Source organism: Bradyrhizobium sp. 132 (assembly GCF_023074185.1).
In the GTDB taxonomy this organism is placed as follows: domain Bacteria; phylum Pseudomonadota; class Alphaproteobacteria; order Rhizobiales; family Xanthobacteraceae; genus Bradyrhizobium.
This window is the reverse complement of sequence record NZ_JADPKY010000168.1, coordinates 1-47,282: the sequence shown is the minus strand read 5'-3', so window position 1 is coordinate 47,282 and position 47,282 is coordinate 1. Positions and strand designations below refer to the sequence as shown.

The window sequence follows — 47,282 nt, the reverse complement described above, 5'->3', positions numbered from 1 at the left end:
CGCTCGTCGGCACGAAGTTCTGGGCTCACGGAGAGCAATCCGCCCTGCCCGCACTTTCGCGCCCGACGCTGCCGCGTCCACCGCAAGCCCGGCTCTACGGCCATCACGACACATGGTCGCCCCTCAAGGGTGAGCCGGGATGGACGACACATACGCCAAAACCGAATTTCGGTAAAGTGGAATATTTTCGCGCTGGCGGATTGACAGGGGGGCGACACAGACGCGGTCGCGCAGCTCGCTCAGGCTCACCCCGTCGGGGTGCCCTGCCTCCACTGGCCGCCGGCGATCTTCGCGGCGGCGATGACGGCTTGGGTGCGGCTTTCGACGCCGAGCTTTTGCAGGATGGCCGAGACGTGCGCCTTGATGGTGGCCTCGGAGACGCCGAGCTCATAAGCGATCTGCTTGTTGAGCAGCCCCTCCGACAGCATCATCAGGACCCGCACCTGTTGCGGCGTCAGCGTCACCAGACGGTCGCGCAGCTTCGTCATGTCCGGGTCGGCGGCGGCCGACAGGTCGGTGTCGGCGGGAACCCAGACGTCACCCTCCATCACCTTGAGGATGGCATCGCGCAGGGTCTCGACGCCGAACCGCTTCGGGATGAAACCCGAGGCGCCGAAATCGAGCGAGCGGCGGATCGTGGCGCTGTCGTCGGAGGCCGAGACAATGACCACCGGGATCGCCGGATATTGGGCGCGCAGATAAATCAGGCCGGAAAAGCCGGAGATCCCGGGCATCGAGAGGTCGAGCAGGATCAGGTCGACGTCAGAGGCCTGTTCCAAAAGCTTGGTCAGATCCTCGAACGATCCGGCCTCGTCGATCCTGGCCGAGGTCAGGACGCCCGCCACCGCCTGCCGCAACGCGTCGCGGAACAGCGGATGGTCATCGGCAATGACGAGATGGGTGGAAGGAGCGTTCATCGTTCTCTTGCTGTCGTTCGCGCCGGGCGGCGAGTCAACGCCGCGGCACCCTAATTCTTCCCTGAGCGGCCGTGGCATGCAAGGGCGCATTATTCCTTTAAAGCAAAGGGGTTAATCCGGAGGCACGCGGCGGCCCGATATCCGCCGTCAGCTGCGCGTCAGTGCGAAAGGCCGAAAGTCGTATTGGGGCGGGTTTCACGCCAATGTTACCTTGAGGGCAAGGCCTGGGTTGATCCGACATGACTGGACATCTAGGGCGCGAGGAAACGATTTTTCGGGGAGCGACTCAACATGTCGACAATGGCTGTGTCTCAAGCACGCGCGGGAGGGATGACGAAAGACGAACGGTTCGTCATTCTCGCCTCCTCGCTCGGTACTGTCTTCGAGTGGTACGATTTCTATCTTTACGGGTCGCTGGCCGGCATCATCGGCGCGCAGTTCTTCTCGGCCTATCCCCCGGCAACCCGCGACATCTTCGCGCTGCTGGCCTTCGCGGCAGGCTTCCTGGTGCGCCCGTTCGGCGCGATCGTGTTCGGCCGTATCGGCGACATCGTCGGCCGCAAATACACCTTCCTCGTCACTATCCTGATCATGGGTCTGTCGACTTTCATTGTCGGCCTGCTGCCCAACGCGGCGACCATCGGCATCGCGGCCCCGATCATCCTGATCGCGTTGCGCCTCGCCCAGGGCCTGGCGCTCGGCGGTGAATATGGCGGTGCGGCGACCTACGTCGCGGAGCATGCTCCGAACGGCAAGCGCGGCTACTACACGTCCTTCATCCAGACCACGGCGACGCTCGGCCTGTTCCTGTCGCTGCTGGTGATCCTGTTCACGCGCTCCGCCCTCGGCGAACCCGAGTTCGCGGCGTGGGGCTGGCGCATTCCGTTCCTGGTCTCGGTGCTGCTGCTTGGCGTCTCGGTCTGGATCCGGCTTCGTCTCAACGAATCCCCGATCTTCCAGAAGATGAAGGACGAGGGGAAGAGCTCGAAGGCCCCGCTGACAGAAGCCTTCGGCAACTGGCAGAACGGCAAGCTCGTGCTGCTGGCGCTGCTTGGCGGCGTGATGGGCCAGGGCGTGGTCTGGTACACCGGCCAGTTCTACGCATTGTTCTTCCTGCAATCGATCCTCAAGGTCGACGGCTACACCGCCAACTTGCTGATCGCCTGGTCGCTGCTGCTCGGCACCGGCTTCTTCATCGTGTTCGGCATGCTCTCCGACAAGATCGGCCGCAAGCCGATCATTCTCGGCGGCTGTCTGATCGCGGCGCTCACTTTCTTCCCGATCTTCAAGATGATCACTACCAACGCCAATCCTGCGCTGGAAAAGGCGATTGAGTCGGTCAAGGTCGAGGTGGTGGCGGATCCCGCAGGTTGCGGCGACCTGTTCAACCCGGTCGGCACCCGCGTCTTCACTTCGCCTTGCGACACCGCACGTGCCTACCTGTCGCAGTCGTCGGTCAAGTACACGACCACGCCAGGTGCGGCCGGCTCCGGCGTGAAGGTGATGGTCAACGGCAAGGAAGTTGCCTACGCCAACGCCAAGGACGGTAATCCGGCGCTCCTCGCCGCCGCGCAGGCAGCCGGGTATCCGAAGGCCGGCGATACGGGCATCGTGAAGATGGCGCATCCGTTCGACATCTTCCGTCCGCAGGTGGCCGCCGTTGTCGGACTGCTGTTCGTCCTGGTGCTCTTCGTCACCATGGTGTACGGCCCGATCGCCGCGATGCTGGTCGAACTGTTCCCGACCCGCATCCGATACACCTCGATGTCGCTGCCCTACCATATCGGCAACGGCTGGTTCGGCGGCCTGCTGCCGGCGACCGCCTTCGCCATCGTGGCCTCGACGGGCGATATCTATGCGGGCCTCTGGTATCCGGTCATCTTCGCGTCGATTACCGTCGTGATCGGCTTGTTCTTCCTGCCCGAGACCAAGGACGTCGACATCAAGGCGACCTGATCGGCGGCAGATCCAAATCAACACTAACCGGCCGCGGATCGCTCCGCGACCGGTTTTCTTTTGGGCTCTACTGATTGCCGCCGATGAACTGCAGCACGACCTCGCGCCGGTGCGGGCGCTTGCGGTGCTCGATCAGGTAGATCGCCTGCCAGGTACCGAGCATGAGCTTGCCGTTCAGGACCGGGACCTGAAGCGAAGTCTGCGTCAGCATGGTCTTGACGTGCGCCGGCATGTCGTCGGGTCCCTCGGTATCATGCGTCCATCGGGCGTTCTCCGGCGCGAGCCGGGACAGCGCGGTGGTGAGATCGACGAGCACGGAGGGATCGGCGTTCTCCTGGATCGTCAGCGACGCCGAGGTGTGACGGATGAACAATGTCAACGCGCCGTCTCGCGCGCCCGCCTCGGCGACGAATTTCGCAGCTTCGCCGGTGAGATCGGTGAAGCCGCGGCCCGGCGTCTGCACGGTCAGCAGCGACGATGCGATGGCGGTGACTTGCACAGTCGACGGCGCAGAGCGTGCGAAGCGTTTCTCAGATGCCATTCAAACTCTCAAATCTTCCCCGACACGTCCTTCTGCACGCGGTTGGCCATGTCGATCAGCCGGCGCCAGGCCTTTTCCAGGAACGACATCACGCGGTCGACGTCCTGGTCGCTCGGCAGGGGGATCTCGAGCCTGCGGTCACCCTCGGCGGCCTTCGGCTCCGCCTTCTTGAACTGATCGGATTTCGGCAGCGCCTCGTCGATCTTGCCTGATACGGTCGGCCCCGCCGCGAGCCGTCCCTTCAGCGTCTCGACTTCAGCCTGCAGCCGGCCGATCTCGGCGTCGAGCGCGGTCCGCTCGTCGGGCACCGCGTAGCAGGCCCAACCGGCGCCGCTCCTGGTACAGGTCGATACCGTGCCGGTGCGGGTGTCGAGCCGCAGCACGCCCTCGGGGATGGGGGTCATGCTGTAGCGGCCGTTTTCACTGTCGGGTGCGGATTGCGCGGCGAGGCAGCCGCCGCTGATGGTCATCACCGCGGCGAACGCCGCGGCCGCAAGCCATGATGTTGTGGATGAATTCGCTGGTCTCATCGCGCTCTCCGCCACGACGCGAAAGGTGGCACTCTCGCAAATTCTACACCCCCGCGAGGCGATCCGCCGCCCAAAACGCGCCCCTGATATCAACGAGGGCAGTGCCCTCTTTGATCCCGGCAGCGGGGCGAAATGGCGACGGCATCCGCCGATCATGCGGAGAGCTGCTGCGGTGCGGCGTCACGCTGTGTGCAGCGCTGCCGCGCGCGCCAATATTGTAAAATAAATCAGATACATAACAGGAATGGACACAATCGTGACTTGGCTTGACTTGATTATGGCCCATCAGTATGGTCCGCGCGGCTTTTGAGGGTGGCGGGCGTAATTTCCATTCAGCCGCGGCGTTTCGGGTCTTCGTTGCATGACACAGGGCACGGGACACGGCGAGAATGGAGATCGCGATAGATCGCCCGAGGAAGCTGCGCTTTCCGAACGGCTCGGAAATCTTGATCAGCGGTTGTCCGAATTTCGCGGCCGCCACGTCAAGACCGAGCAACCCGCAGGTGACGGTGAGGACAGAGCGGCCAGAGCCTCGGCGATGGCGCTTGGTTTCCGGTTATCCTCCGAGTTGGTCGCCGGGGTCGTTGTCGGAGCGGGGATTGGCTGGGGTTTCGACCGCTTGCTGTCGACGTCGCCTTTCGGATTTATCGTGTTCCTGCTGCTGGGCTTTGTGGCCGGCGTGGTGAACGTGGTGAGGACGGCAGGCGCGGGTCAAAACAGACGCGGTGGTTCTTAAGCGATCCACACCAGGAGAGGAATGATCGTGCCGGCTTCGCCGGTACGGGCCGGCCCGACCGGCAGACCGAGACCCGCCGGCATTGCCCGGCAGACCAAGAAATGCTGCGCTGATGAAAATCGACCCGATCCACCAGTTCAACATCGAGCCTCTCTTCACCCTGGGCCATATCGGCAATCACACGATCGCCTTCACCAATTCGTCGCTCTACATGCTGGTGGCGGTCGCGATCATCTCGATCCTGATGCTTGCCAGCGGCACGCAAATGGTTCCCGGGCGCCTTCAGTCGGTCGCCGAGATCTCCTACGAATTCGTCGCCTCGACCATCCGTTCGACGGCCGGCGCGGAAGGCATGAAGTTCTTCCCGCTGATCTTCTCGCTGTTCATGTTCCTCTGCGTCTCGAACCTCGTGGGTATCATCCCCTATACCTTCACGATTGCGAGCCATCTGATCGTGACGGGAGCGCTCGCGCTGCTGGTGTTCTTCACCGTCCTGATCTACGGCCTCTACAAGAACGGCCTGAAATTCTTCAAGATTTTCGTTCCCCAGGGCGTCCCGATCTACATCCTGCCGCTGGTCATGTTCATCGAGATCCTGTCGTTCTTCCTGCGGCCGGTCTCCCACAGTGTCCGTCTCTTCGCCAACATGCTGGCCGGCCACATCGCGCTGAAGGTGTTCGCGGGCTTCGTCGCCATGCTCGGCTTCTCGCTCGGCGCCGTCGGCTGGGTCGGCGGCGTGCTGCCGCTGGCGCTCACGGTCGCGCTGTACGCTCTCGAGATTCTGGTCGCGTTCCTGCAGGCCTATGTGTTTGCGATCCTGACCTGCATCTACCTCAACGACGCCATTCATCCGGGACACTGAGCGGTCCGGGGAATTTCCACCCACAACCCAATCTTTCTTCCAAGGAGTCTAAAATGGATCCGGCAGCAGCAAAACTTATCGGCGCGGGCATCGCATGCATCGGCATGGGCGGCGCGGGCGTCGGCGTCGGCGTGATCTTCGGCAACTACCTCGCCGCAGCCGTTCGCAACCCTTCGGCTGCTCAGGGCCAGTTCGGCAATTTGATCTTCGGCTTCGCCGTGACCGAAGCGCTCGGCATTTTCTCGCTGCTGATCGCGCTGCTGCTGCTGTTCGTTCCGCTCTGAGGACGTGTTTCGCGCCGCTTCAACCGAAGCGGCGCGCATGACTGCAACAGGAGTACTCCATGGCTGAAAGTCATGGCGGCGCAAAAGGTCCGGCGGCGGGCGCCCACACCGAGGCTGACGGTAGTCACCACGGTGGCGGCTTCCCGCCGTTCGAGAGCAGCAGCTTCGCTTCACAGCTGGTGTCGCTCGCGATCTTCTTCGTCCTGCTTTACGTGATCGTGTCCAAGCTCGCTCTGCCGCGTATCGGCGGTGCGATCGAGGCGCGTCAGAACAAGATCGAGGGTGACCTCGCCGAAGCGCAGAAGCTGAAGGACCAGTCCGACGCCGCGCTGAAGGCCTATGAAAGCGAGCTCGCCTCGGCGCGCACGCGAGCACAGGCGATCGGCAACGAATCCCGCGAGAAGGCGAATGCGCAGGCGGAAGCCGAGCGCAAGACGCTGGAAGAACAGCTGGCGGCCAGGCTCGCCGGGGCGGAGAAGACCATCGCCTCGACCCGCACCGCCGCCATGAGCAACGTCCGCGGCATCGCAGCCGATGCGGCCGGCCAGATCGTGCAGCAGCTTACCGGTGTCGTTCCCGACGCCGCGTCGGTCAATGCCGCGGTCGATGCGTCCTTGAAGGGTTAGTCGATATGTTCTTCGAACCTGAATTTTGGGTCGCCGTCGCCTTCGTCATCCTGATGCTCGTGTTTGCCTATCTCGGCATCCACAAGACCCTGCTGACGACGCTCGATCATCGCGCAGCCCGCATCAAGGCCGAGCTCGACGACGCGACGCGCCTCAAGCAGGAGGCGGCCAAGGTGCTCGCCGACTACAAGGCGCGCACCGCGACGGCCGAGCGCGAGGCTGCCGACATCATCGCCAACGCCAAGTCCGAAGCCGAGCGCATCGCGACCGAGGCCAAGGCAAAGATGGAAGACTTCGTCGCCCGCAGAACCAAGACCGCGGAAGGCAAGATCGCGCTCGCCGAGGCCCAGGCGGTGGCCGATGTCCGCGCCGCAGCCGCGGAAGCCGCCGTCCAGGCCGCCTCCACGATCCTGTCGCAGTCGGTCAAGGGCAACGTCGCCGACGATCTGCTCGCCAAGGGCATCACCGAGGTTCGGCAGAAGCTGAACTGAGGGGTCTCGCTTCACCAATCAGAAAGCCGGCGCGATGAGTGCCGGCTTTTTCGTTTGTCGGGCACTGCATCGGCAAAACCTGATGTCATCGCCCGCGAAGGCGGGCGATCCAGTATTCCAGAGACAGTCCTGATCAATCGAGAAGCCGCAGCGTACTGGATGCCCCGCCTTCGCCGGGCATGACAACTATGTTTTCGTGGTTACTTCTTCCTCCCCCGCGCCTTCGGCTCGGGCGAGAGCGCTTGCGGGTCGAAGCCGACATAGAAGATGTAGGAATCGGCGGCCTTGGCCGAAGGCATCGGATAGGCCAGATCCTCGGCGACGAACGTGAAGGGCACGCTGCCGCCCTCCGACATCTCGACCGTGGTCCGGTAGGCCTTCGAGGCGATCACCTTCTCGCCGACGCCGCCCTGCACCACGGCGATGCGCAAGGGCACCTCGACGGTCGCAGGCGCACCGGCGGGACCGGCGATGACGCGGCCCTGAATGCCGATCCGGGCCGTGATATCGGCACCGTTCCGGGTACATTCACGCGCCATCTTGGTGATCGTAGCCTGGAAGCGGATCTCATTGCCGACGGCCGGCTTGCCGGTGGCGCCAACCGCGTAGGTCGAGGCCCCCGCGCGCACCGTAACCTGCGGACAATCGACGTCGTCATCGGCCGCCGGCTGGCCTGGCGCAGGCGCAGGCTTGGGCTGTGCCGGCTCGTCGGACTTGCCGCCGAACAGGCCCTTGAATCGATCGGTCAGCGATTGCGCCGCGGCCGGCGAGACGGAGACGAGCGCAACCGACAACGCCAACGCGACCGCTGTCCCCCGCCGCAACGCACTCCGCGATGACCGAAACTTCTGCACCATCAACGCCCATACTCCACGACAACATCCCGGCCGATCGCCGGCCGGCCTTGCGCCGTTATATCGTCAAAACCGGCGAACCCAAGGCAAGCACAACAAGGCAGCACAAGGAGACTTTGGCCACATGAATGAACGGGCTCAGCCGCGGAAATCCTCGTGCAGCAGACCGAACAGCAGATGGTCCTGCCAGACGCCGTTGATGCAGAGATAGCGGCGCGCCAGCCCTTCGCGGGAGAAGCCGCACTTTTCCAGCACCCGGATCGACGGCGTATTGGTCGGAATGCAGGCGGCCTCGACCCGGTGCAGATTGAGTTCGCCGAACAGCGTCGGCAGCAGCACCCGCAGCGCGGCCGTCATGTAGCCGCGCTGGGCGTTGGGCTTCCCGACCCAATAGCCGATGGTGCCGGCCTGGACGATGCCGCGCCGGACATTGGCGAGCGTGATGCCGCCGAGCATGGCGCCGTCGAGCTCGCGGAAGATCAGAAAGGGATAGGAACGGTCCGCGGCGATGTCCTCGGAATAGCGGCGCAGGCGGCGACGGAAGCCGGAGCGGGTGAGATCGTCCGACGGCCAGATCGGCTCCCAGGGCGTCAGATAATCGCGGCTCGACTCGCGCAAATGCGCCCACTGCAGGAAGTCCGACATCTGCGGCGCACGTAGCAACAGGCCGTTGCCGCGCGGCGCGAGCGCGGCAGGTCCACTGGATGGCAGGCGAAAGAGGGCCATGGTGATGCTTCCCGGGGCAGATCAGCCCGTGCGCGGCTCCTAATGCAGCCGCGCTTTGGCGCGTGCCCGGGTCAATCCTTCCGCAAAAGACACCGCCGTGTCCAGACCCCTGCCGCTGCCTAATGCGACAACCGCAGGGCGGCTGCGCGAAAGCAGCGCACGCGCCGCATCCCGGGTCGATTCGACGCTGACGGCGTCGATCCGGGCCACCAGCTCCTCGGCGGTCTGGGGCCGGCCATAGGCCAGCACATGCCGGGCGAGCTGCTCGGCGCGCGACGAGCAGCTCTCCAGCGCCATCAGCAGGCCCGCCTTCATCTGCGCCTTGGCCCGCGCGATTTCGACCTCGGTCAGGGTCTCCACCGAATCGTTCATGATGTCGACCACGACTTCCATCATCTCGGGCGCATCGGCCGGATCGGTGCCGGTGTAGAGGCCGAAGAATCCGGTGTCGGTATAGGGCGCGTGGAACGAGTAGATCGAGTAACAGAGGCCGCGCTTCTCGCGGACCTCCTGGAACAGCCGCGACGACATCCCGCCGCCGAGGATGTTGGTGAAGACCTGGAGCGAGAACAACGACAGATCGCCCTGCGGCACGCCTTCCAGCGCCAGCGTCAGATGCGCCTGCTCGAGCTCGCGATGCACCACCTTGGTGCCGCCCTTGCCGAACTGTGCGGATTGCGGCTTGGGACCCGGCGTCCCCTCAAAACTGGCAAAGCGGTGCTCGACCTCGGCGACCACCTGCTTGTGATCGACCGCGCCGGCCGCCGCCACCACCATGTCGGGCCCGCGATAATGCGTCGACAGATAGTCGCGCAGCGAGTCGCGGCTGAAGGCACGCAAGGTCTTCGCAGTGCCGAGTAGCGAACGGCCCATCGGCTGGTCGGGATAACAGAGCTCGTTGAGATGCTCGAACACCACGTCGTCGGGCGTGTCCTGCGCCGCGCCGATCTCCTGCACGATGACGTTCTTCTCGCGCTCGAGCTCGTCGGGCTCGAAGGCGGGATTGGCGAGGATGTCGGCGAGCACGTCGAGTGCGAGCGGCACGTCGGCCTTCAGCACCCGCGCGTAATAGGACGTGGTCTCGGTCGAGGTGCCGGCATTGAGGTCGCCGCCGACCGCCTCGATCTCCTCCACGATCTCGCGCGAGGAGCGTTTCGTCGTGCCCTTGAACGCCATGTGTTCGAGAAGATGCGAGATGCCGTGCTCGTTGGGCTTCTCGTCGCGCCCGCCGACGCCGGCCCAGACGCCGAGCGCCGCCGTTTCGAGATGCGGCATCTTGTCGGTGACGACGGTCAGGCCGGACGCAAGCTTGGAAATCTCGACGCTCATCCGGCAACTCCCTGTTTCGCGGCGCGGCTGACCGACAGCACGAACCGCTCGACCTCGGCCTGGTCGTTCTTCATCACCTTCATGTGTTCGGATTTGGTCATCAGACCGTCGAGCCAGGCCGGCAGTTGCGGCCGCTGGCCGCAGGCCGCCTCGACCGCGTCGGGGAATTTGGCCGGATGGGCGGTGGACAGCACGATGCTGGGAACCGTCGTGTCGGTGGTGTCGCGATCGGCGACCGCGAGCGCGACCGCGGTGTGGGGATCGACCAACTCGCCCGCCTCGCGCCAGGCGGCGCGGATCGCGGCCGCGGTCTCGGTCTCGTCGGCGCGGCCCGCGTCGAATTCCTCGCGGATCGCGGCCAGCGTCGCATCGGGCAGCACGAAGCGCCCCGACTGCTTCAGCGAATCCATCAGCCGGCGCACGCCGGCGGCATCGCGCCCGCCAGCCTCGAACAGCAGCCGCTCGAAATTCGAGGAGATCTGGATGTCCATCGACGGCGACGCCGTCGCGTGCACCTCGCGCACCTCGTAGATCCCGGTCTTCAGCGTGCGCGCCAGGATGTCGTTGACGTTGGCGGCGATGCCTAGAGTCCGCACCGGAAGACCCATGCGCTTGGCGACATAGCCGGCAAAGATGTCGCCGAAATTGCCGGTCGGCACGACGAAGTCCACCGCGCGCGCCGGCGCGCCGGCGGCAATGGCGGAGGTGAAATAGTAGACCACCTGGGAGACGATGCGCGCCCAATTGATGGAATTGACGCCGGACAGCGAGGTCGCATCGCGGAAGCGATGGTTGTTGAACATCCCCTTCACGAGCGCCTGGCAATCGTCGAAATTGCCTTCGATGGCGAGCGCGTGGACATTGGCCGCGCCTGTCGAGGTCATCATCCGCCGCTGCACCTCGGAAATGCGGCCGTGCGGAAACAGCACGATGAGATCGACATTCTCGAGCCCCGCGAACGCGTCGACCGCAGCACCGCCGGTGTCGCCGGAGGTCGCGACCACGATGGTGGTGCGCTGGCCGCGCTTGGCAAGCACATGGTCCATCAGCCGCGAGATCAGCTGCATCGCCACATCCTTGAAGGCGAGCGTCGGACCGTGGAACAGCTCCAGCACGAACTGGTGCGCCGCCATCTGGCGCAGCGGCACCACCGCCGGATGGCGGAAGGTGGCGTAGGCCTCGTTCGCCATGCGGCCGAGTTCGGCATCCGATATCTCGCCGCCAACAAAGGGGCGGATCACCTCGACCGCGACCTCCCAATAGGGACGACCGAAGAAGCCGGCGATGGCCTCAGTCGAGAGTTGCGGCCAGACGGCCGGCACATACAGGCCGCCGTCGCGGGCAAGCCCGGTCAGCATCACGTCGCAGAAGCCGAGTTCGGGGGCCTCGCCCCGGGTCGAGATATAACGAGTCAAACTGCCCTCCAAAGGCCGGCCGAGCCTGAGCTCGATCCGCAAGCCTTTGATTTTACGAAACTACTTGTTAACAGCCAGAGGCTTGGGCCACCATAAAGTGTTTTGCGGCATCGGGAAACCGCTTCGCGTCCCTGCCGATCCAACGAAAAAGGGCTGCCCAATAAAAAGGGCTGCGGCAATGCCGCAGCCCTCTCCTGGAAGGTCTGTCGTTGATGTGTGCAGACCAGTTTGCCTCTTGGGGTCGCTGACCCGCTAAAACTATTCGCGCAAGCTTTCGTCGCCTGTCACGACATCGTCAAGAGCCAAAACGGCCCGTGAGAGAAGATGTTCCTATTTTTTCTGGCAATGCCTCGGCGTCGACAAATGCTCGCGAGCGATTTCTTGGCGCACATTGCCATTATTTCCCGAATGACCGGACAGTTCCGGAACGAACTGCCGGCTCGGTCCATTGTGTCGGCGGATGGTATCGGCGCTATCCATGCATTGCCCGGCTCAGCGCCGAGACCGCTCCGCCCCGCCGAACCGGCAGCATCCTGGAGCAGCCGGTTCGGCGCTCTGGGCGTCAGCTCATCCCGATTTCCACCGCGATCCGGATCAGATCGGAATGGTTCTTGGCACCGAGTTTCTGCTTGAGCAGGGACGTGGTGTTGGCCACGGTCTTGTAAGAAATGCCGAGCGCCTCGGCGACCTCCACGATCTTGTCGCCTCGCCCCAGCAGGCGAAGAATCTCGAGCTCCCGCGGCGTCATCTGCGAGGCCGGGTTGGCCTTGATCGCCGCGCCGGAAAACGTCACGGCTTCCGCGAGCTGCGGCGAGATGAAATTGTCGCCCGCGACCACCTTGCGCACCGCCTTGAGCAGGATCCGGGGATCGTCGCCCTTGGAGACATAGCCCTGCGCCCCAAGCTCGACCGCCCGCACCACGAAGGCCGGATCGTCATTCATGCTGAACATGATGATCTTGGCGTCCGGATCGTCCTTGCGAATGCGCCGCATGAGTTCGAAGCCGGAGACATCCGGCAGGCTGATGTCGATCACGGTGACGTCGGGCCGCTTGCTGACATAGGCGCGATGCCCGGATTTGGCGTCGGCGGCCTCTTCGATCCGGATCGAATGGTCGGAGGCGAACAGGGTGCGGCAACCGGACAGCACCACGGGATGGTCGTCAACGATCAGAACTCGGGTTGCCGGCTTAGTGGAATCTTGCATCGCAGCTCTCTTGTTTTTCGACTCATAGACCCCCGGGAACAAATGGAAAGAGCAAATCCGGCCGATGCGCGTTAGAATTGACCTAATGTGGCAACGCCTCTCGTTCAGAACCCAACTGTTCCTGCCGCTCGGCACGGGCTTCCTCGCCGCGCTGATCATGGGCGGCGTGCTGCTTCAAACCTTCGCGGCCGGGCAACTGGCCGACGAGAACGAGCCGGGGCGGCGTTTGACCCAGACGGTTGCCGCCGCGCTCAACAACACCCTGCGCACCTCGAACACTCCGCGGCAGACCCTCGACGCCTTTGTCCATTCTCTGGACATCTCCTCTGATATCCAATTCCGTGCTGTGGACGCCGGTCCCGCGTCTTCAGTGAAGGACGGTCTGCGCAAGCCGCATGGCGTGCCGCAATGGTTTGTCGACCTGCTCACCATTCCGGATATGGACACGGCAACTCCGGTGATGATCGGCGGCCAGCGTGTCGGCGATCTCCTCTTCCTGCCGGACCTGTCGGCCGACCTGTTCGAGAAGTGGATCGGCTTTCTCGCGCTGACCACCCTCGTCGCCGTGCTGATGGTGCTCACCGGCACAATTGCGTATGTTTTCGCCGGATCGGCCCTGCGCCCGCTGCAATATCTCGGCGAAGGGCTCACGCGGATACGGCGCGGCGACTACGCGACGCCGATCCCGGTCGGAGGACCGCCGGAAATCCGGCAAAGCTGCGAGGAGGCCAATGCGCTGGCCGCAACGCTGGCGCAATTGAGCCAGGACAATCGCGACCTGCTGCACCGCCTGGTGTCGCTCCAGGACGACGAGCGGCGCGATCTCGCGCGCGAACTGCACGACGAACTCGGCCCGTTGCTGTTCAGCATTCGCGTCGGCACGATCGCATTGGTCGAGGCCTCGCCTACGGCGGGACATCTCGGCAATTCGGCGGAAGAGGTGTTGCAATCGGTCGAGGCACTCCAGCAGACCAACCGCCGCATCCTCGACCGATTGCGACCGCTCTACATCGAGGAATTGGGTCTGGAGACCAGCGTGCAGACGCTGCTCCGGAATTTTCGCAAGCAGGCCCCTTACATCGGCCTGACGGACACGATTGATCCGGATCTCAACGGGATCGACGGGCCACTGGCTCAGACCGTCTATCGCGTGATTCAGGAGGCGCTGACCAACGTGCTGCGCCATGCCGGCGCCAGCAATGCCCATGTGCAGGCGACCTTCGCCGGCGAGACGGTCATCATCGAGATTTCCGACGACGGCGGCGGCTTTCCCGAAGGCGATTTGTTCGGCCGTGGCCTGACCGGCATGCATGAGCGCGTACGCGCGCTCAGCGGATCACTGTCACTGCTGCGCGCGGATGAACGAACCTATGTGCGCTGCCGCCTTCCCGCCGAACCGGCAGGCGAGGCACCGGTCACCGATTAGCACGCACAGCCAAGGTGCGTGTTCTGTCGCGCCGGCTCGCACAGCGTGGTGCGTATCTTGCCGTCCGGGCTGAAGCAAAACGAGGCGCGGATGCGCAGCGCGCCGGCGACGGAATATTCGAGATCGACGCCGTGGGGCGCGGGATGGATTTCCTCCAGCCCGAAACCTGCCGACGAGAAAGCGCTGAGCCGCGGCTGCCAATAGGCTTCGAGCTCGGTGCGGCCGCGATAGCGCTGCGTGCCGTTACACGTGCATTCGACCTGGCCGTCGTCCGCATAGAGGTCGAGCAGCGTCGCGAGATCGCCCTTCCTGCAGGCATCCACCCAGTCGACGACAATTCCCATCTGGTCGAAATCGCTCACGCCGCAATCCTGTCTGCCGCGAAAAATCACTGGTGGCTTAGGACTACACTCGTGAATGTGCGCTGAATGGTAAACCCCGGGCGATACCGGGTTCCCTCGAGGTATCTGCGGAGCTCAGCTCTGCCGCCGCCCTTTAGCCCACACGGCGAAGGCGATCAGCACGGCGCCTGCGAGCGTGAACCAGGTGATGGCGTATTGCAGGTGATCGTCCTTGAGGTGGACGTCGAGGGGCCCCGGCCGCGGAATGCCGTTCTCGGGTGCGGGCCGCTCGAGGTCGATATAGAATGGCGCAACCGCGCCCCAGCCCAGCGTGCTCGCGATCGCCACATGATCGCGCACGAACCAGAGCCGCTTGTCGCGGTTCTCCGCCGGGGTCAGCCAGCCAGGTGCCTCGGGAAAGCGAAGATAGCCGGTGAACGAGACCACCTGCCCGGTGATGAGCTTCTTGACCGCGCGATCCTCGACGCTGCGATCCTGCATGGTGTTTTCGACGAAGCCCGCATCGATCACGACGGTTTCGCCGCTTGGCAGCCGCGCCGGCAGGAACGCCCAGGTACCGGGGCTTGCGGCGTCCTTGCGCACGGCGGACCCGGGCGAATAGACCATCGCATCGGGCAACGGCGCATACGTCGCGGTAAAGCTGACGCGGCGGAATTCATCGCGCGCGGGACTTAGCGCGGCCCATCGCGCCGGCGGCGGCAGCGCGACCGGTGCCTCCGCAAGACGCTCGGTGAGCGCTGTGATCAGCTCGTGCTTGGCGAGGCGGCGCTGCAATTGCCAGAGGCCGAGCGCGACGCAGACCGCGGCCAGGAAAAGCGTGAACAGCGCAAAGCCGGCCACGCGTGGCTTGCGTGCGGTCTCGTTCATTTCGCGCGGTCGACCAGCCGGCCCGGCGCCGCCTTGTGGTGGAATTGCAGCGCGATCAGCAGCGACTTCATCGCGCGCAACGGCAGCAGCGTGGTCGCGAGGATCAGCGGCAGCCACAGCACCGCGTGCAGCCAATACGGCGGCTGATACTTGACCTCGACGACGAGCGCGCAACCGACCACGATCGCGCCGGCCAGCATGATGATGAAGATCGCAGGGCCGTCGCCGGAATCGATGAAGGCGTAGTCGAGGCCGCAACGGTCGCAGGCGGGCGCAAGCGTCAGGAAGCCCGCATAGAGCTTGCCCTGGCCGCAGCGCGGGCATTTGCAGGCAAGCCCGCGCAGCGCGCTTTGCAGGACAGTGGCTTGTGGCTTGGACGTATCGGAGGCTTCGTTCATGATGAAGGAGTCTATCACAGTTCTGCCGAAACCTCCGGCGCGTCGAAAGCGAAAGGGCGGCCCTGCGGCCGCCCTTTCTGATCAATCCAAGGCTGCTCAGTGCGCGCCGTGGGCCATGGATTCGGCGCCGTGTCCCCACACATAGATGCAGAGGAACAGGAACAGCCAGACCACGTCGACGAAGTGCCAGTACCAGGCGGCAAACTCGAAGCCGAGATGCTGCGTCGGCGTGAAGTGGCCGGCATAGGCGCGGAACAGGCAGACCAGCAGGAAGATGGTGCCGATCAGCACGTGGAAACCGTGGAAGCCGGTCGCCATGAAGAAGGTCGCGCCGTAGACGTTGCCGGCGAACGAGAACGCCGCGTGGCCGTACTCATAGGCCTGCACGCAGGTGAAGAGCGCGCCGAGCACGACGGTGATGATCAGGCCGTATTTCAGGCCTTGGCGGTCGTTCTCGAGCAGCGCGTGATGGGCCCACGTCACCGTGGTGCCGGAGGTGAGCAGGATCAGCGTATTCAAAAGCGGCAGATGCCAGGGATCGAAGGTCTCGATGCCGTGCGGCGGCCAGGTGCCCGGCACAGCGCAGGCGCCGGCCGCGGTACCGAGACCGCAGCCGAATATCGCATCGCGCGTGGCGTGGACGGCGTCGGCCGGGAACAGCGCTGCGTTGAAATAGGCCCAGAACCAGGCGACGAAGAACATCACCTCGGAGGCGATGAACAGGATCATTCCGTAGCGGTGATGCAGCTGCACCACGCGGGTGTGGTCACCCTTGTACTGGGCTTCCTTGATCACGTCGCCCCACCAGCTCGCCATGGTGTAGAGCACGCCGACGGTGCCCACGCCGAAGATGATCGGCGCCGCCGAGAACATGTGGTGCATCCAGGCGATCGCACCGACCGCCATGATGAAGGCCGAGATCGAGCCGACGACGGGCCACGGCGAGGGATCGACCAGATGGTAGTCGTGATGTTTGGTGTGCGCCGTTGCCATTTGCGGTCTCGCTCCTCAATCCCGTGCCTGTCCGGCACTTATCCCCTTGTGTCCAATCCCCTGAGCGTGAGCCCGGCGATCAGAGATTTCCCTTGCGTTTGTCGCCCTCGCCAGAGGCGACCGGCTTCACCACCGGATCGCGCACCGGATAGAACGTGTAGGACAGCGTGATCGTGTTCAGCCCGTCGTTGTCGTGGTCGTCCGCGATCGACGGGTCGACGTAGAACACGACCGGCATCTCGCGCTTCTCGCCGGGCGCCATGGTCTGCTCGGTGAAGCAGAAGCAGTTGATCTTCTGGAAATAGGATCCGACCGTCAGCGGCGCGACATTGTAGGCGGCCTGGCCTGCGGTGGTCCGCGCAGCCTGGTTGGTCACCGTGTAAAAGACTGTCACGACCTGACCGATATTGACCTCGATCTCGCTCTGCTCCGGCTCGAACTTCCAGGGCAGGCCGGGCGCGACGTTGGAATCGAAGCGCACCGCGATCTTCCGTGCGATCGGACCGCTCGCCGGCGCCGAGGTCGCGACCTGGGTCGTGCCGTTGAAGCCGGTGGCACGGCAGAACCAATTGTAGAACGGCACCGCCGCGTAGGAGGCGCCGACCATCAGCGCGACCACGCCGCCGCAGATGGAGGCGACCAGCACGTCGCGGCCGACACCCCTGAAAGGCCGACGCCTCTTGGTGGCCGTCCGGCTCTGATCCGGCGATATGGTCGGCTTCTGATCCATGTTTCCTACATCGGCCGGATGAGCACGGCCGGTCCCTTGACCATGGTCACGGCGAAGAACAGCACCACGAGCACGCCGAGCGCGAGCGCGATCGCGATCGAGCGCTGTCGACGGCTCTTCTTCTGCGCCTCGGTGAGGACGATTCCATCGATTTCGGGTTTGTCGGCCATTCCTGCGATCATGCGCCCCCTACCATCGGAGCAAGCGCCCGGAACACGACCTCGGCCAGCAAAGTCGCGAACAGCGCGAACAGATAAAGGATGGAGAACGCAAACAGCTTTCGCGTCGCCCGCAACGATTGGCTGCGCTCGCGGCGGATATAGACGTTGATGGCGAACGCCAGCATGCCGGCGCCGAGGATCAGCGAGATGATGCCGTAAATGGCGTCAAAATAGCCGAGCGCCCACGGCGCAGCGGCGACCGCGATCAGCACGATGGTGTAGAGCAGGATCTGAAGCCGCGTCGCGTCGGGGCCGGCGACATTGGGCAGCATCGGGATGCCGGCACGCGCGTAATCGTCGGAGCGGAACAGCGCCAGCGCCCAGAAGTGCGGCGGCGTCCAGAAGAAGATGATGGCGAACAGCAGCAGCGGCTCGACGTCGACCGTGCCTGTGACCGCGGCCCAGGCCACCACCGGTGGCAGCGCGCCGGCGGCACCGCCGATCACGATGTTCTGCGCGGTCCGGCGCTTCAGGCCGATCGTGTAGATCACGACGTAGAAGAAGATGGTGAAGGCGAGCAGCGCGCCCGCGATCCAGTTGACCAGGATGCCGAGCGTCATCACCGAGAAGAAGGCGAGCGTCATGCCGAAGGTCATCGCCTCGGGACGGGTGATACGACCGCGCGGAATCGGCCGGTTCGCCGTGCGCGACATCTTGGCGTCGATGTCGCCTTCCAGCGCCATGTTGAGCGCGCCCGAGGCGCCGGCACCGACCGCGATGCAGAGCAGCGAGGTGAAAGCCAGCACCGGGTGGAAATGCCCGGGCGCCAGCGCCATTCCGACCAGCGCGGTGAAGATCACCAGCGACATCACCCGCGGCTTCAAGAGCGCGATGTAGTCGCCAACCTCCGCTTCGGAGATGCGGGGATTGATGTCGACGGCGTTGTGGTCGAGGACGGACACTTAGTTTGACTCGCTTTGTTGTAGAGCCGCGGCGCCCGTCACGGGCGCCGCGGGAGATTGATTACTGCACGCGGGGCAGCACTTCGAACTGGTGGAACGGCGGCGGCGAGGGCAGCGTCCATTCCAGCGTGGTCGCACCGGCACCCCACGGATTGTCGCCAGCCGGCACCTTTTTCGCGAAGGCGTCGATCACGCAATAGAGGAAGATCAGCACGCCGAAGCCGGAGATGTAGGAGCCGAGCGACGAGACCAGGTTCCAGCCCGCGAACGCGTCGGGATAGTCGACGTAGCGGCGCGGCATGCCCGACAGGCCGAGGAAGTGCTGCGGGAAGAACACCAGGTTGACGCCGATGAAGGTGACCCAGAAGTGAGTCTTGGCCAGCGTCTCGTTGTACATGTAGCCCGACATCTTCGGGAACCAGTAGTACCAGCCCGCAAAGATCCCGAACACCGCGCCGAGCGACAGCACGTAGTGGAAATGCGCGACGACGTAGTAGGTCTCCTGCAGCACGCGGTCGACGCCGGCATTCGCCAGCACGACGCCGGTGACGCCGCCGACGGTGAACAGGAAGATGAATCCCACGGCCCAGATCATCGGGGCGCGGAACTCGATCGAGCCGCCCCACATCGTGGCGATCCACGAGAAGATCTTCACGCCGGTCGGAACCGCGATGACCATCGTGGCAGCGACGAAATAGGCCTGCGTCGCCGAGGACATGCCGACCGTGTACATGTGGTGCGCCCACACCACGAAGCCGATGCCGCCGATCGCGACCATGGCGTAGGCCATGCCGAGATAGCCGAACACGGGCTTGCGCGAGAAGGTCGAGACGATCTGGCTGACCATGCCGAAAGCCGGCAGGATCAGGATGTACACTTCGGGGTGGCCGAAGAACCAGAACAGATGCTGGAACAGCACGGGGTCGCCGCCGCCTTCGGGGTTGAAGAATGTCGTCCCGAAATTGCGGTCGGTGAGCAGCATGGTGATGGCACCGGCGAGCACGGGCAGCGACAACAGCAGCAGGAACACCGTCACCAGGATCGACCACACGAACAGCGGCATCTTGTGCAGGGTCATGCCCGGCGCGCGCATGTTGAAGATGGTGGTGATGAAATTGATGGCACCGAGGATCGAAGAGGCACCGGCAAGATGGATCGACAGGATCGCGAAGTCGACGGCCGGCCCCGGATGGCCCGAGGTCGACAGCGGCGCATACATCGTCCAGCCCGCGCCGACGCCGTTGGCACCCGGCTCGCCTTCGACGAAGGTCGACATCAGCAGCAGCGCGAACGAGGCCGGCAGCAGCCAGAACGAGATGTTGTTCATGCGCGGGAACGCCATGTCGGGCGCGCCGATCATCAGCGGCACGAACCAGTTGCCGAAGCCGCCGATCATCGCGGGCATGACCATGAAGAAGATCATGATCAGGCCGTGAGAGGTCACGAACACATTGTAGGTGTGCGTCTCGTGGAAGATCTGCACGCCCGGATACATCAGCTCGGCACGGATCGCGATCGACATCGCGGCGCCGATGATGCCGGCGATGACCGCGAAGATCAGGTACATCGTGCCGATGTCCTTGTGGTTGGTCGAATAGACGTAGCGCCGCCATCCAGTCGGATGGGCGTGCTCGTCATGTCCGTGGTCTTGCGCGTGATCGCCGTGTGCCGCTGCGCTCGTTGCCATTTTCAAATCCTGCCTTGCGTCCCGATCGGACCCTTTGGAGGTCCCGCCTTTATGTCGCTTTCAGTCCCCTCGAGCCCCACGCCCGGCGCTTACTGCGTCGGGCCTGCCGTGGAGGCGTAGGTGCTGGTGCCGCCGCTCGCAAATTTCTTCTTCGCCGTCTCAACCCAGGAGGCGAACTCCTGGTCCTCCACGACGCGAATCGCGATCGGCATGAAGGCATGGTCCTTGCCGCACAGCTCCGAGCACTGGCCGTAGAACATGCCGGTCTTGGTGGCCTTGAACCAGGTCTCATTCAACCGTCCCGGAATGGCGTCGATCTTGACGCCGAAAGCCGGCATCGCGAAGGCGTGGATGACGTCGGCGCCGGTGACCTGGACACGAATCACCTTGTTGACCGGCACCACCATCTCGTTGTCGACACCGAGCAGCCGGGGCTGCTTGTCCTGGGCCAACAGCGAGTCGAACTCGAACTTGCCGTTATCAGGATAGGCGTAGGACCAGTACCATTGCTTGCCGGTCGCCTTGATGGTGATATCCGCCTTCGGCACGTCGAGTTCCAGGAACAGCAGGCGGAACGACGGCACCGAGATACCAACCAGAATCAGCACCGGAACGAGCGTCCACGCAACCTCGATCAGCGTGTTGTGCGTGGTCCGCGACGGCACCGGATTGGCCTTCGAGTTGAACTTGACGACCACGATCACGAGCAGCGCCAGAACGAACAGCGTGATCACAGTGATCAGCACGAACAGGAAATTGTGGAACCAGACAATATTGTCCATCACCGGGGAAGCGGACCGCTGAAGCGTCCACTCCCACGGCGCCGGTTGCCCGAGTTCGGCGAATGCCGCGCCGCTCGTCGCCAGCGTCAGACCCGCCACGGCCAATCCCAGCAAGTGCCGGCCCACCGGGCCCATCGACAACTTCATGCCGTTCGCGCTCCCCTAACGAAATCACCCCAAGTGCATTCCCCTAATTTTCGGGAAACGCATTATTCGATCCGCCCGTCTGACAAACCGCCGCGCAAGAATACCTCTAAGAGGAACTGGGGCCGGATCGCTAGAACGCCGAAATCAAGCCTCTCAAACCATAATTCTTGATCTATCGCAATGCAGTCTTAAGCCCGGTCTGTCAGCCATCACCCGCAAGATATTTCCTAGTAACATCAGACAAAAATACCGTTTCCCGCGATGCTGCGGCTTGACAGCGGAATTGCCCGCGTTAGGCACTGGCAGACAGCCGCACCGGAACCTGATTCGTGCGGGCGACGGCGGCCGTGGCGGCGTGGAATTTGCTTGCGAATCGCCTTCAAGACGCCGTCATTCCCGTATCAGTCCGCCAGGTGCGAGCGACCCAGGCGAGCAGAGGGACCGACCCGATGGGGTTTTCGAGATGCATGGCAAGGCCGGCGACAAGCCAGGCTAGCGGCCTCACGAAGCTGGCTGCCCTGCTGGCTGCTGTCGTCGTCCTGGCGTTCCCGGGCCTCGCCCATGCGCAGGGCGCGGTGCGCTCCGTCCATGGCGACTGGCAGATTCGCTGCGACACCCCGCCGGGCGCCCAATCCGAGCAATGCGCCCTGATCCAGAGCGTGGTGGCCGAAGACCGCTCCAATGCCGGCCTGACCGTGATCGTGCTCAAGACCGCCGACCAGAAAAGCCGCCTGATGCGGGTCGTCGCCCCCCTCGGCGTTCTCCTGCCCTCCGGCCTCGGCCTCAAGCTCGACAACCAGGACGTCGGCCGTGCCGGCTTTGTCCGCTGCCTGCCCAATGGCTGCGTCGCCGAGGTCGTCATGGACGACAAGCTGCTCGGCCAGCTCCGCACCGCCAAGACCGCGACCTTCATCATCTTCGAAACCCCGGAAGAAGGCATCGGCTTCCCGCTCAGCCTGAACGGGCTCGGCGAGGGCTACGACAAGCTGCCATAGGCGGCTGGGCCGGCCTCGTCTAGTAAATCTCAAGGCAGGCTGTGCCGTTGTCGCTCTCGAAGGATTCGATCGTCTGCGCATGTCGGCGAAACAGAGCCGCGATTGCCGCCGTGGTTTGATTGCCGGTCCGCAGCCAGATCACCTTCGGCGGAGACCCAACAAGCTTGCCATGTCGGCAAAATCGACGTCCTGGGTCACAATCGCGAAGCCATTTGCCTTCGCAAACTCCCAAAGCGCACGGTCCGCAGCTTCCGATAGTCCGTGAGACCGGACGTGGCTGGAATCTGGAAAAAGATCGGCGATCATCTGGCAAAGCATGAAGCTGAGGTTCTGATCGAACAGCAGCCTCATATCGGTGCGGTCACCAATCGCCTCTCGCGGTCGGCGGCATAGGCCAGGCAGGCGCGGATATCGTCCTCGGTCAATTCGGGGAAGTCGTCGAGGATTTGAGCGTGGGTCTGACCAGCAGCCAGCCAGCCGAGCACATCTGCCACAGCGATCCGCATGTGGCGGATGCAGGGTCGCCCCCCACGCTTGCCAGGCTCAATCGAGATAATGTCTCGGTAATTCATGAAAGCAGCATAGCATCGATCTGTATCAGCGTCAGGGCCCCTTGCTTCCAGCCCAATCCTATCGTTTCCGTAATGTGACGGCCAAGCCCCTCGCGGAACCGCCGGGAAACCATTATCTTGCCTCACATCCCCCGATAATGGACGGACGCATGACCAACCCTGCCACAACCTCCCTGCTCGACCGCGCCAATCTCGACCGCGACCAGGTTCGCAACGAGCTCGCGCGCGGGCTTGCCGGTGCCGACGACGGCGAATTGTTCCTGGAATATAGCCAGACCGAAGCGCTGATGTTCGACAATGGGCGGCTGAAGCAGGCGACCTACGACACTTCGCAGGGCTTTGGGCTGCGCGCCGTCAAGGACGACGCGGTTGGCTATGCGCATTCCTCCGACGTTTCGCTGCCGGCGCTGATTCGCGCTGCGGACGCGGTCGCGGCCGTGCGCGGCGGTTATTCCGGGAGCTTCGCAGCGCCTCCAGCGCATACCAACGTGCGGCTTTATAGTGACGACAATCCGCTCGATGCCCCCGGCTTCGAGACCAAGGTAAAACTGCTTGCCGAGATCGACGCCTATCTGCGCGACAAAGATCCGCGGGTACGGCAGGTCAGCGTCAGTCTGGGCGCGACCTGGCAGGTGGTCGAGATCCTGCGGCCCGACGGCGAAAGCTATCGTGACATCCGCCCGCTGGTGCGCGTCAACGTCTCCGTCGTCGCCGGCCAGGGCGACCGCCAGGAGAGCGGCAGCAAGGGTTATGGCGGCCGCGCCGGCTACGCCGAATTCATCGAGAGCAAGAACTGGCGTGACGCCGCCGACGGCGCGCTGCGCGAGGCCCTCGTCAATCTGGAATCGATTCCCGCCCCCGCCGGCGAGATGGACGTCGTGCTCGGAGCCGGCTGGCCCGGCGTGATGCTGCATGAAGCGGTCGGCCATGGCCTCGAGGGCGACTTCAACCGCAAGAAGACGTCTGCGTTTGCGGGCCTGATGGGCCAGCAGGTCGCGGCCAAGGGCGTCACCGTGGTCGACGACGGCACCATTGCCTCGCGCCGCGGCTCGCTGTCGATCGACGACGAGGGCACGCCGACCAACCGCACCGTGCTGATTGAGGACGGCGTGCTGGTCGGCTACATGCAGGACCGCCAGAACGCGCGCCTGATGGACATGAAGCCGACCGGCAACGGCCGTCGCCAGGGCTATGCCCATGTGCCGATGCCGCGCATGACCAACACCTACATGCTCGCGGGCGAGCGCGATCCGGCCGAGATTCTCGCCTCGGTGAAGAACGGCGTCTTCGCCGCGAATTTCGGCGGCGGTCAGGTCGACATCACCTCGGGCAAATACGTGTTTCAGTGCACCGAGGCCTACAAGATCGAAAACGGCAAGATCGGTGCGCCGTTGAAGGGCGCCATGTTGATCGGCAACGGGCCGACCGACCTGCATCGCATTCGCATGATCGGCAACGATCTGGCGCTCGATACCGGCATCGGCACCTGTGGCAAGAACGGCCAGGGCGTGCCGGTCGGCGTCGGCCAGCCGTCGCTTCTGATGGAACGCATTACGGTGGGTGGAACGGGCGGATGAGTGTCGAGAAGGTAACTGTCACCACGAAGCGGAAGAGCAGCGGCTGGGCCGGCCAGCTCGTGCAGCTCGCCGGCATCGTCGCCGCGGTGTTCATCGCCAAGGGCGCGCTGGCCGAGCCGTTCTACGTGCCGTCGGGCTCGATGGAGCCGACATTGTTGATCGGCGACGCCTTGATCGCCTCGAAATTCCCCTACGGCTACGGCACCTCGTCGCTGCCGATCCAGATCAACCTGCCCGAGAGCGGCCGCGTCTTCGCGGAAACGCCCAAGCAGGGCGACGTCGTCGTGTTCCGCTGGCCCGGCGACCGCTCGCAGGCCTGGGTCAAGCGCGTCGTGGGTCTGCCCGGCGACCGCATCCAGTTGCGGCAGGGCCAGCTCTTCGTCAATGACCGTCCCGCCGAGCTGAAGCCGGACGGCGTCGGCGCCGCCGAGGACGACAATGGCGGCAGCGAGCCCGCCTATCGCTATGTCGAGACACTGCCGAACGGCGTCTCGCATCTGATCTTCAAGATGCGCGACAACGGTCCGCTCGACAACACGCAGGAAGTGACGGTGCCGGCAGGCCATCTCTTCGTGCTCGGCGACAACCGCGACAATTCCGCCGACAGCCGCGTGCCCTTGCGCTCCGGCGGGGTCGGCCTGTTGCCGATCGACAATCTGGTCGGCCGTGCCGATGCCGTGCTCGGCTCCTGGGATCTCGGCATCCGCGGCCAGCCGGTGTGGACCTGGCTGTCCGGATTTCGCATGGCGCGGTTTTTCACCGCCGTGCATTGAAGGCCGGAATGTCTCGCCCTCTCCCGCGCGCGGGAGAGATTGCTTAGCTATGCCCGCAATGACGGCGGTGAGAGCTGCACGCTAGCGCACCACGCCCGACGTAAACCCCGCCTTCCGGCGCGGCGGCTTGATTTCCTTTTTCAGGAAGCAGCGCGCCTCGCGTCCGGTGTAGCCGGGGCGTGCATAGGTGAAGGCGCGGCATTTGTTGTCGGCGGTGCAGGCGGCCTTGCAGGCCTCTCCGCCTTCGCCGGCCTTGATCTCGAAATTGCGCAAATCGCCGCCGGGACGGTCGATCGAGGTCTCCACGCCTGCGACGCGCGGCTCGATCACGCCGGCGCCACGCACACCGGAGATGCAGCAGCTTTCCGGCACGCGCGCCGGCACCGCGTTCTTGAGCCAGCACACCGCCGAGCCGCCTTCGACGTCGGGATAGCTGAAGCTCCAGGAGCGGCAGCGGCGGTCGCGCTCGCATAGCAGCGCGCAATCCTCGGGATCACCTGACGTGACCGGCGTGCTGAAATAGTCTCCGCCGGGGCGATCGAATGCCGTCTGGGCGCGCACAGGCCAGCTCGCAAACACGAGCGAAAGCAGCGCGGCACATGCCACGACGCTTGCCAGGACGCTTGCCATGACGGCCAGGCGGCCCTTCCCCATCGAAACAGCTTTCGGGTTATTGACGACGCTCAGGTTTTTCAGCCGGCCATTTGATCGCCGCAAACCTGTATGGGCGATGAACGGCTCGGGTCCTGATCGTTGGCCCTGTTGTCCCCACGGGTCTAGAACGCGTATTCCGCGTAGGCTGGTTCCACCGAGCCGTTCCAGGGACCGTTGAACTTCTCGAGCATCTCCTCGGCCGGCGTGCGGCCGGAATCGATGATGCGATCGAGCGGCTCCAGATGCCGGGTCTCGTCGCGGCCGAGCTGATCGATCCGGCCGCGCCGGCGCAGGCCGGCATGTGCCAGAACGAGGCATTCCTTGGCGATCTCGAACAGATAGCGGTCCTTGATCCGCGACTTGAAGCCGAAGCGCGGCACGTCGTCGCGCAGGCCCTGACGCTCATGCCCGGTCCAGTGCTTCACAAGGTCCCAGGCGGCATCGAGCGACACGTCGTCGTAGAGCAGCCCCGCCCAGAACGCCGATAACGCCGGCAGACGGCCCCACGGGCCACCGTCGGAGCCGCGCATCTCGAGATAGCGCTTGAGACGCACCTCCGGGAAGATCGTCGAAAGATGGTTGGCCCAGTCCGACAACGTCGGACGTTCCCCGGGCAAATTGTTGTTGCGGCCATCGAAGAAGGCGCGGAACGAAGAGCCGGAGACGTCGATGTAATCCTCGTCGCGCTTGACGAAGTACATGGGTACGTCGAGCGCGTAGTCGACATAGCGCTCGAAGCCCATGCCGTCCTCGAACGCCCACGGCATCATGCCCGAACGCGCATTGTCGGTGTCGCGCCAGATCTCAGACCGGAAGGAGAGGAAGCCGTTCGGCTTGCCCTCGGTAAACGGCGAATTGGCGAACAAGGCGGTTGCGACCGGCTGGAGCGCGAGCGAGACACGCAGCTTCTTGACCATGTCGGCTTCGGAGGAAAAGTCCAGATTGGTCTGCACCGTGCAGGTCCGGTACATCATGTCGAGGCCGTATTTGCCGACCTTCGGCATGTAATTGGTCATGATCTTGTAGCGGCCCTTGGGCATCACCGGGATGTCGGCGCGCGACCAGGACGGCGTCATGCCGAGCCCGAGGAAGCCGATGCCGAGCGGCGTTGCGATCTCGCGCACCTGCGCCAGATGCGCCATCAGCTCGCTCTGGGTCTGGTGCACGTTCTCGACCGGCGCACCGGAGAGCTCGAACTGTCCGCCGGGCTCGAGCGAGATCGCGCCGCCGCCGGTGACGTCGTAGAGGCCGATGATGTTGCCCTTCTCCATGATCGGCTCCCAGCCGAGCAGGAGCTTCATGCCTTCGAGCAGCGCGCCGATACCGCGCGCGCCTTCGTAGGGCACCGGGCAGTGGCCTTCGAGCGTGAACGGCGTTTTCTCGTGCTCGGTGCCCATGCGGAATTCGGACGGGTCCTTGCAGCCTTCCTCGAACCACGTGACGAGTTCGTCACGCGATTGCAGCGGCGTCATATCGATCTGGTCTCGCGCCATATCAAGCTCTAATTAAAAGGGCGCTTCGACAGAAGGCGCGCGGGTGACGGGGACGGTCCGCGCACCCATCGGGTGCACGGACGAGCTGGTGTGCCGCGCGCTCATCGCGACGGCGTGGTTTCGTTGGCGTGGACGACGGGCGGCAGTTTCATCTCGCCGCACGAGCAGCCCAGGCGGTCGAGCAGACCGCTGAGCTTGACGGCATCCGCGTCGGACAGTTTCGAACCGACATATTTCTCGATTGCGGCCGAATAGGCGCCCCACATCCGCTTCTGCAATTCGCGGCCGGCTTCGCTGATCTCCACGAACTGGCCGCGCTTGTCGATCTTGCATTCACGCCGCGAGGCGAGGCCTTCGTCGACCAGACGGTCAATCAGCCGCGATGTCGAATATTGCGGGATCAGCATCTGCCGTTCGAGTTCGACCGGGCGCAGCTCACCCGAAGGCGCCCGCGACAATTCGAGCAGGGCGTCGTACCATGCCAGCGGCGGGAACCCCGCCTTCTTCAGGTCCTGCTCGACGCAATCGAGCACGCGGCTCTGCACCCGCATCAGGCGGATCCAGGCGGAAGTCGCCTCGGTCGATGGTTTGCGTTTCATGGTCCCGCTCAAGCTCGTCGCCCGTCTCTTACCCTACTCGATGCACCTGCATCAATCTTGACTATTTCAAGCAGATGCATGTAGTCGTTCTTTCGCCTGAACCAAGCAACAAGAGGAGGAAATTCCAATGAAATTGTACTATTCGCCCGGTGCCTGCTCGCTATCCCCCCACATCGCGCTCCTGGAAGCCGGCCTGCCCTATGAGCTGGTCAAGGTCGATATCCGGGCGAAGAAGCTCGAAAATGGTGAGGATTATCTGAAGCTGAACCCCAAGGGCCAGGTCCCTGCGCTGGGTCTCGATAGCGGAGAGATCGTGACCGAAGGCCCGGTGATTGTCCAGATCATCGCCGATCAGGCCTCAGCCAAGGCGCTGGCGCCGGCCCACGGCAGCTCCGAGCGCTACAAGCTGCTCGAATGGCTGAACTTCCTCACCTCGGAGGTCCACAAGAGCTTCGGCCCGATGTTCGCGCCGGCGCTGAACGACGAGGCCAAGGCGTTCTTCAGGGATCGCGTCATGGGCAAGCTGAAATACATCGACAGCCAGCTCGCCGGCCGCGATTACCTCATGGGCAAGCAGTTCACGGTGGCTGACGGCTATCTCTTCACGATGCTGACCTGGGGCGACCGGATGAAGTTCGACCTCTCGGCGATGCCGAACCTTGTCGCGTACAAGACCCGCGTCGCGGCGCGGCCGCAGGTGCAGGAAGCGATGAAGAAGGAAGGGCTGATTCAGGCCGCCTGAGACGCAAATGCGAAAGGCCGGATCGAGAATCCGGCCTTTCGTATTTTTCATCCCGGCTACGGGTTCAGAGAATTACGCCGCCGTTTTCTTGGGGGCGAAGCGGCCGTAAAAGGTTTCTCCCTTCGCGGCCATCTCCTCAAGGAGTTTCGGCGGGGTGAAGCGCGAACCGTATTTCGCCTCCAGCTTGTGGCAAAGCTCGACGAAGGTCTTTGGGCCCATGAAGTCGATGTAGGACAGGGTGCCACCGGTGAACGGCGCGAAGCCGAAGCCGAGGATCGAGCCGACATCGGCCTCGCGTGGATCGGTGATGACGTGATCCTCGACCGTGCGGGCGGCTTCCACCGCCTGCACCACCAGGAAGCGCTGCTTCAACTCCTCGATGTCGAGCGTATCGGGATCGAGCTGCTTCGGCTGCAGCGCCGAGAGACCCGGCCACAGGCTCTTCTGGCCCTTGCCCTTCTCGGGGTAGTCGTAAAACCCCTTGCTGTTCTTGCGGCCGAGACGGCCCTGCTTCTCGACCATCTCCACCATCAGCTTCTTCTGATCGGGATTGATGGCGTTGGGACCGAGATCGGCTTCCGTCGCCTTCATGATCTTGAGGCCGAGGTCGAGCGCGACTTCGTCGGAGAGCGAGAGCGGGCCAACCGGCATGCCGGCCATCTTGGCGCAGTTCTCGATCATCGCCGGCGGCACGCCCTCGAGGAACATCTCGTTGCCCTCGGCCACGTAGCGCCCGACGCAGCGATTGGCGAAGAAGCCGCGGCTGTCGTTGACGACGATCGGCGTCTTGCCGATCTGCCGGACGTAGTCGAGCGCAGTCGCGATCGCGAGATCGCCGGTGTTCTTGCCCTGGATGATCTCGACCAGCATCATCTTCTCGACCGGCGAGAAGAAGTGGATGCCGACGAACCTGCCCTGGTCCTTGAAGCTCTCGGCCAGCGAGGTGATCGGAAGCGTCGAAGTATTGGACGCGAAGATCACGTCCGGCTTCATATGCTCCTGCGCCTTGGCAAAGGTATCAGCCTTGACCTTGCGGTCCTCGAACACGGCCTCGATGACGAGGTCGACGTCCTTCAACGCGGCATAGTCCGCCGTCGGCGTGATGCGGGCGAGCAGCGCTTCTGCATCAGAAGGCTTGGCGCGTCCCTTCTTGATCTGCTCCTCGATCACCTTTTGCGCATGCGCCTTGCCCTTGTCGGCGCTCTCCTGATCGCGATCGATCAGAACGACATCGAGGCCGGCACGGGCCGAGACATAGCCGACGCTCGCGCCCATGAAGCCGGCGCCGATCACGGCGATCTTCTTCACCTTGGTCGGCGGCACATCCTTCGGACGGCGCGCGCCCTTGTTCAATTCCTGCATCGACAGGAACAGGCTGCGGATCATCGCGGCCGCTTCCTTCGAGCGCAGCACCGAGGTGAAGTAGCGTGACTCCACCCGCAGCGCGGCGTCGATCGGCAGCTGCAGGCCTTCATAGACGCAGCTCATGATCGCGCGCGCGGCCGGATAATTGTCGTAGGTCTCGCGGCGATAGATCGCGTTGCCGGCCGGGAACATCATCATGCCGGCCTTGGAGAACACCGGACCGGCGGGGAGCTTGAAACCCTTCTCGTCCCAGGGCGCAACAGCCTTGCCGCCGCCCTTGATCCAGTCCTTTGCCGCCTTGACGAGATCGGCGGCGGGAACGATGGCATGGATCAGATTCAGCGCCTTGGCCTTCTCGACCGTGACAGGATCGCCCTTGAGCAGGATCGTCATCGCGTCCTGCGGCGGCACCAGGCGCGGCACGCGCTGCGTGCCGCCGGCGCCGGGGAACAGGCCGACCTTGACCTCGGGCAGGCCGAGGCGCGTCTTGGGATTCTCCGCGGCCACGCGATAGTGGCAGCACAGCGTGATCTCGAAGCCGCCGCCGAGCGCGAGGCCGTTGATCGCCGCCGCCCACGGCTTGCCGGAGGTCTCGATGGAGCGCAGCACCAGCGAAAAGCGCCGGCTCTGGTCGAACAGCATCTGGTTCGCGGCGGTCTCGCCCTGCTCCTTGAACAGTTTTGCGTAGGCCTGGTTCATGCCTTCGAGCATGGACAGGTCCGCACCGGCACAGAACGCCTCTTTCGCAGAGGTGATGACGACGCCCTTCACCGCGGCGTCAGCCGTGGTTTCCTTGACGATCGCGTCCAGCTCGCTGGTCGAGGTCTCGTCGAGCACGTTCATCGAACGGCCGGGGATATCCCAGGTGACGAGCGCGATGCCGTCGGAATCGGTCTCAACCTTGAAATTCTTGTAAGCCATGTTGGTTGCTCCCTACCCTTAGACGCGCTCGATGATGGTCGCGGTGCCCATGCCGCCGCCGATGCACAACGTCACCAGCGCGGTCGCCTTGTTGGTGCGCTCGAGCTCGTCGAGCACGGTGCCGAGGATCATCGCACCGGTCGCACCCAGCGGATGGCCGAGCGCGATCGCACCGCCATTGACGTTGATCTTGGCGTTGTCGATGTCGAAGGCCTGGATGTAGCGCAGCACGACGGAGGCGAAGGCCTCGTTGAGCTCGAACAGGTCGATATCCGACTTCTTCATGCCGGAGCGCGCAAACAGCTTTTCGGTGACGTCGACCGGGCCGGTCAGCATCATCGCCGGCTCGGAGCCGACATTGGCGAAGGCGCGGATTTTCGCGCGCGGCTTCAGGCCGTATTTGCTGCCGGCTTCCTTGCTGCCGAGCAGAACCGCGCCGGCACCATCGACGATGCCCGACGAATTGCCGGCGTGGTGCACGTAATTGACGCGCTCGATCTCGGGATGCGACTGCACCGCGACGCCGTCGAAACCGCCCATCTGCGCCATCATCGTGAACGCCGGCTGCAGCTGCGCCAGCGACTGCATCGTCGTCGACGGACGCATATGCTCGTCCTTGGCGAGGATGGTGAGGCCGTTGATATCCTTCACCGGCACGATCGACTTGTCGAAGCGGCCTTCATCCCAGGACTTCGCCGCGCGCTGCTGGCTCTGCACCGCATAGGCGTCGACGTCGTCGCGCGAGAAACCGTATTTGGTGGCGATCAAATCGGCCGAGACGCCCTGCGGCATGAAGTATGAGGGCACCGCGATCGATGGATCCATCGGCCAGGCGCCGCCGGAGGCGCCGATGCCGACGCGGCTCATCGATTCCGCGCCGCCGCCGATCACGAGTTCATGCTGCCCGCTCATCACCTGGGCCGCGGCAAAATTCACGGCGTCCAAGCCGGAGGCACAGAAGCGGCTGATCTGCACGCCGGGCACGGCCTCACCGAGGCCCGCCTTCAGCGCGGCAAAGCGCGCGATGTCGGAGCCGGCTTCGCCGACGGGATCGACCACACCGAGAATGACGTCATCGACGGAATCTTTTGGGAGGTTATTGCGGTCCTTCAGCGCCTTCAGCGGCACCGTCGCGAGCGCGAGCGCGGTGACTTCGTGCAGCGCGCCGTCCGCCTTGCCGCGGCCGCGCGGGGTGCGGACGTGGTCGTAAATATAGGCATCTGCCATGGGAGCCTCCTGATTGCGGTGATTGGTTACGACCGCCGCGCGGTCGCTATCATTCGTGGGGCGGAAATCCTCAGAACGCTTCCGCGGGCAGTTCCATGATGGTGGCGCAGCCGGCCTGGATGCGCGCAAGATTGGCGGCGGTCTCCGGAAGCATCCGCTCCATGAAGAAGCGGCCGGTGACGAGCTTGGTCGAGAGATAGGGGGTTGCCCCGCTCTCGGCAATCTTCACCTGCGACACCTTCGCCATCTTCGCCCACATGTAGCCGAGAGCGACGAAGCCGAAGAGATTCAGGTAATCGGTCGCGGCGGCACCGGCATTGTCGGGCTTCGCCATCGCGTTCTGCATCAGCCAGGTGGTGGCCTGCTGGAGATGGCCGAGCGAAGCCGAGAGCGGGGTGATGAAGGGCTTCATCGCCTCGTCGCCGCCGTTCTCCTTGGCGAAGGCCATGACCTCGCCGAAGAACGCCATGATGGCGCGGCCGCCGTCGCGCGGCAGCTTGCGGCCGACGAGGTCGAGCGCCTGGATGCCGTTGGCGCCTTCATAGATCATGGCGATGCGGGCATCGCGCACGAATTGCTCCATGCCCTGCTCGGCGATGTAACCGTGGCCGCCATACATCTGCTGCGCCTGCACCGCGTTGGCGAAGCCGTAATCGGTCAGGAAGCCTTTCAGGACCGGCGTCATCAGGCCCATGTGATCGTCGGCGGCCTGGCGGTCCTTGGGATCCTCGGAGCGGTGGGCGACGTCGCTCTTCAGCGCGGTCCACATCACGAAGGCGCGCGCAGCCTCGTTGAAGGAGCGGATCGACAGCAGCGTGCGGCGTACGTCGGGATGCACGATGATCGGATCGGCCGGCTTGTCCGGCGCCTTGACGCCGGTGAGCGAACGGCCCTGGATGCGATCCCGCGCATAGGCCACCGCGTTCTGATAGGCGACCTCGGACTGCGCGAGACCCTGCACGGCGACGCCGAGGCGGGCCTCGTTCATCATCACGAACATGCCCTGCATGCCCTTGTTCTCTTCGCCGATCAGCCAGCCGATGGCGTTGTCGTAGTTCATCACGCAGGTGGAATTGCCGTGGATACCCATCTTGTGCTCGATCGAGCCGCAGACCACGCCGTTGCGTGTGCCCACCGAACCATCGGCATTGACGAGGAATTTCGGCACCACGAACAGCGACACGCCCTTGATGCCGGCCGGCGCGCCCTCGATGCGGGCAAGCACGAGGTGGATGATGTTGGGCGCGAGGTCATGCTCGCCGGCCGAAATGAAGATCTTGGTGCCGGTAATCTTGAAGCTGCCGTCGGCCTGTCGCACCGCCTTGGTGCGGAGCATGCCGAGGTCGGTGCCGCAATGCGGCTCGGTCAGGTTCATGGTGCCGGTCCACTCGCCCGCCACCATCTTCGGCACGTAGGTCTGCTTCTGCTCGGGCGTGCCGTGGACGATCAGCGCCGCGGTCGCGCCCATGGTAAGGCCGCCATACATCGAGAAGGCCATGTTGGCGGAGATCTGGAATTCGTTGACCGCCTGGCTCAGCGTCACCGGCAGACCCTGGCCGCCGAACTCGGTCGGTGCCGACAGGCCGAGCCAGCCGCCCTCGGCGACCTGCTTGAACGCGTTCTTGAATCCCTTCGGCGTGGTGACGCTGCCGTCATCGGCGCGCTTGCAGCCTTCGAGATCGCCCACACGATTGAGCGGCTGGAGCACCTCTTCGGCGAGCTTGGCAGCTTCGCCGAGAATGGCTTCGCGCACGTCGCTCGACGCGTCGGAGAAGCCGGCCAGATTGTCATAGCGGTCGATCTGGAAGACGTCGTTGAGCAGGAAGTTCACGTCTTCGACGGGGGCTTTGTAAATCGGCATGGCGTTCTCCCGGCATAGATTTGAAGTGGTGGAATTTTTTATGATTGGGCGGCAAGCTGTTCGGCCATCAGGCGATGCAGCATGTTGATCGCCTTGAGCGGCCGCACCATCACCTTGAAATGGGTGATACGTCCCTCGCCGTCGAAGGTGATGATGTCGACGCCGTTGATCTCGAGGCCGTCGATCAGGGCCTTGAATTCGAGCACGGCGCCGCTCTCACTTGTCCACTCTCCGACATAGGTGAAGCCGGGACCGCCAAGCACCTTCTCGGCGCTCGCGAGATATTTGAAGGTGATGTCGCGTCCGCGCTGCGGCGAATGCACGACGGGGCTTTCGAAGACGGCGTCGGGATGCAGGAGGTCCCAGAGCGCTTTGCCGTCGTGGGATTTCATGAAGGCGTACCAGGAGTCGAGACCGGTCATTGTCAGAATGCCTCCCGTGGATAAAAGGCCTTGGCAAAAAACTCGAAAACAACCCCATGGACAGTAGCTATGAGGTTGATTCCGCTGGGTTTTCGGATCGAGTCTTTGGCCTCGATCTTCGCCCCTCCATATGCACATTGACGCATATGCACCAATGCGCATAAAGTCAAGTCAATAGGTCGAGACCTCGAACGGAAGCTGGCGCAATGGCACTGGGCGACGCGATCCTCGCATGCCTGACTGAACGTCCGATGACGGGCTACGAGCTTGCCAAGACATTCGACTCCTCGATCGGCTTCTTCTGGAAGGCCGACCACCAGCAAATCTACCGCGAGCTCTCCAAGCTACGCGACCGCGGCTACATCCAGGGCCGCGAGGTCGTGCAAACAGGCAAACCCAATAAACTGATCTATACGCTGACTCCCGAGGGCCGAACAGCGCTGCGGCACTGGGCCGCGCGGCCAAGCACGCCGCCCTCGATCAAGGACGACCTCCTTGTGCGGCTCCATGCGCTCGACAGCATCGACATCGAGCCCCTGCGCGCCGATCTGATGGCCCGGCTGGAGCACCATCGCGATCGGCACGAGAATTACGAGCGGATCCTCAAGAAGCGGTTTCCGGAAGGCGCGGCGTCGGGCGTGCTCGACCTCGGTAATTTGCTCCTGCTTCAGCTCGGTGCCCGGCACGAGCAGATGGTGGCCGATTTCTGCGAAGAGGCGCTCGAGGCCCTGTCGGCCACGAGCGGCAAGGGCGCCGTAGTGCCGCTGGAGGAAGGCAAGCGCGAGGGCAAGGACTGAGGCCGGTTTGCATTGGCTCAGCGGAGGGGTATCGCACCTTGATTGGCCATCTCTCGTTCACTCTGCGCGAAATTGCGCCGGTCAAGCGCAAGGAATTAGAGCGCTGGACTCCGCAGCGAATTCGCCGCGATTCAGTGGGGGAAGATTGCGAAGCGCTATTGATCGTAGATGCAAAGAATGAAGCGACGACCTTTGACATGGAAAAGGCGGCTGGAGTGCTCTTGCCTGCCGAAACAGAGGTTGCCGGCGTTGCGCTACAGTATCAGAGGTGGATAGGTCACCAGAAATTTTACGTCGCGTCACGGCGCGGCATCGCAACAGTAACAGGTTTGAAAAAGCCATTTGACGTACGAGTACCGCCGCTGCCGCCACATCGGACACGCCATATGCGCTTGCGGGGGAGGGCTGGGGGCGTGGGTGTCTCCGCGTCGAATACTCCCGGTGGGGAGAGAGCCCCACCCGGCGCTTCGCGCCGACCTCGCAAGCGGGAGAGGTGCAGCGAGCCTGCGGCGAGCAGTCGGTTCCCCCCACCCAACTTTAAGACCCCGTCAACGAGTTCCTTAACCCGTTATTTACCGTAACAGACAAAAGTCGGTTTTCGAGGCAGACGACCCGCGCCAAATCCGATTGTCTTTGCAACCGGCACGCGAGGGAAGACTGGAGGCGCCGGGTGGGGCGCCGGAGTCGGAACCGGGCAGAGTCATGAATTCGCGCGTATCGTGGAGTGTTGACGGTATCGATCCGTCGGTCAGGGAGCGGGCCGAAGCTGCTGCGCATCGCGCCGGCATGTCACTCAACGATTGGCTGAACTCCACGCTCGGCGAAACTGCCCCGCCAAACTTTCGCGGACCTTACGACCAGAGCTCGCAAGCTCCGACCGTTCCGAGCCAGGCACCGAGTCAGGAAAGCCGCGAAGTCGCCGACATCCATCAGCGGCTTGACGCCATCACCCAGCAGATCGAGCGGATCTCGAAGCCCGCGCCGCGCCGGGACCCTTCACGCCAGGACCCTTCACGGCAGGACTCTTCACGCCAAGACCCTGCGCGACCGGACGTCTCGCGCGAGCAGGGCGTGGCACGCCAGCTCAACGATGCGATCTCGCGCCTCGATGCGCGGCTGTCGCAAATCTCAAAGCCGCAGCAGCCACAGGCGCCGCGCCCCGCTCCCGTCGACAGCCGCCAGCGCCAGGCCGATGCAGTGGAGCGCGCTGCAGCGCAGGTCTATCGCAACTCACCACCCCTGAGCCCCGCTTCGTTCGACGTTGCCGTCGCCGAGATCACCGCACGCCAGAGCGAGCTCGACGGCTTTGCGCCGCGGCAGATGCCGCCGCGCGCCGCGTCATCGATCGCGCCTGCGGCAGCGCCTTTCGCGCCCCCCATGGCACCGATGGCTGCACCGCCCGCGCCTGTCTACGCTCCGCCGCCACCGCAGCCGGGGCCGGATTTCTCCGCGCTCGAGCGGCATCTGCTCAAGATCACGAGCCAGATCGAATCGCTGCAGCGCCCCGACAATACCGAGCAGGCGATCAACACGTTCCGCAGCGAACTTGCGGAGATCCGCAACGCCATCACCGAGGCGATGCCGCGCCGCGCGATCGAATCGATCGAGAACGAGATCCGCTCGCTGCATCGGCGCATCGACGAGACGCGTTCCAACGGCACCGACGGTCAGGTCCTGTCCGGCATCGAGCACGCGCTGTCCGAGATCAAGCAGGTGTTGCGCACGCTGACGCCGGCCGAGCAGCTCACCGGCTATGACGAGGCGATCCGCAATCTCGGCGCCAAGCTCGATCTGATCCTGCGCGCCAATGACGATCCCTCGACGGTCCGCCAGCTCGAAGGCGCGATCTCGGCGCTGCGCGGCATCGTCTCCAACGTCGCCTCCAACGAAGCGCTGGCACGGCTCTCGGACGACGTGCAGCTGCTGTCGTCCAAGGTCGACCAGGTCACCCGCTCGTCCGGCTCCGGCGATAGCTTTGCGGTGCTGGAGCAGCGCATCGCGGCGCTCACCGCCGCGCTGGAAACGCGCGAGCGGCCTCAGCCATCCGAAAGCAGCGAGCATCTCGAAAGTGCGATCCGCGCGCTGTCGGACCGTTTCGACCGCATGCAGGTCGGCAACGATTCGGCTTCGACCTTCGCTCATCTCGAACAGCGGGTCTCGTATCTGCTGGAGCGGATCGAGACCGCCTCCGATCCGCGCAACGGCAATTTGAGCCGCGTCGAGGATGGGTTGCACGACATCCTGCGGCACCTGGAACGGCAGCAAGCGACCTATTCCGCGCTGGCAGAGAGCCGCAGCTCCGCGCCGGCCGAATCCGGAATGGTCGATATCGTCAAGCGCGAGCTCTCCGACATCCGCTTCAGCCAGGCCGAGACCAACCGCAGCACCCAGGATTCGCTGGAGGCCGTCCACAACGCACTCGGCCACGTCGTCGATCGTCTCTCGATGATCGAGGGCGATCTGCGCAATGTGCGCACCGCGCCGCCGGCCGCGGCGCCGCAGCCGATGCCGATGGCCGCTCCGATGGAGCCCGCGCCGATGGCGCGCGAGCCGCGGCCGCCGCAACAGCCGCCGAAATACGATCCGAAGCCGGAACTGCCCAATCCCGCCGCCGCGCAGGCGGCGCAAGCTGCCTTCGTCGCCGCGCCGCGCGAATTCCACGCCGCTGCACCGGCCGCGTCGATGCCGATCGCGCCGCCCGTTCCGCCCCGCGCGATCAGCGAAATCCTCGAGCCGCATACGGTGCCCACGCGGGCCGCGCTTGCGCCCGAACTGCCGCCGGATCATCCGCTCGAGCCGGGCACCCGGCCGGGTGCACGCGTCGCCACGCCGTCGGAGCGCATTGCCGCGTCTGAAAGCGCAATCAGCGAAATCCCGGCCGCGCCGAAGGAGCCGGTGTCGTCGTCGAGCTTCATCGCGGCCGCGCGCCGCGCTGCCCAGGCCGCCGCCGCACAGCCGGAAAAACCGGCTCGCGGCGCCAAGGCAGGAGCCGATCGGTCCAAGGACAAGGGCAAGGACAACGGTAAGGACGGCGGTTCGACCATCACCTCGAAAATCCGCTCACTGCTGGTCGGCGCGAGCGTGGTCGTGATCGTGCTCGGCACCTTCAAGATGGCGATGAATCTGCTCGATGGCGGCAGCTCGGCGCCGTCGCCGCAGGCAATGGAGAATTCGTCGAGCGCACCCGCGCCACAGGCGGCGCCGCCGCCGGTCGAGAACAAGCCCGCCACGCCCGAGCAGGTCACGCCGTCGATGACCTCGCCGACCCCGATCGGGCGGCAATCCCAGAACAATGCCGCGCCGGCTCCCGCCGCCGGTTCCGGCAATTCGGCCTCGGTTGAAATTCCGCCGGTGCCCGCCGTAGCCCCGCCGCCCGTCACCAGCGACGTCACCGGCGCGCTGTCGGGCACGAGCCGCGCGAAACTCGCGATGATCCAGGTGCCGCCGAGTGAAAAACTGCCTGACGGCATCGGCGGCCCGAGCTTGCGTACCGCCGCGATGAAGGGCGATGCGAACGCGGCCTACGAGCTCGGCGTGCGCTTTGCCGAAGGCAAGGGCGTGGCCGCGAATTACGACGAAGCCGCCAAATGGTACGACCGCGCGGCGCAGGCCGGCGTGGTGCCGGCGACCTTCCGCCTCGGCACACTCTACGAGAAGGGCCTCGGCGTGAAGAAGGACGCCGACATCGCCCGCCGCTACTACACCCAGGCGGCCGAGCGCGGCAACGCCAAGGCGATGCACAATCTCGCAGTGCTCGACGCCGATGGCGGCGGACATGGCGCCAATTACAAGAGCGCGGCGCAGTGGTTCCGCAAAGCCGCCGACCGCGGCGTCGCCGACAGCCAGTTCAATCTCGCCATCCTCTATGCCCGCGGCATCGGTGTCGAACAGAACCTCGCCGAATCCTACAAATGGTTCACCCTCGCAGCCGCCCAGGGTGACGCGGATGCCGCCGGCAAGCGCGACGATGTCGCCAAGCGGCTCGACCCGCAATCGCTCGCTGCCGCCAAGCTCGCGATCCAGACGTTCAGCGCCGAGCCGCAACCTGATGATGCCGTCAATGTCGCGACACCCGCCGGCGGCTGGGACAGCGCGCCGCAAGCAGCCGCAAAACCCGCGCCGAAGCCGGTCGCGAGCAAGCGCTCGGCGTCAGCGGTGCATTGAGGCGCACAGCATTAGATTGAACCAAGCGGGCCACTGGCTCGGTGCACCTCTCCCGCTTGCGGGAGAGGTCGGCGCGTAGCGCCGGGTGAGGGCTTTGTCCTCTTGAGGAATCTTACTGCGGAGACACCCCCTCCCCGACCCTCCCCCGCAAGCGGGAGAGGGAGCGCACTTTCTCCGTAGCAATCAAGTCTCATTTGCCTCGCGCGCTAGCCGCGCCCATTCACCACGCCCAAAATTCCTGATCACTCCCGCCAGCGAATTCGGCTATTGAGGGACGCGGCAATCGATCCGTTTTCGCCGGAGCGTGGTCCTTCGATGCAGCTCTATCTCCCGATCGCCGATCTTCCGGTCAACGTCTTCCTGGTGCTGGCGATGGGCGCGGCGGTCGGCTTCGTCTCCGGCATGTTCGGGATCGGCGGCGGCTTTCTGATGACGCCGCTGCTGATCTTCATCGGCATCACGCCGGCGGTCGCGGTCGCTTCCGTCGCGAGCCACATCGCGGCCTCGTCCTTTTCCGGAGCCCTCGCCTATTGGCGGCGGCGCGCGATCGACCCGGCGCTGGCGAGCGTCCTGTTATGCGGCGGCGTGACCGGGACGGCGCTCGGCGTGTGGACCTTCACGCAACTGCGCGCGCTCGGGCAACTCGATCTGATGATCGCACTGTCCTACGTCGTGCTGCTCACCACCGTCGGCAGCCTGATGTTCTCCGAAGGCCTGCGCGCCCTGCTACGGACCCGGCGCGGCGCGGTGCCGCCACGGCGCACGCATAACTGGATCCACGGGCTGCCGCTGAAGATGCGGTTCAAGCGCTCCAAGATCTACCTTTCGGTGATTCCGGTCGTGATCGTCGGCATCGTGATCGGCTTCATCGGCGCCATCATGGGCATCGGCGGCGGCTTCATCCTGGTGCCGATCATGATCTATCTGCTGCGGGTGCCGACCTCGACGGTGATCGGCACGTCGATGGTCCTGACGCTGGTCACGATGCTGTTTGCGACCTTGCTGCACGCGGCGACCAATCACCTCGTCGACGCGGTGCTGGCGCTGATCCTGATGGTCGGCGGCGTCACCGGTGCGCAGTTCGGCGCCCGCGCCGGCCAGAAGATCCGCGGCGAGCAGCTGCGGCTGCTGCTCGGACTGCTAATCCTCTCGGTCGGTGTTCGCTTCGCCATCGAGCTGGTGATCCGGCCCGAGGACCTCTTCACCATCCGCGAGCTGGGGGTGAACGGATGATGCGCGCAGCTCTCGCAGTCCTGCTTGTCCTGCTGCTCGGCTCCGCCGCACGCGCCGAGCGGCTGATCGTGTCGGTCTCCAACCATCGTGTCACGGTGACGCCGAACTATTCCGGCGAGGAGCTGGTGTTGTTCGGCTCGGTCGAGAAGGACGCCACCACGCCCGCCGACCGCAAGAGCTACGATCTCGTCGTCACCGTGATGGGCCCGCGCGCCGATATGGTGACGCGGCGCAAGGAGCGCACCTTCGGGATCTGGATCAACACCGACTACCGTCAGTTCCTGGAGGTGCCGAGTTATCTCGCACTGTTCGCCAACCGCTCGTTCGAGGCGATCACCTCGCCCGAGGTCGCGCGGCGACAGCAGATCGGGCTCAACAACGTGCGGCTGACCCAACGCGTCAGCGGGGACTACGCCGACGTGGTGCCGAACGACGCGTTCCGCTCGGCCTTCATTCGCCTGCGCACCGAGCGCGGGCTCTATCGCGAGGATCCGAGCGCGGTGACGTTCCTGACGCCGACGCTGTTCCGCACCGGCATTCCACTGCCGGCGGAGGTGCCGATCGGCACCTACCAGGTCGAGATCAAGTTGTTTGCCGACGGCGCGTTCATCGGCAAGACCGAGACCGCGTTCGAGATCGTCAAGGTCGGCTTCGAGCAGTTCGTCGCCACCACCGCGCGGCAGAACGGGCTGATCTACGGCCTCATCACCGCCGCGATGGCGCTGATGACGGGCTGGATGGCCTCGATCGTGTTTCGGAAGGATTGACTGCATTCTCCGTCATTGCGAGCGCAGCGAAGCAATCCAGTCTGCCGCCGCGGAGGGATTCTGGATTGCTTCGCTTCGCTCGCAATGACGGCTGTGGTGCTAGCTACGGCGCCTGCACCACCGTCGGCACGCCAGGCTCCAGCAATCGCAGCCGCGTCCCGAAGCCGAGCGCGTCGAAGGTCTTGCGCAGATCCTCGCTGTTCTGGCGGAAATGGGTCCAGCCCTCCGTATGCACCGGCACGATCATCGCATCGGGGAAGGCGCGTGCGGTCTCGATGGTGTCGTTGGTGTCCATGGTGAGATGGAACGGCCCGCGCGTTTGCGCAGCGCCCGCGAAAGGCATCACCACGCCGCACTTGAATCGGCGTGCGACCTCGGCGACGCCATCGAACCAGGTAGTGTCGCCGCTGATATAGACTGAGGTTGTGTCGGTCCGGCTCGACGACACCACGAAGCCGATGACGTCGCCTGACAGCGGCTCGATGCCGGCCGGGCCGTGACGCGCCGGGGTCGCGGTGATCGTCAGCGAATTGCCGTCACGATCTTTCAGATGCGTCGTGCCCCACGGCACCAGGCCTTCGACATGCAGGCCTTCGAATTGGCCACCGAGGCGCTTGGCGCCGGCTTCTGTCGTCAGGACGCGCTTTGCGTGCTTGAGATACTCGCGGCCGGAATTGTCGAGATTGTCCGAATGCTGGTCGTGGCTGAGCAGGACCGCATCGATCGGGCCGATTGCATCAGCCTTGAGCGCAGGGCCGATTGTCTTCTCCAGCTTCACGTGCGGCAGCTGATAGGCGGTATTTGCGTCATCGAAAGTCGGATCGGTGAGCAAGCGGAAGCCATCGATCTCGATCAGCGCGGTGGGACCGCCGATCAGGGTAATGGAAATGGGCATAAGAACTCCTCCTACGACACAGGCTTCGCGGCAGGCCGCGTCACCAGATAGATCCCGAGCGCCACTGGAATGATTCCGAGCAGATCGCGGGCCTCGACATGCTCGGCGAGCACGAGATACGCGAACAACATGCCGAGCGGCGGCATCAGGAAATGATAAGCGCTGGCAGCCGTTGCGCCACACACTTTCAGGAGATGAAACCAGAGCCAGTAGGCGAGGATCGAGCCCCCGAGCACGAGGAAGGCGAAGGCGCCGATCAGGCCCGGCGTAAAGTCGATGGCGTGAACGTCGGCGAAGGTCAGCGCGACCGGCGTCAGCACCACGCCGGCGGCAAGATTCTGCACGCCATTGCCGATCCACAACGAGCCCCTCGGCGCGAGCAGCTTGAACAGGATCGTGCCGGCGACGAGGGAGGCGAGCGAGGCCAGCGTGAACATGATGCCATGCAGCGAGTCAGTGCCGACCGACAGCCGATGCCAGACGATCAAGGTCACGCCGACGATGCCGAGCAGGAGGCCGCCCGCCTTGCGCCAGGTCATGCCTTCGCCGAGCAGGAGCGCGGCGAAGCCCGCCGTGAACACCGGATTGGCCGACACGATCAGGCCGCCGAGGCCAGCCGAAATCGATTGCAGCCCGGTGTAGCCGAGGCCGAGATAGAGCGCGTTATTGGCGATGCCGAGCACGGCGAAAATGGCGGCGTCGCGCCAGGATAGCGACCAGTCGTCGCCGCGGATCAGCGTGGCGCCAAGGATCAGGATGCCGGCAAGCGAGAAGCGCGCGGCGAGCAGGATCAGCGGCGGGCAATGGGTCACCCCGATCTTGCCGGCGACGAAGGCGTAGCTCCAGAGCAGGCAGAACAGGCCGATGGCGAAGGGCAGCGTGTTGAAACGGCTGCGTGGGACGGCAAGCGAGGGGGCGAGCGACATGTGGAATCTCCTGAGCCCTCGATCTAGGAACCCGGCTTGTCATTTGGAAATTAAATGATTAACTCACTGCCAGTTGATTTTCGAATGGAGACATCCATGCTCGATCTGGAGCTCCTGCGCAGCTTCGTCTCGGTGGTCGATTCCGGCGGCTTCACCCGCGCCGGGGAGCGCGTCCACCGCACGCAATCGACCGTCAGCCAGCAGATCAAGCGGCTGGAGGAGGATGTCGGCCAGGTGCTGCTGCACCGCGACGGCAAGGACGTGCGTCCGACCGAGGCCGGCGAGCGGTTGCTGTCCTACGCGCGGCGGCTGTTATCGCTCGCCGAGGAGGCGCGCGACGTGCTGAGCCAGCGCGACGGCGAAGGCGCGATCCGGCTCGGCATCCCCGAGGATTTTGCGGCATATCGGCTGGCGAAACTGCTTGGCGCATTTTCGCGCTCGCGTCCGGGCCTGCGGCTCGATGTGCGCGCCGACCAGAGCAAGAACCTGTCGCGCGACCTCGATCGCGGCGAACTGGATCTGGCGCTGTTCAAGCGCGAGGCCGGTGCGAAGGGCGCGATTGCGGTGTGGCCGGAGCAGGTGCACTGGGTCACGAGCAAAAGCCATCCGATCCATGCCGACGTCGCCTCGGTGCCGCTGATCGGCTTTCCGCTCGGCTGCCTCTACCGCGCCGGCGCCATCCACGCGCTGGAAAGCGCGGGCCGCATCTGGCACATGTCCTACACCTCATCGAGCCTCGCCGGCATCCAGGCCGCCGTCGCCGCCGGCATGGGGCTGAGCATCCTGTCGGAGATGGCGATCCAGTCCGACCACCGCGTGCTGACGGCGAAGGACGGCTTTGCACCGATCAACCGGACCGAAATGGCGCTGATGGCCGCGCCCGGCGCCAGTCCAGCGACGCGACGGCTGGCGGATCGTCTTGCGGAGTTTTGCGATGACGTGCAGGCGAAGGCGGCTTAGCTGCACCGCGACGCCGCGATCGCGTGGACGCGGCGGTCGCCAAGGAGATGCGCGACAAAGCCATTTTTCGGAAAGATTTTTGCGAACGCGGCATCGCGGATGCTGAGGCCGCCGGCATAGGCGCCGAAGGCGGGCATCACGGCGCGCATCCCGTCGGACGCGAAGCAGCGGCGCTCCATCGAGCGGCCGCGCGCGGAGACACGGGCCTTGGGATGCAGATGGCCGGCGATCTCGCCGCACGCGCCGGTCGGCTCGTGGCGGAAGGTGATCGGGCCGATCGCGACTTCGTCGGCGACGGTGCCGCCGAGATCGCGCGGCAGCGCCGGATCGTGATTGCCTGAGATCCAGATCCAGTCGCGGCCGGCCTGCAAGGCGGCGACCGCGTCGCGATCGTCCGCCGACAGCCGACCATGCGCAGTGCGATCATGAAAACTGTCGCCGAGCGCGATGACGATTCGAGGATTATGGCGGGAGATGACAGCAGCGAGCCGGCCGAGCGTCGCGATGGTGTCGTAAGGCGGCAGCAGCACGCCGCGCATGGCGAAGCTGGAACCTTTTTCCAGGTGCAGATCGGAGACGACGAGCATGCGCTGCTCTTCCCAGAACAGTGCGCCGGAAAGATCGGCCGCGAACGTCACGCCGCTGATGCTGACATTTGAAACGCGCATGTCCTCGATATCCTCTGAAACCAGCGCGCCTATCGTCACGTCCGAACCTGCTGTTATCCCATCGCCTCTTTGACGAGTTCGTCGGCGGCCTCCGCCAACAGCTCGTCTCCAGCTTCGCCATAAACTGACTCGCGGCCGATTTCCAGCATCACGGGGACGGCGAGCGGGGAGACACGGTCGAGTTCCCGATGTGTGATGCGGCCCTGGATGCGGGTGAGCATGTCGCTGAGGCGGCGCAGATCGAGCAAGCCGGTGGCGGCATCCGCTCGCGCGGCGCGCAACAGCACGTGATCGGCCTGGTGCTTTCGCAGGACCTCGTAAACGAGATCGGTCGAGAACAGCACCTGGCGGCGGCTCTTCTCCTCGCCGGTATGCCGGCGCGCGATCAGGCCGGAGATGATCGCGCAATTGCGGAACGTACGTTTCATAAGAGCGGATTCCGCGAGCCATGCTTCGAGGTCGTCGCCGAGCATGTCGGGATCGAACAGCGCGTCAAGGTCGATCCTGCCGTCCCGGATCATGAAGGACATGTCGCCGAGCGCCCAGACCGCGATCGCATATTCGTTGGCAACGAAGCCGAGCGGCCGGGCGCGGGCACGCTCCAGCCGGCGCGTCAAGAGCATGCCGAGCGTCTGATGCGCGAGACGGCCTTCGAACGGGTAGCAGACGATGTAATGCTTGTTGGCGCGGGGAAAACTCTCGACCAGCAGCTCGCGCACCGCCGGTACGCGCGAGACGTCCTTTTGCAGTGACAGCCAGTCGCGCACCTGCTCCGGCAACGCGCCCCACGCGCGCGCGTCATCGAGCAGGCGACGCACGCGTTCGGCAAGATAGGTCGAGAGCGGAAACTTGCCGCCCATATAGGACGGCACTTTCGGGTCCTTGTCGTTGGCGCGCGAGACATAGACCTGGTCCTCGACCAGGGTCTCGTAGCGCACCACCTCGCCGCTGAACACGAAAGTGTCGCCCGGACTGAGGCCCTCGATGAAGGCTTCCTCGATCTCGCCGAGCAACCTGCCGCCGCGGGCGATCACGCCCGTTGACCCGCCTGCTTTTCCCTGACCGCCTCCTTGGTCGCCGCCGCGCGAACGCACCAGGCGCACCTTCAGCATGTCGTCCTCGACGATGGTGCCGACATTCATCCGGTAGCTCTGCCGCACCTTTGGATTGGCGACGCGCCAGCGACCCTGCTTGTCCTGCTTGATGCGCGCGAAGCGCTCGTAGGTTTTCAGCGCGTAGCCGCCGGAGGCGACGAAATCGACAACGTCGTCAAAATCCTGCCGCGTGAGATCGGCATAAGGCGCCGCGGTACGCACTTCGTCGTAAAGCTCGTCAGAGAGAAACGGCTCGCCGCAGGCGCACCCGAGCACGTGCTGGGCCAGCACGTCGAGCGCACCGGTGCGCAGCGGCGGCGTGTCCTGCGCGTTCTCGGCGATGGCGTCAATGGCGACGCGGCACTCCAGCACCTCGAAGCGGTTCGCCGGCACCAGCACCGCGCGCGAGGCTTCATCAAGGCGGTGGTTGGCGCGGCCGATGCGCTGCATCAGGCGCGAGGCCCCCTTCGGCGCGCCGATATTGACGACGAGATCGACGTCGCCCCAGTCGACACCGAGGTCGAGCGAAGAGGTGCAGACCACGCCGCGCAATTTCCCCGCCGACATCGCATCCTCGACCTTGCGGCGCTGCGCGACATCAAGCGAACCGTGATGCAGGGCGATAGCAAGATTGTCGTCGTTCATGCTCCAGAGATTCTGGAACAGCATTTCGGCCTGGCTGCGGGTGTTGACGAAAACCAGCGTGGTCTTGTTCGCCTTGATCAGCTCGTAGATCTCGGGAAGCGCATGGCGGGCGCTGTGGCCGGCCCAGGGCAGGCGTTCGCGCGTATCCATCATCTCGACCAGCGGCGGCGCCGCGCCGCCGGCGATGACGATGTCGGCCGCCGCTTCCTTGCCGCCGGGCTGCGGCACCAGGAAGCGCGCCAGCGATTCCGGCTCGGCCACGGTCGCCGACAGGCCGATCGCCCGCATCTGCGGCGCCAATCGCCACAACCGTGCGAGCCCAAGCGAGAGAAGATCACCGCGCTTGGAGGTCACCAGCGCATGCAGCTCGTCGAGCACGATGCGCTTGAGCGAGGAGAACAGGAACGGCGCGTCGTCGGAGGACAGCAGCAGCGCGAGCTGTTCGGGCGTCGTCAGCAGAATGTCCGGCGGATAGCGCCGCTGCCGCTGGCGCCGCGACGTCGGCGTGTCGCCGGTGCGGGTCTCGATCTTGATCGGCAGCGCCATCTCGGCGACCGGCCGCTCCAGATTGCGCGCGATGTCGACGGCGAGCGCCTTGAGCGGCGAGATGTAGAGGGTGTGCAGGCCGCCTGTGCGTTGCAGGGTCCGGCCGGTGGAAACGACGGATTTCGCCGGAGCTGCGGGCGCGGAACTCAGCTCCACCAGCGTCGGCAAAAATCCCGCCAGCGTCTTGCCGGCGCCGGTCGGTGCGATCAGCAGTGCGGACCGGTCCTCGCGCGCTTTCTCCAGCAGCGCCAATTGATGCGCGCGCGGCGACCAGCCGCGGGCTGCGAACCACGCCTGGAAGTGGTCGGGCAACAGCGCGGCCGGCTCGGCCGGAGATTTGAGGATACGAGGCGGCACGGCATCACAGGTAAGCCGTGGGGGTGGGTTCGTCGAGGGG

The 47,282-nt window shown here is 64.6% G+C and carries 45 protein-coding genes and 1 pseudogene; 16 read left to right on the top strand and 30 right to left on the bottom strand.

Going from position 1 to position 47,282, the window contains the following annotated elements; translation table 11 throughout:
- Window positions 1-245 precede the first annotated feature (245 nt).
- Window positions 246-917, bottom strand: coding sequence for a response regulator transcription factor (locus tag IVA74_RS36440; RefSeq protein ID WP_247352380.1), 672 nt, complete (start codon window positions 915-917; stop codon window positions 246-248).
- Window positions 918-1,247: 330 nt separating this feature from the next.
- Here IVA74_RS36440 and IVA74_RS36435 point away from each other — a divergent pair, with 330 nt between their 5' ends.
- Window positions 1,248-2,873 carry an MFS transporter gene (locus IVA74_RS36435; protein WP_247352379.1) on the top strand — a complete coding sequence of 542 codons (1,626 nt, stop codon included), beginning with the start codon at window positions 1,248-1,250 and terminating at the stop codon, window positions 2,871-2,873.
- 67 nt (window positions 2,874-2,940) lie between these two features.
- On the opposite strand, the gene IVA74_RS36430 is transcribed toward IVA74_RS36435, so the two are convergent.
- Both IVA74_RS36430 and IVA74_RS36425 read right to left on the bottom strand, forming a co-directional pair.
- Window positions 2,941-3,414 carry a secondary thiamine-phosphate synthase enzyme YjbQ gene (locus IVA74_RS36430; RefSeq protein WP_247352377.1) on the bottom strand — a complete coding sequence of 158 codons (474 nt, stop codon included), beginning with the start codon at window positions 3,412-3,414 and terminating at the stop codon, window positions 2,941-2,943.
- A gap of 8 nt (window positions 3,415-3,422) precedes the next feature.
- On the bottom strand, window positions 3,423-3,944 hold the full coding sequence (locus tag IVA74_RS36425) for a hypothetical protein (RefSeq protein ID WP_247352375.1): 522 nt from the start codon (window positions 3,942-3,944) through the stop codon (window positions 3,423-3,425).
- 361 nt (window positions 3,945-4,305) lie between these two features.
- On the opposite strand from IVA74_RS36425, the gene IVA74_RS36420 reads away from it, so the two are divergent.
- From IVA74_RS36420 to IVA74_RS36400, 5 genes are all read left to right on the top strand, one after another.
- Entirely contained in the window at window positions 4,306-4,680 is a 375-nt protein-coding gene (locus IVA74_RS36420) for an AtpZ/AtpI family protein (RefSeq protein WP_018459992.1), read from the top strand.
- Window positions 4,681-4,792: 112 nt separating this feature from the next.
- Window positions 4,793-5,542, top strand: coding sequence for a F0F1 ATP synthase subunit A (locus IVA74_RS36415; RefSeq protein WP_247352373.1), 750 nt, complete (start codon window positions 4,793-4,795; stop codon window positions 5,540-5,542).
- 53 nt (window positions 5,543-5,595) lie between these two features.
- Window positions 5,596-5,826 (top strand): F0F1 ATP synthase subunit C, encoded by a 231-nt coding sequence (locus tag IVA74_RS36410; RefSeq protein ID WP_007599451.1) that lies wholly within the window; start codon window positions 5,596-5,598, stop codon window positions 5,824-5,826.
- Window positions 5,827-5,885: 59 nt separating this feature from the next.
- On the top strand, window positions 5,886-6,452 hold the full coding sequence (locus IVA74_RS36405) for a F0F1 ATP synthase subunit B' (RefSeq protein ID WP_247352371.1): 567 nt from the start codon (window positions 5,886-5,888) through the stop codon (window positions 6,450-6,452).
- A gap of 5 nt (window positions 6,453-6,457) precedes the next feature.
- Entirely contained in the window at window positions 6,458-6,943 is a 486-nt protein-coding gene (locus IVA74_RS36400; protein WP_247352370.1) for an ATP F0F1 synthase subunit B, read from the top strand.
- Window positions 6,944-7,143: 200 nt separating this feature from the next.
- Here the strand turns inward: IVA74_RS36400 and IVA74_RS36395 are convergent, their stop codons facing one another.
- The 5 genes from IVA74_RS36395 to IVA74_RS36375 form a co-directional block, all read right to left on the bottom strand.
- A complete protein-coding gene (locus IVA74_RS36395; protein WP_247352368.1) occupies window positions 7,144-7,800 on the bottom strand; it encodes a hypothetical protein in 657 nt (218 codons plus the stop codon).
- Between the two features lie 135 nt (window positions 7,801-7,935).
- The gene (locus IVA74_RS36390; RefSeq protein ID WP_247352366.1) at window positions 7,936-8,523 is read right to left on the bottom strand and encodes a GNAT family protein; all 588 of its coding nucleotides are present in this window, start codon (window positions 8,521-8,523) and stop codon (window positions 7,936-7,938) included.
- 39 nt (window positions 8,524-8,562) lie between these two features.
- Window positions 8,563-9,852 (bottom strand): pitrilysin family protein, encoded by a 1,290-nt coding sequence (locus tag IVA74_RS36385; RefSeq protein ID WP_247352364.1) that lies wholly within the window; start codon window positions 9,850-9,852, stop codon window positions 8,563-8,565.
- A complete protein-coding gene (gene thrC, locus IVA74_RS36380) occupies window positions 9,849-11,267 on the bottom strand; it encodes a threonine synthase (protein ID WP_247352362.1) in 1,419 nt (472 codons plus the stop codon). The genes IVA74_RS36385 and thrC overlap by 4 nt, the downstream gene beginning before the upstream one ends.
- A 562-nt stretch (window positions 11,268-11,829) precedes the next feature.
- A complete protein-coding gene (locus IVA74_RS36375; RefSeq protein WP_247352361.1) occupies window positions 11,830-12,474 on the bottom strand; it encodes a response regulator transcription factor in 645 nt (214 codons plus the stop codon).
- Window positions 12,475-12,559: 85 nt separating this feature from the next.
- Between IVA74_RS36375 and IVA74_RS36370 the strand changes: the two genes are divergently transcribed.
- Complete coding sequence (locus tag IVA74_RS36370) at window positions 12,560-13,900, top strand: histidine kinase (RefSeq protein ID WP_247352358.1); 1,341 nt, start codon at window positions 12,560-12,562, stop codon at window positions 13,898-13,900.
- Here the strand turns inward: IVA74_RS36370 and IVA74_RS36365 are convergent.
- The 9 genes from IVA74_RS36365 to coxB all read right to left on the bottom strand — a co-directional run bounded on the left by IVA74_RS36365 (window position 13,897) and on the right by coxB (window position 20,989).
- Window positions 13,897-14,262 (bottom strand): nuclear transport factor 2 family protein, encoded by a 366-nt coding sequence (locus tag IVA74_RS36365; RefSeq protein ID WP_247352356.1) that lies wholly within the window; start codon window positions 14,260-14,262, stop codon window positions 13,897-13,899. The genes IVA74_RS36370 and IVA74_RS36365 overlap by 4 nt on opposite strands.
- Before the next feature lie 114 nt (window positions 14,263-14,376).
- Window positions 14,377-15,129, bottom strand: coding sequence for an SURF1 family protein (locus tag IVA74_RS36360; RefSeq protein WP_247352354.1), 753 nt, complete (start codon window positions 15,127-15,129; stop codon window positions 14,377-14,379).
- Window positions 15,126-15,527 carry a DUF983 domain-containing protein gene (locus IVA74_RS36355; RefSeq protein WP_247352353.1) on the bottom strand — a complete coding sequence of 134 codons (402 nt, stop codon included), beginning with the start codon at window positions 15,525-15,527 and terminating at the stop codon, window positions 15,126-15,128. Before IVA74_RS36355 ends, IVA74_RS36360 begins: the two co-directional genes overlap by 4 nt.
- 96 nt (window positions 15,528-15,623) lie before the next feature.
- Window positions 15,624-16,520, bottom strand: coding sequence for a cytochrome c oxidase subunit 3 (locus IVA74_RS36350; protein WP_247352351.1), 897 nt, complete (start codon window positions 16,518-16,520; stop codon window positions 15,624-15,626).
- 79 nt (window positions 16,521-16,599) lie between these two features.
- A complete protein-coding gene (locus tag IVA74_RS36345) occupies window positions 16,600-17,250 on the bottom strand; it encodes a cytochrome c oxidase assembly protein (protein ID WP_247352349.1) in 651 nt (216 codons plus the stop codon).
- A gap of 5 nt (window positions 17,251-17,255) precedes the next feature.
- Window positions 17,256-17,432, bottom strand: coding sequence for a CoxF protein (locus tag IVA74_RS36340; protein ID WP_247352347.1), 177 nt, complete (start codon window positions 17,430-17,432; stop codon window positions 17,256-17,258).
- Complete coding sequence (locus IVA74_RS36335) at window positions 17,429-18,373, bottom strand: heme o synthase (protein WP_247352346.1); 945 nt, start codon at window positions 18,371-18,373, stop codon at window positions 17,429-17,431. The genes IVA74_RS36340 and IVA74_RS36335 overlap by 4 nt, the downstream gene beginning before the upstream one ends.
- A gap of 61 nt (window positions 18,374-18,434) precedes the next feature.
- The gene (ctaD, locus tag IVA74_RS36330; RefSeq protein WP_247352344.1) at window positions 18,435-20,060 is read right to left on the bottom strand and encodes a cytochrome c oxidase subunit I; all 1,626 of its coding nucleotides are present in this window, start codon (window positions 20,058-20,060) and stop codon (window positions 18,435-18,437) included.
- A gap of 89 nt (window positions 20,061-20,149) precedes the next feature.
- Entirely contained in the window at window positions 20,150-20,989 is an 840-nt protein-coding gene (gene coxB, locus IVA74_RS36325; RefSeq protein ID WP_247352342.1) for a cytochrome c oxidase subunit II, read from the bottom strand.
- A gap of 449 nt (window positions 20,990-21,438) precedes the next feature.
- Between coxB and IVA74_RS36320 the strand changes: the two genes are divergently transcribed.
- The gene (locus IVA74_RS36320; RefSeq protein WP_247352340.1) at window positions 21,439-21,984 is read left to right on the top strand and encodes an invasion associated locus B family protein; all 546 of its coding nucleotides are present in this window, start codon (window positions 21,439-21,441) and stop codon (window positions 21,982-21,984) included.
- Window positions 21,985-22,003: 19 nt separating this feature from the next.
- On the opposite strand, the pseudogene IVA74_RS41325 reads toward IVA74_RS36320, so the two are convergent.
- Window positions 22,004-22,290 (bottom strand): annotated as a pseudogene (locus tag IVA74_RS41325) (DUF5615 family PIN-like protein).
- A gap of 41 nt (window positions 22,291-22,331) precedes the next feature.
- Window positions 22,332-22,556 (bottom strand): DUF433 domain-containing protein, encoded by a 225-nt coding sequence (locus IVA74_RS36310; protein WP_007599426.1) that lies wholly within the window; start codon window positions 22,554-22,556, stop codon window positions 22,332-22,334.
- A gap of 149 nt (window positions 22,557-22,705) precedes the next feature.
- Here IVA74_RS36310 and tldD point away from each other — a divergent pair, with 149 nt between their 5' ends.
- Complete coding sequence (gene tldD / locus IVA74_RS36305; protein ID WP_247352335.1) at window positions 22,706-24,133, top strand: metalloprotease TldD; 1,428 nt, start codon at window positions 22,706-22,708, stop codon at window positions 24,131-24,133.
- Window positions 24,130-24,906: a signal peptidase I gene (gene lepB, locus IVA74_RS36300; RefSeq protein WP_247352333.1), complete on the top strand. Its 777-nt coding sequence runs from the start codon at window positions 24,130-24,132 to the stop codon at window positions 24,904-24,906. Before tldD ends, lepB begins: the two co-directional genes overlap by 4 nt.
- 81 nt (window positions 24,907-24,987) lie before the next feature.
- Here the strand turns inward: lepB and IVA74_RS36295 are convergent, their stop codons facing one another.
- From IVA74_RS36295 to IVA74_RS36285, 3 genes are all read right to left on the bottom strand, one after another.
- Window positions 24,988-25,560 carry a PAN domain-containing protein gene (locus tag IVA74_RS36295; protein ID WP_247352332.1) on the bottom strand — a complete coding sequence of 191 codons (573 nt, stop codon included), beginning with the start codon at window positions 25,558-25,560 and terminating at the stop codon, window positions 24,988-24,990.
- A gap of 122 nt (window positions 25,561-25,682) precedes the next feature.
- Window positions 25,683-27,053, bottom strand: coding sequence for a glutamate--cysteine ligase (locus tag IVA74_RS36290; RefSeq protein ID WP_247352330.1), 1,371 nt, complete (start codon window positions 27,051-27,053; stop codon window positions 25,683-25,685).
- Between the two features lie 101 nt (window positions 27,054-27,154).
- A complete protein-coding gene (locus tag IVA74_RS36285; RefSeq protein WP_247352328.1) occupies window positions 27,155-27,652 on the bottom strand; it encodes a MarR family winged helix-turn-helix transcriptional regulator in 498 nt (165 codons plus the stop codon).
- Between the two features lie 127 nt (window positions 27,653-27,779).
- Here IVA74_RS36285 and gstA point away from each other — a divergent pair, with 127 nt between their 5' ends.
- Window positions 27,780-28,394 carry a glutathione transferase GstA gene (gene gstA / locus IVA74_RS36280; RefSeq protein ID WP_247352326.1) on the top strand — a complete coding sequence of 205 codons (615 nt, stop codon included), beginning with the start codon at window positions 27,780-27,782 and terminating at the stop codon, window positions 28,392-28,394.
- Window positions 28,395-28,466: 72 nt separating this feature from the next.
- Here gstA and IVA74_RS36275 read toward each other — a convergent pair whose 3' ends face one another.
- The 4 genes from IVA74_RS36275 to IVA74_RS36260 form a co-directional block, all read right to left on the bottom strand.
- Complete coding sequence (locus tag IVA74_RS36275; protein ID WP_247352324.1) at window positions 28,467-30,680, bottom strand: FAD-dependent oxidoreductase; 2,214 nt, start codon at window positions 30,678-30,680, stop codon at window positions 28,467-28,469.
- An 18-nt stretch (window positions 30,681-30,698) separates the two neighbouring features.
- Window positions 30,699-31,907, bottom strand: coding sequence for an acetyl-CoA C-acetyltransferase (locus IVA74_RS36270; RefSeq protein WP_247352322.1), 1,209 nt, complete (start codon window positions 31,905-31,907; stop codon window positions 30,699-30,701).
- A gap of 70 nt (window positions 31,908-31,977) precedes the next feature.
- Window positions 31,978-33,768 (bottom strand): acyl-CoA dehydrogenase C-terminal domain-containing protein, encoded by a 1,791-nt coding sequence (locus IVA74_RS36265; protein ID WP_247352320.1) that lies wholly within the window; start codon window positions 33,766-33,768, stop codon window positions 31,978-31,980.
- Between the two features lie 38 nt (window positions 33,769-33,806).
- A complete protein-coding gene (locus tag IVA74_RS36260) occupies window positions 33,807-34,190 on the bottom strand; it encodes a nuclear transport factor 2 family protein (protein ID WP_247352318.1) in 384 nt (127 codons plus the stop codon).
- A gap of 206 nt (window positions 34,191-34,396) precedes the next feature.
- Here IVA74_RS36260 and IVA74_RS36255 point away from each other — a divergent pair, with 206 nt between their 5' ends.
- From IVA74_RS36255 to IVA74_RS36240, 4 genes are all read left to right on the top strand, one after another.
- Window positions 34,397-34,987, top strand: coding sequence for a PadR family transcriptional regulator (locus tag IVA74_RS36255; RefSeq protein ID WP_247352317.1), 591 nt, complete (start codon window positions 34,397-34,399; stop codon window positions 34,985-34,987).
- A 702-nt stretch (window positions 34,988-35,689) separates the two neighbouring features.
- The gene (locus tag IVA74_RS36250) at window positions 35,690-39,151 is read left to right on the top strand and encodes a tetratricopeptide repeat protein (protein WP_247352314.1); all 3,462 of its coding nucleotides are present in this window, start codon (window positions 35,690-35,692) and stop codon (window positions 39,149-39,151) included.
- A gap of 315 nt (window positions 39,152-39,466) precedes the next feature.
- Window positions 39,467-40,384, top strand: coding sequence for a sulfite exporter TauE/SafE family protein (locus IVA74_RS36245; protein WP_247352313.1), 918 nt, complete (start codon window positions 39,467-39,469; stop codon window positions 40,382-40,384).
- Window positions 40,381-41,151, top strand: coding sequence for a TIGR02186 family protein (locus IVA74_RS36240; protein ID WP_247352311.1), 771 nt, complete (start codon window positions 40,381-40,383; stop codon window positions 41,149-41,151). The genes IVA74_RS36245 and IVA74_RS36240 overlap by 4 nt, the downstream gene beginning before the upstream one ends.
- 103 nt (window positions 41,152-41,254) lie before the next feature.
- Here IVA74_RS36240 and IVA74_RS36235 read toward each other — a convergent pair whose 3' ends face one another.
- Window positions 41,255-42,046, bottom strand: a complete 792-nt coding sequence (locus IVA74_RS36235) for an MBL fold metallo-hydrolase (protein WP_247352309.1) — start codon at window positions 42,044-42,046, stop codon at window positions 41,255-41,257.
- A gap of 11 nt (window positions 42,047-42,057) precedes the next feature.
- On the bottom strand, window positions 42,058-42,972 hold the full coding sequence (locus IVA74_RS36230) for a DMT family transporter (protein WP_247352307.1): 915 nt from the start codon (window positions 42,970-42,972) through the stop codon (window positions 42,058-42,060).
- Window positions 42,973-43,068: 96 nt separating this feature from the next.
- Between IVA74_RS36230 and IVA74_RS36225 the strand changes: the two genes are divergently transcribed.
- Window positions 43,069-43,932, top strand: coding sequence for a LysR family transcriptional regulator (locus IVA74_RS36225; RefSeq protein WP_247352305.1), 864 nt, complete (start codon window positions 43,069-43,071; stop codon window positions 43,930-43,932).
- Here the strand turns inward: IVA74_RS36225 and pdeM are convergent.
- Window positions 43,929-44,600: a ligase-associated DNA damage response endonuclease PdeM gene (pdeM, locus tag IVA74_RS36220; protein WP_247352303.1), complete on the bottom strand. Its 672-nt coding sequence runs from the start codon at window positions 44,598-44,600 to the stop codon at window positions 43,929-43,931. The two genes, IVA74_RS36225 and pdeM, sit on opposite strands and share 4 nt — an antisense overlap.
- Before the next feature lie 53 nt (window positions 44,601-44,653).
- Window positions 44,654-47,242, bottom strand: a complete 2,589-nt coding sequence (locus IVA74_RS36215; RefSeq protein WP_247352382.1) for a ligase-associated DNA damage response DEXH box helicase — start codon at window positions 47,240-47,242, stop codon at window positions 44,654-44,656.
- Window positions 47,243-47,282 lie beyond the last annotated feature (40 nt).

Coding starts and splice junctions, on each gene's coding strand:
- IVA74_RS36415 (WP_247352373.1), top strand. CDS start 4,793: ATGAAAATCGACCCGATCCACCAGTTCAACATCGAGCCTCTCTTCACC.
- IVA74_RS36345 (WP_247352349.1), bottom strand. CDS start 17,250: ATGGATCAGAAGCCGACCATATCGCCGGATCAGAGCCGGACGGCCACC.
- IVA74_RS36240 (WP_247352311.1), top strand. CDS start 40,381: ATGATGCGCGCAGCTCTCGCAGTCCTGCTTGTCCTGCTGCTCGGCTCC.
- IVA74_RS36440 (WP_247352380.1), bottom strand. CDS start 917: ATGAACGCTCCTTCCACCCATCTCGTCATTGCCGATGACCATCCGCTG.
- IVA74_RS36260 (WP_247352318.1), bottom strand. CDS start 34,190: ATGACCGGTCTCGACTCCTGGTACGCCTTCATGAAATCCCACGACGGC.
- lepB (WP_247352333.1), top strand. CDS start 24,130: ATGAGTGTCGAGAAGGTAACTGTCACCACGAAGCGGAAGAGCAGCGGC.
- IVA74_RS36285 (WP_247352328.1), bottom strand. CDS start 27,652: ATGAAACGCAAACCATCGACCGAGGCGACTTCCGCCTGGATCCGCCTG.
- IVA74_RS36350 (WP_247352351.1), bottom strand. CDS start 16,520: ATGGCAACGGCGCACACCAAACATCACGACTACCATCTGGTCGATCCC.
- IVA74_RS36245 (WP_247352313.1), top strand. CDS start 39,467: ATGCAGCTCTATCTCCCGATCGCCGATCTTCCGGTCAACGTCTTCCTG.
- IVA74_RS36370 (WP_247352358.1), top strand. CDS start 12,560: ATGTGGCAACGCCTCTCGTTCAGAACCCAACTGTTCCTGCCGCTCGGC.
- IVA74_RS36430 (WP_247352377.1), bottom strand. CDS start 3,414: ATGGCATCTGAGAAACGCTTCGCACGCTCTGCGCCGTCGACTGTGCAA.
- IVA74_RS36225 (WP_247352305.1), top strand. CDS start 43,069: ATGCTCGATCTGGAGCTCCTGCGCAGCTTCGTCTCGGTGGTCGATTCC.
- IVA74_RS36265 (WP_247352320.1), bottom strand. CDS start 33,768: ATGCCGATTTACAAAGCCCCCGTCGAAGACGTGAACTTCCTGCTCAAC.
- IVA74_RS36295 (WP_247352332.1), bottom strand. CDS start 25,560: ATGGGGAAGGGCCGCCTGGCCGTCATGGCAAGCGTCCTGGCAAGCGTC.
- IVA74_RS36355 (WP_247352353.1), bottom strand. CDS start 15,527: ATGAACGAAGCCTCCGATACGTCCAAGCCACAAGCCACTGTCCTGCAA.
- IVA74_RS36400 (WP_247352370.1), top strand. CDS start 6,458: ATGTTCTTCGAACCTGAATTTTGGGTCGCCGTCGCCTTCGTCATCCTG.
- IVA74_RS36270 (WP_247352322.1), bottom strand. CDS start 31,907: ATGGCAGATGCCTATATTTACGACCACGTCCGCACCCCGCGCGGCCGC.
- IVA74_RS36375 (WP_247352361.1), bottom strand. CDS start 12,474: ATGCAAGATTCCACTAAGCCGGCAACCCGAGTTCTGATCGTTGACGAC.
- IVA74_RS36255 (WP_247352317.1), top strand. CDS start 34,397: ATGGCACTGGGCGACGCGATCCTCGCATGCCTGACTGAACGTCCGATG.
- IVA74_RS36250 (WP_247352314.1), top strand. CDS start 35,690: ATGAATTCGCGCGTATCGTGGAGTGTTGACGGTATCGATCCGTCGGTC.
- IVA74_RS36360 (WP_247352354.1), bottom strand. CDS start 15,129: ATGAACGAGACCGCACGCAAGCCACGCGTGGCCGGCTTTGCGCTGTTC.
- IVA74_RS36420 (WP_018459992.1), top strand. CDS start 4,306: ATGACACAGGGCACGGGACACGGCGAGAATGGAGATCGCGATAGATCG.
- IVA74_RS36385 (WP_247352364.1), bottom strand. CDS start 9,852: ATGAGCGTCGAGATTTCCAAGCTTGCGTCCGGCCTGACCGTCGTCACC.
- IVA74_RS36310 (WP_007599426.1), bottom strand. CDS start 22,556: ATGAATTACCGAGACATTATCTCGATTGAGCCTGGCAAGCGTGGGGGG.
- IVA74_RS36405 (WP_247352371.1), top strand. CDS start 5,886: ATGGCTGAAAGTCATGGCGGCGCAAAAGGTCCGGCGGCGGGCGCCCAC.
- IVA74_RS36290 (WP_247352330.1), bottom strand. CDS start 27,053: ATGGCGCGAGACCAGATCGATATGACGCCGCTGCAATCGCGTGACGAA.
- IVA74_RS36340 (WP_247352347.1), bottom strand. CDS start 17,432: ATGATCGCAGGAATGGCCGACAAACCCGAAATCGATGGAATCGTCCTC.
- ctaD (WP_247352344.1), bottom strand. CDS start 20,060: ATGGCAACGAGCGCAGCGGCACACGGCGATCACGCGCAAGACCACGGA.
- gstA (WP_247352326.1), top strand. CDS start 27,780: ATGAAATTGTACTATTCGCCCGGTGCCTGCTCGCTATCCCCCCACATC.
- tldD (WP_247352335.1), top strand. CDS start 22,706: ATGACCAACCCTGCCACAACCTCCCTGCTCGACCGCGCCAATCTCGAC.
- IVA74_RS36275 (WP_247352324.1), bottom strand. CDS start 30,680: ATGGCTTACAAGAATTTCAAGGTTGAGACCGATTCCGACGGCATCGCG.
- IVA74_RS36435 (WP_247352379.1), top strand. CDS start 1,248: ATGACGAAAGACGAACGGTTCGTCATTCTCGCCTCCTCGCTCGGTACT.
- IVA74_RS36235 (WP_247352309.1), bottom strand. CDS start 42,046: ATGCCCATTTCCATTACCCTGATCGGCGGTCCCACCGCGCTGATCGAG.
- coxB (WP_247352342.1), bottom strand. CDS start 20,989: ATGAAGTTGTCGATGGGCCCGGTGGGCCGGCACTTGCTGGGATTGGCC.
- IVA74_RS36395 (WP_247352368.1), bottom strand. CDS start 7,800: ATGGTGCAGAAGTTTCGGTCATCGCGGAGTGCGTTGCGGCGGGGGACA.
- pdeM (WP_247352303.1), bottom strand. CDS start 44,600: ATGCGCGTTTCAAATGTCAGCATCAGCGGCGTGACGTTCGCGGCCGAT.
- IVA74_RS36410 (WP_007599451.1), top strand. CDS start 5,596: ATGGATCCGGCAGCAGCAAAACTTATCGGCGCGGGCATCGCATGCATC.
- IVA74_RS36230 (WP_247352307.1), bottom strand. CDS start 42,972: ATGTCGCTCGCCCCCTCGCTTGCCGTCCCACGCAGCCGTTTCAACACG.
- IVA74_RS36390 (WP_247352366.1), bottom strand. CDS start 8,523: ATGGCCCTCTTTCGCCTGCCATCCAGTGGACCTGCCGCGCTCGCGCCG.
- IVA74_RS36320 (WP_247352340.1), top strand. CDS start 21,439: ATGGGGTTTTCGAGATGCATGGCAAGGCCGGCGACAAGCCAGGCTAGC.
- IVA74_RS36425 (WP_247352375.1), bottom strand. CDS start 3,944: ATGAGACCAGCGAATTCATCCACAACATCATGGCTTGCGGCCGCGGCG.